Genomic DNA, 57671 nt, shown 5'->3' on the forward strand with positions numbered 1-57671 from the left:
TCGGCGCGCAGCTCGGACACACGGTCGTGGTCCGTCGCGTAGGTGAACGCCGGTGCGGTCTCCCAGTCGCAGTCGATGCCGAGTTCGTCCACCAGCTCGGCGGCGCGGCCGATCGCCTCCAGCTGGGAACGGCCGTACAGCCGCGCGCCGTCGGCGCCCCGGGTGCGGCGCAGTCGCTGGTAGACGAGGGAGTGCAGCGCGGAGAGCTTGGCAGTCGTGTACCCGGTGACGCCCTCGGCGAGGCGTCCGGCCTCCAGCACGGCGACGCTGCGGCCGCCGCGCGCCACCTCCCAGGCCGTGCTCAGGCCCGCCACCCCGCCCCCGACGACGGCCACGTCGACGGTGATGTCCTCGGTGAGGGCCGGCCGGGGAACTCCGGGTGCCGTTTCGATCCAGTACGACGTCTGCGTGCCGGTGTGGTCACTCATGGCGCACCGAGTTCCCCGGGGCGGGCCGTCGAAGCGCGGCCGGTCAGGGCAGCGGCGTGCCGCCCGTGGCGTTGACGATCTCGGCGGTGATGTAGCTCGCGTGCTGCGAGGCGAGGAAGACGTACGCGGGAGCGATCTCGGCCGGCTGGGCGGGCCTGCCCAAAGGTGCCTGCTTGCCGAAGTTGGTGGTGTCCGGGAGCGTGGCCGGGATCAGCGGGGTCCACACGGGCCCCGGGGCCACCGCGTTCACCCGGATGCCGTCGGAGGCGACCATCTGCGCCAGGCCCTGCGTGAAGGTGACGATGGCGCCCTTGGTCGTGGCGTAGTCGAGCAGGTGCGGACTGGGCTTGTACGCCTGGACGGACGTGGTGTTGATGATCGATCCGCCGGGCGGGATGTGCGGCAGCGCCTTCTTGCACAGCCAGAACATCCCGTACAGGTTGGTCCGCATCACCCGGTCGAACTGCTCGGTGGTGATGGCCTGGATGCCGTCGGACTGGGCCATCTGGTACGCGGCGTTGTTGACCAGGACGTCGATGCGCCCGAACTCGGAGAGCGCCCGTTCGATCAGCCGGTCGCACTGCTCCTCGTCACGGATGTCGCAGGACACCGGGACCGCCTTGCGGCCCGCGTCCTCGACCAGACGCGCCGTCTCACGGGCCTCGCCGCTCTCCTGCTCCAGATGAGTGAACAGGACGTCTGCGCCCTCTCGCGCGTAGGCGAGTGCGACGGCGCGTCCGATCCCGGAGTCGCCGCCGGTGATGACGGCCTTCCGGTCCGTGAGGAGCCCGCTGCCGCGGTACGACTCCTCCCCGTGGTCCGGCGGCGGGTCCATCGGGCCGGTCCAGCCCGGGTGCGGCTGGTCCTGTTGGGGGAACTCCGGCTGCGGATGCTGCTGTCCGGGGTGCTGAGGTGCGTTGTCGTTCACGCTGCGTCGAGTCCCCCACCGAACGGGATCGACACGTGCACGGACGCATCGAACCAGACCCATCGAACACATAACTCGCGGACGTCTGTTCGATTGGGAGTCGTCCCTACAGCGCCCGGTACATGACGTGCAGCCCCACACTTCCGAACCGGGGGTGGTCGTACGCGTCCGGAATGGTGCCCACGATCGCGAAACCGAGGGACGTCCACAGCGCCACCGCGGGGTTGGTCTCGACGACCGCGTTGAAGACCATGCCCCGGTAACCCTGGGCCTTGGCCGCGGCCAGGATGTACTCGGCGAGCGCGCGGCCGATGCCCTGTCCCGCGTGGTCGGGGTCCACCATGAAGCCGGCGTTGGCGATACCGGCCGCGGGGCCGCCGTAGTTGGGCGTCACGTAGGCCGAGCCGACGACTGCTCCGGTGTCGTCCTCGGCGACGTAGACGTGTTTGGCCGGCGCCATCCACAGGGCGCGGGCCGCCTCCTCGGAGGTGTCCGGGTCCCAGGTGTAGGTCTCCCCGGCGGCGACGATCCGGCGCCAGAACGGCCAGATGTGCGGCCAGTCGCCGGCCGCGGCTGCTCTGATCAGCATGGGCGTGACTCTGGCACGCCCATGCCGTCATCGATCACGACGGGTCCGACGGGTCAGTCCACACTCGGCAGGATGTGCGGCTCGGCGAGGTCGTCCTCGTAGCCGGCCAGCCGGATGGGGGCGGAACGGGCCCACACGTCCAAGCTGCCGAGCTTCTTCTCGGTACGACGGCCCCCGCGCTCCATGCGTTCCTTGGGGCGCTGTTCGTGATGCGTCTTCTCCGGTGTCACCGCGCACTCCTTATGTGTCGGGTAACCCTCAGGACGTTCCGGTCCAGTGTGCCGCTGTGCCCTCGACGTCCGGTCGGGTATGAGTCAGAAAGGTCGGACGCGGTGGCGCCGGCAACTCGTGCGAGAGCAGGCCGTGGTGACCGGCCTGTCCCGGGACGGACCGTGGGTGTGGGTAGGACCCCAATGGCTGTCCGTGCACCTCAGGTTAACCAAATGAGCGGGCTCCCGCTCGATGGGGCTGAAACAACCGTGTAACTGTCTTGAGTCGTACGGCATCCAACGGTCGCACTTTTCGCCGCTTTGACGGCGTTGAGCATGGTTCACGGCCACCCGTTCGGTCCCCTCCTCGAACTGCTCACCGGTACGGCAGGTGTACGGACCGGCGCGCACGGTGCTCAGTTCAGGTCCCGTTGGCCGGTACGCAAGCTCACCCTGATCTGCTGATGACCGGCAACGGCTTTTCTCGCGGGAGGACTGACGCATGGAGCTGCGCAGCGTCGAGGAGCTGATGGGCCTGCTGCACGCCTGCCGGGGCGCGCGGGACACCCCCGGCGGCGGCGGACGGCCGGTCGACGTACACGAACACGCCCTGCGGACCGCCGCCCTGCTGCGCCGAAGTCACCCCGCGGACAAGGAACTCCAGGTCGCCGGGCTGGTGCACGGCATCGGCCTGCTGCTGGGGCGGGGCGACGGCGCCGGGCACGCCGCCCTCGCGGCCGACGCGGTCCGGCCGCTGCTCGGCGAACGGGTCTCCCGTCTCGTACGCCTGCAGAAGCACGGCGGGCCGCTCACGCCCGCGGAGGCCGCCGCGTTCGAGAGCGACCCGCTGGCCGGCGACGCCGTCAGCCTGCGGCAGGCGGACGAGGCGGCCGAGGTGGCCGGCCTGGACGCGGGGGTCCTGGAGGACTGGCGGACCGTGCTGGAGCTCGTGGCGGCACGGCACGCCCGGCTGGAGACCGTGGACTGAACGCGACACGCTGCCGGGGGCGCGCCGCCCGTGCGCCGCCCTGACCCTTCTCGCGATCGGCTCCCGTCCGGCACGAGCGCCACGCCGTGCGCTCGTGGCGATCGCGGCCGGCCGGGCGCAGGGCGTCAAGCGGCCCGCGCACCGGGCGCGTAGAAGTGGGCGCGGACACGGCGCAGCCATGCCTCGACGGCCGTCTCTTCGGGCCGTTCCGGCAGCGCGGCGCGTGCCTCGCCGAAGGCGTTCTCGTAGAACCGCAGCAGGGGCAGCGCGGCCGTCGGGTCGGTGGCCACGCGCTCGCCGAACTCGTGGTACTCCTGCGGGTTCTCCACGCGGAGGGTCAGGCGCCCGGTGCTGTACAGCTCCAGGCCCTGGTGGCAGAGCCGCTTGAGGTGGCGGGCGTGTTTGACGGTGCGCCTGCGGGTGTCGGCGGAGAAGGAGCCGTCCCCCCGGGACTCCAGACGGCGGAACTGCTGGGTGGCGTAGCCGAGGTAGGCGTCACGGACGCGCTTGGCGCACAGGAAGGACGTCCGAAGGCCGATCAGCTCGTCGCCGAGCGCGGTGCGCACCTCGTACAACTCGTCCGGGAGCCAGGCCAGTTCCGTCGCGGTCGGATTGCCACCGAGCGCGAGCCGGCACCACTTCGCGGCCTCGTGCAGGGTGCGGTCCGGTGCGGTGGAGACGTGGGACTCCTTGGGCGGGTGCAGTCCGTGCAGCCGCTCCGTGGCCGCCGCGAACAGGCCGAGCCGGTCCACGTCGGAGCCCTCGTGGGCGAGCCCGTACGCGGTGGACCCGACGATGCCGGACAGCAGGACGTTGGGGACGGACACGGTCGCCGCCTTCCTTGGTTCTCACGCTGCACCGGGACGGCCACAGTCAGTGGGGACTTGAGGTCATGGCGGGACGTTAACCGCCGGGGCGGCGCCACGGCGAAGGGTTTTCGCACGTACGCCCCGGGGCCTCAGCCTCCGGGGCGTACGCCGTAGGGGACCGGCAGTCGCTCAGGGAAACAGCGCGATCCCGAACAGGATCAGCAGGATGATGCCGACGATCATCATGGCGGTGGCCCAGGAGCTGCGATGCTTCACCGGCTCGGTGGGGCCGCCGCCGCGCGGCCGGTCCTCCGGCAGGACGCAGTCCGCCGGACGATCGGACATGTAGAACTGTTCGTCGCTCGGGTAGACGTTGCGGGGATCTCCGGCGGCGCGGGGATCGATCTCATGTGGAGTGGACATGGGACCTCCTTGCGCGGTGCTCGTCGAGGACGAGTTCCCGGCCGGCGCCGGATGACGCGTCAAGGGCGCCGCGTCACCGCCTTCGGGCTGCTTCCGGGCTCACCACTTCCCCGGCGCGTAGTCCTTCAGGAAGACGCCGTACAGGTCCTCGCCCTGTTCGCCGCGCACAATCGGATCGTATACCCGGGCCGCGCCGTCGACGAGGTCGAGCGGCGCGTGGAAGCCCTCGTCCGCCAGGCGCACCTTGTCCGGATGCGGGCGCTCGTCGGTGATCCACCCGGTGTCGACGGCGGTCATCAGGATGCGGTCCTTCTCGAACATCTCCTGGGCGCTGGTACGGGTGAGCATGTTCAGGGCGGCCTTGGCCATGTTGGTGTGCGGGTGGCCGGCGCCCTTGTAGCCGCGGCTGAAGACGCCCTCCATGGCGGAGACGTTCACGATGTAGGTGCGGCGGGCCTGCGACGCCGCCATCGCCGGGCGCAGGCGGCTGATCAGGATGAAGGGCGCCGTCGAGTTGCACAGCTGGACCTCGAGCAACTCGATGGGCGTGACCTCCTCGACCGTCTGCACCCAGCTGTTGGTGTCGTGCAGGTCGGGGACGAGGCCGCCCGCGTCGATGGCCGTACCGGCCGCGATGCGTTCCAGGGACGCAGAGCCGGAGACCAGCGCGAGGTCGGTGACGTCCTGCGCGGTCAGCGCGCCGCCGCCGGCCACGGGCAGCGCGGCCACGGCCCCGGAGCCGAACGTGCCGATGACCTCGGCGGCCGGCAGCTCGCCCGCCGGGAGCGGGGCGGACTCGGCTGCCACCAGTTCGCTGTAGGCCTGCGGGGAGCGGCGTACGGTCTGCGCCGCGTTGTTGATCAGGACGTCCAGCGGCCCCTCGGCGGCGACCGAGTCGGCGAGCGCCACCACCTGGGCCGGGTCGCGCAGGTCGATGCCGACGATCTTCAGCCGGTGGATCCACTCGTCGCTGTCGGGCTGGGCCTTGAAGCGGCGGATCGCGTCGTTCGGGAAGCGCGTGGTGATCGTGGTGTGGGCGCCGTCACGCAGCAGGCGCAGCGCGATGTACATCCCGATCTTGGCGCGGCCACCGGTGAGCAGGGCGCGCTTGCCGGTGAGGTCGGCCCGGGCCTCGCGGCGGGCCCGGTTCTCGGCGGCGCACTTCTGGCAGAGCTGGTGGTAGAAGTAGTCGACCTCGACGTAGCGGGTCTTGCAGACGTAGCAGGAGCGGGGGCGCTGGAGTATCCCCGCGATCCGGCCGGCCTCGGTGGCCGAAGACGGCAGGATGCCCTCGGTCTCGTCGTCGATGCGCTGCGCGGAGCCGGTGGCGGTGGCCTCGGTGACCGCCTTGTCGTGGGCGGTCTTGCCGGCGCGGCGCTCCTGGCGGCGGCGCTGCTTGACCGTGCGGTAGATGTGCGAGGTGGCGCGGCGCACCTTGATCGCGTCGGGGTGGTCGACGTCGAGCTTGTCCAGCTCCTCGAGCACGCTGATGCAGACGGCGAGCCGCTCCGGGTCGATGCCGGGCCCGTACGCCACCTCGTCCATGGCCGCCGGGCCGTCCTCTGTCACCGTCATCGCGCTGCCGTTCCTCGCTCTCCCGCGCAGCGCTCCGACCGCGCTCGCTTTCGAACGGGGGATTTTACGGAGCGGCGGGGCGGGTCACCAAACCCGCGGTGATCACTTCAGCCCTTCTGGGCGTCGCCCCTGCTCGAAGAGCTTGGGGAAGTCGACGACGAGGCCGTAGCCCCGACGGCGGGGATCTGGGGGCGCGGCCCCCGGGGACGGGGCGGGGGCGGGGGCGGCGGAGCTGGGAAAACCCCGCCGAAGGACGGGCCGCTCACCACCGCGGGTGACGCGTGCCCCGGCACCACTCGGGATGCCGGGACAACACGTGCGTCCCCGTTCAGATGCGGCAGGCCGCCAGCAGTGTCTCGACCTCGTCCGGGACCGCACGGGCCAGGCGTTCCAGGTCCGGTACCGCCCGGCCGTCCGCGACGAGCCCGTAGTGGACGCGGCCGCGGTACGTGGAGATCGCCACCGCCAGGGACTGGCCGCGGGCCAGGGGGGCGAGTGGGTAGACCTCGGCGAGCGGGTTGCCGCCGAGCCTCAGGCCGAGGCTGGGCAGCGGCACGCTGGTGACCAGGATGTCGAACCAGAGCCGCGCGGCCTGGCTGACCAGCGGCCCGCCGAGTCGATGCCCCAGCGCCGGCACATGGTCGGCGAGCAGCGCTACGGCGCCCGCGCCCCGGTTGGGCCCGGCGTCCTTGTTGCGGTCCATGGCCGTGCGGACCGTCCGCAGCCGCTCCAGCGGGTCCGGATCACCGACCGGAAGCCGTATCAGGTAGCCGGAGAGCCGGTTGCCCTGTGGGTGCGCGGTGCGCGGCCGGCGCTTGGACACCGGGATGAGCGCCCGCGGCTCGACACCCGCGCTGCCGTCGCCGCGCTCGTCCAGCCAGCGTCGCAGGGCGCCCGCGACGACCGCGATCAGTACGTCGTTGACGGTGCCGCCCGCCGACTTGCGCACCCGGTGCACATCGTCGAGGTCGATGGCGACACCGGCCGTACGGCGGGTCCCGCTGGGCTCGGAGGTGAGCGCGGACGAGGAGCGCATGCCGAGGGTGGACAGGGCGACGGAGGCGCCGATGTCGAGGGCGCGCCCCACGTCGGTGAGCGTGCCGCGCAGCAGCCCCGGGAGCTTGCGCACGTCGGGCAGGAGGCCCCGGGCGGGCTCCGGCGGGCGCGGCCGGGGCTCGGGCATGTCCATCGGGTCCATGACGGCGGCCGCGAGGGTCAGCGCGCGCAGCCCGTCGGCGAGCGCGTGGTGGAACTTGAAGAGCACGGCGAAGGAGGTGCCGTCCTCCCCCGGCAGCACATGCGCCTCCCACGGCGGCCGGCCGCGTACCAGCGCGCGCTCCATGAGCCGCCCGGCCTCGGCGTGGAAGTCGGCGGTGGGCGCGTGCAGCCGCACATGGCGCAGGGGGTCGAAGTCGGGGTCGGGTTCCCGGGTGGCGCCGCCCAGGGCGAGCGGAAGGCGCGCGGCGGCGAGGTCGCGCGGCAGGCGTACGTCCGGCAGCCAGACGTCGCGGATCCGCATGCGCAGTCCCGGGACCGCGGCGGCGCGGGCCGCCAGCAGATCCGCGGCGTGGGCGCCCGCGGTCGGCGAGTGGCAGGAGAACACGCCGAGGGCACCGAGGTGCATGGGGTGCCGGGCGGACTCGATGTTCCAGAACGCCAGGTCGAGTGGTGCGAGCAGGTCAGAAGTCAATGGCTTGCCTCGCGTCGACGATGAGGGAAGCACGAGTCAACCTCCGACAGGCGATTACGGTCAAGTACGATCAGGCTACGTACAGTTAACAGCGGATTAAGTCCCGCCTCGCCGAGAGTGGCGGGACTGATGTGGCGGAAGAGGTCATTTCAGCGGGGGCGGCGCGGCCTGCGGTGCCGTGCCCCACCCGGACGGCCGCGCGCCGACCGTGAACTCCAGCGTGCCCAGACGGCGCAGCGCGTCCGTCGTGACGTACGTGCGTTCGTACGCCGTTCCGTCGATGCGCACGTTCTGGACGTACCGGTCGCTCTGTGACGTGCCGGGTGCGATGACGGTCAGCCTGCCGCGCGGGTAGTACGCCCGGTCGAGCAGCAGGTCGGCGCGGTCGAACACCGGGGTGGTCAGACCCCAGGTGGGATAGCCGGGCTGCACGGGGAAGAGGCCGATGGACGACAGCACGTTCCAGGCGGACATCGTGCCGAGGTCGTCGTTGCCGGTCATCCCGGTCGGGCCGTTGGTGAAGAGGGTCAGCGCGGCGTGCACCACGTCCGTGGTCTTCCACGGCTGACCGGTCGACAGGTACGTGTAGGGGGCGATCAGGTCCGGCTCGTTCTGCGGGTTGTACGTGGCCGCGTCGTAGTAGGCGTACGCTCCGTGCACCCACACCTCACGTGCGGTCCTCTCCGGGTCCTTGAGCAGCTCGTCGTAGGCGAAGAAGGCGTCGAGCCGGTCATTGGCCGCCTGCCGGCCGCCGATGAGGCCGACCATGCCGGGCAGGTCCTGCGGCACGAGCCACTGGTACTGCCAGGCGGTGCCCTCGTGGAAGCCCTTGCTCTTGGCCGGGTCGGCCGGTCCGGCGAAGGCCCCGGAGGCGTCCCGGGCGCGGAAGAAGCCGGTCGAGGGGTCGAAGAGGGTGCGGTAGTTCCGCGACCGGGCGGCGTAGCGGGCGGCGTCAGCGTGGTGTCCCAGGTCGCGTGCCATCTGGGCGAGCATGGCGTCGGCGAGCGCGTACTCCAGCGTCACCGACCCGCCGTGGTGGTAGTCGGAGTCGCCGGGCTTGGTGTAGGGGCGGCCCTTGATGTAGGGCGCGAAGCCGCGTGCGATGTACTCGCGGTTCGCCTCACGGCCCGTGTACATGGTGTCGGCGGACGGCAGGCCGTCGGCGTTCTTCTTCAGCGCGCGGTACGCCCGCTCCTCGTACCCCTTGAGCAGCCCCTGATGATGGGCGTGGGTCAGGTACGGGGTGACGGGGTCGCCGCTCATGGCGTTCGTCTCGACCGGGCCGTAGCCCCACTTGGGCAGCCAGCCACCCTGCTCGTCGACCTTCAGCAGGGAGACGGCCATGTCGCGCGCCTCGCGCGGCGCGAGCAGGGACAGCAACTGGGACTGGGTGCGGTAGGTGTCCCACAGCGACCAGTTCTGGAAGTACGTGAAGCCCTGCGCGCGGTGGACCTTCTGGTCCCAGCCGGTGTAGCGGCCGTCGGCGTCGCTGCCGATGTTCGGCGCGAGGAACGACCGGTACAGCGAGGAGTAGAAGGTGGTGCGCAGGGTGGCACCACCGCCCTGGACCCGGATGTCGTCGAGACGGTCCTCCCAGGCACGGCGGGCGGCCTCCCGCACGGTGTCGAACGAACGGCCGTACGTGGTAGCGAGGTTGACGTCGGCGCCGTGTGCGTCGACGTACGACAGCGCGGTGGTCGCCTCGACGGTGCGGTTCTCGGTGGTGTCGAACGTGACGTAGGCGCCGTTGCGCCCGGGCCCCGCCGACTTCGTCGCCCCCGGGGTGATCGAGTCCTGGTACCAGGTCCCGTGCGCGGTGAACGGCCGGTTGAAACGGGTGACCGTGTAGACCGTGTACGGCCGGGTGGAGCGGCAGAAGCCGCTGCCCGTGATCTCGGTGCGCACGGTGCGGTCGTCGAGGATCTCCACCTTGGAGGACACGTTCTTGTGCAGCGCCTGGCCCGCGTTGAGCAGCACGTTCGCCTTGCCGGTGGCCGGGAAGACGTAGCGCTGCACGGCGGTGCGCTGGGACGCCGTCAGTTCGGCCTCGATGCCGCTGTCGAGGCCGACCCGGTAGTAGCCGGGGCTCGCCTGCTCGTTCGCGTGGCTGAACGTGGCCGCATACTTGGCGTAGTCCGTCTCGGTCACGTCACCCGTCGTCGGCAGGACCGGCAGGTCTCCTCCGATGGCGCAGCCGACGCCGGAGAGGTGCACGAGGGAGAAGCCGCGGATCCGGTTCTGGGTGTGGTCGTAGCCGGTGTTGTGCCCGGTGTCCGGGGAGAACTGCACCATGCCGAAGGGCACGGCGGCGCCGGGGAAGGTGTTGCCCTCGTCCTGCGTGCCGATGAAGGGGTTGACCAGGCCGGTGAGCCCGCCGTCGCGCGGCTCGGCGGCATGTGCGCCGGGCGGGAGGCACAGTGTCGAGGCCACCACCGTGCTCGCGGCGGCGAGGCGCAGGCGCCGGGTGCGTCTCATCTCGGAAGACCTCCGGAGGATTGATGTCGTCGAGCACATGGTGGTGGCGGGGCGTCAGTTTCCCGGGCAAGCCGTGTGGTTGTTCCGGGACGCGTCGCGGATCAGCGAGAACCCGGCGGGAGTGGGTGAGCGGACCGCGGTCGACACCCCCGAGTCGCAGGTGAGCTGGAGCCGCCTGCCCGAGCCGATCCGCCGGCCTGCGGGCACGCTGAAGGTGCGGCGGTACCCCATACGGTCCTCGTGCCGCTCGATGCCGGAGAGCTGCGACTCCACGGGATGGGGAACGAGGATGTGCCGGCCGAGGTTCTTCCCGAACGGCGGCTGTTCACCCGCCCGTGCCGCCCGGCGGTGCTACCGGGCCGGGCCGGTGTCGTAGTCGTTCCGGGCCCGTTCGACCTCGTCCAGGTGCTCGGCGGACCATTCCGCGAGGTGCGCGAAGAGCGGGGCGAGGCTGCGGCCGAGTTCGCTGATCTCGTACTCGACCCGTGGTGGGACCTCCGGGTGGTACGTGCGCACGATCAGCCCGTCGCGCTCCAGTTGCCTCAGCCGCTGGGTCAGCACCTTGGGTGTGATCCTGTCGATGCGCCGCTGAAGTTCGACGAAGCGCTGACGGCCGTGGGTGTGGAGGGTCCACAGGATCGGGGTCGTCCAGCGGCTGAACACGATGCCGACGACCGGGGCGATGGGACAGGCGAGTTCGGGGTCGGTCGCGGCCGACGCCGCCCAGGTCCCTTCACCGGCCATGCGCACTCCTCCGGGATAGCCACTTTCCTGTAGGTACCTACTATACCGGCGGTGTTAGCGTCCCTGTGTCTCAACAACCGTCCTGAGGAAACAGGGAGTTGACCATGTTCGTAGTGACGGGGGCGACCGGCAACGTCGGGCGGGCGCTCGTGCAGATCCTGGTGACCGCCGGCGAGCGGGTGACCGCGACGTCGCGTGGGATCTCGGAGGCCGACATGCCGGAGGGCGTCCGGCGGCGGACGGCGGACCTGACCGACCCCGAGAGCCTCCGGCCCGTGTTCGACGGCGCCGATGCGCTCTTCCTGCAGAACGGCGGCCCCAGTGCGCACCTGCTGAGCCCGCGGGACATCCTGGACGTCGCCAAGGCCGGCGGTGTCGAACGAGTGGTGCTGCTCTCGTCCCAAGGGGTCGCGACCCGGCCGGAGTCGGGCTCGCACGGGGGCGTCGCGCGCGCCATCGAGGACGCCGTACGCGAGTCGGGCCTGGAGTGGACGATCCTGCGACCCGGCGGCTTCCACTCCAACGCGTATGCCTGGGCCGAGCCGGTCCGTACCCGACGGGCCGTCGCGGCACCGTTCGGAGACGTCGGACTGCCCACCGTCGACCCGGGCGACATCGCCGAGGTCGCCGCGGCGGCGCTGCGCGCGGACGGTCACCACGGCCGCGTCTACGAATTGACCGGGCCGTTGCTCACTACGCCCCGGCAACGGGCGGAGGCGATCGGCGACGCGCTCGGCGAACCCGTACGGTTCACCGAGCAGACCCGCGACGAGGCGCGCGCCGAGATGGTGCGGTTCATGCCCGAGCCGGTGGTCGAGACCACGCTGACCATCCTGGGCGAGCCGACCCCCGCGGAACAACGCGCCAGCCCCGACGTCGAACGCGTCCTCGGCCGCCCGCCCCGCGCCTTCGCCGACTGGGCCCGGGAGAATGTCGCCGCCTTCCGCTGACGTACGAGCCGGTGGCGGCCCGGCCCCACAGGGCCTATGGCACCCGCTGCCCCTTCCCCAGCGCGATCACTCCGCCCTTCGACACCGTGTACAGCTCCGCGTCCCGTTCCGGGTTGACGCCGATCGTCGCGCCCGGGGGTACCTCCACGTTCTTGTCGAGGACCGCTCCGCGGACGATCGCGCCGCGGCCGACGTGGACGTTGTCGTGCAGGACCGACCCCTGGACGACGGCGCCCGGGTCCACCAGGACGCCCGGGGACAGGACCGACCGCGTCACCTGGCCCCGGATCAGGCACCCGGCGCTGATGATCGACTCGCTGGCGATGCCGCCCGAGTTGAAGCGGGCCGGTGACAGCTGGTAGGAGTGCGTGTAGATGGGCCAGTTGCGGTTGTAGAGGTTGAAGGCCGGGCGCTCCGCGATCAGGTCCATGTGCGCCTCGTAGTACGCGTCCAGGGTGCCCACGTCCCGCCAGTAGCCCCGGTCGCGATGGGTCTCGCCGGGCACGTGGTTGGCGCTGAAGTCGTACAGCTGGGCCTCGCCGCGCTCGGTGAGCTGGGGCAGGATCGAACCGCCCATGTCGTGCACCGAGTTCTGGTCCTCGGCGTCCCGCTGCAACGCCTCGATCAGCGCCTTGGTGGTGAAGATGTAGTTGCCCATGGAGGCGAAGACGGTCTCGGGGTCGCCCGGCAGTCCGGGCGGGTCGGCGGGCTTCTCCAGGAAGCGTTCGACCGTCTGTCCGTCCGAGCCGGGCGTGATCACACCGAAGGAGGAGGACTCCGCGCGCGGCACCCGTATGCCCGCGACGGTCACGCCCGCCCCGCCCTCGATGTGCTGTGCGAGCATCTGCCGCGGATCCATGCGGTAGACGTGGTCGGCGCCGAACACCGCCACGTACTCCGGCTGTTCGTCGTGGATCAGGTTCAGCGACTGCAGAATCGCGTCCGCGCTGCCCAGATACCAGCGCGGGCCGAGCCGCTGCTGGGCCGGTACCGGGGTGACGTAGTTGCCGAGCAGGCTGGACATCCGCCAGGTGGTGGTGATGTGCCGGTCCAGCGAGTGCGACTTGTACTGCGTGAGCACGCAGATGCGCAGGATGTCACCGTTGACGAGGTTCGACAGGACGAAGTCCACGAGGCGGTAGGTCCCGCCGAAGGTCACGGCCGGTTTCGCACGGTCGGCGGTCAGCGGCATCAGCCGCTTGCCCTCCCCGCCGGCCAGTACGATTCCCAGCACCGAAGGTCCACCGCGCCGCATGCCGCCGCCCCTCTACGCCCGGTTGTGCTGCACTTCGCTGATTACTACCCCTGTTTGAGGACATCCTCGTACAGGCGGACCGTGCGCCGGGCCACCGCGTCCCAGCCGAACTCCCCCGCCGCGCGCTCCCGTCCGGCCTCGCCCATCCTCCGCGCGGCCACCGGATCGGCGAGGACGGCGTCCAGGGCACGCGCGAGGTGCTCCTCGAAGCCGTCGTCCACGTCGACCAGCAGGCCGGTACGGCCGTCGTCCACGACCTCCGGAATGCCGCCGGTGCGCGAGGCCACCACGGCGGTGCCGCACGCCATGGCCTCCAGGTTGACGATGCCGAGCGGCTCGTACACAGACGGGCAGACGAACACGGTGGCATGGGTCAGGAGCTGGATCACCTCGGGGCGCGGCAGCATGCTGGGAATCCAGTGCACGCCTTCGCGGCCCTTGCTCAGATCCTCGAAAAGGTCACGGAACTCGCGGTCGATCTCGGGGGTGTCCGGCGCGCCCGCGCACAGGACGACCTGGGCCGCCGGGTCGATGTGCCGCACCGCGCGCAGCAGATGGGGCACGCCCTTCTGGCGGGTGATCCGCCCGACGAACAGGACGTAGGGGCGGTCCGGGTCGACGCCGATGCGGGCGAGGACGTCCGTGCCGGGGTCCGGCCGGTACAGGGTGGTGTCGATGCCGTTGTGCACGACGTGGACCCGTGCCGGGTCGAGGGCCGGGTAGCAGGCGAGGATGTCGTCGCGCATCGCGCCGGAGACTGCGATCACCGCGTCCGCGGCCTCGATCGCGGTGCGCTCCGCCCAGCTGGACAGCGCGTACCCGCCGCCGAGCTGCTCGGCCTTCCAAGGGCGCAGCGGCTCCAGCGAGTGCGCGGTCATCACGTGCGGGATGCCGTACAGCAGCTTGGCGAGGTGGCCGGCGAGGTTGGCGTACCAGGTGTGGGAGTGGACCAGCTCGCGGCCCTGGAGGGCGGCGGTCATGGCCAGGTCCACGGAGAAGGTGCGCAGCGCGTCGTTGGCGGAGTCGAGGCCGGGCCACGGCCGGTGTCGTATGACGCCGCCCGCGCCGCCCTCGCCCCAGCAGTGCACGTCCAGGTCGACGAGGGAGCGCAACTCCCGGGCGAGGAACTCGACATGGACGCCCGCACCGCCGTACACGTCTGGCGGGTACTCCCGGGTCAGCAGTCCCACACGCACCCGGTACCCCCTGTCTCAGCGGCTGGTCCCCACATGGTCACCCAGATGCGGCCGTTGCGGAAGACCACCCGTGTTCACTCGCGCCCCGGCGGGCAGTCGAAGCAGCAGTCGCCGCACAGTCCGCCCGCGGGCAGCCGGTAGTAGAGGCAGCAGCTGCGGCGGCGGCCGGTGGCGGGGTCCAGGGTGCCGGACAGGTCGGGGTGCGCGAACAGTCCCGCGGCGAGGGAGCGGGCCCGCTCCCCCACGTCCGTACGACCGGTCTCCCGCGCCCATCGGTCGACCATGCGGACGGTGCCGGCGAGCGCGGAGCCCGCGTTGCCCCACAACAGCCTTGCGGAGACGCTGTGGCGCGCGCTGAGGACGGCCGTGAGGGGCGCGAGGTGCCCCTCACGTACGACCGTGTCGAGCGAGGCGACGGGCAGCGGGCGCACCTCGCTCAGCCACAGGTCGTCGGGCACGCCGCCCTCCGGGTCCCAGCGCAGCAGCCGGGGATCGAGGTCGGGCACCCGCCCGTACAGCGCGGCGCAGCCGAGCGCGACGGACCAGATCCGGGCCGCCAGGCCCTGGTGGGCGAGGGAGGCGGCGACCCGGAGTTCCGGTGCCCGGAGACTGTGCGCGACCTTGCGGATGCGCACGGCCAGCGGATCCGTGTCGCCCTCCGGCGGCCCGGACGCGTACGCCTGCGCCAGCGTGGGCAGCGCCCCACGCGGCGGTTCTCCGGAGCGCAGAACGAAGAAGCCGCCGAGGGCGCCGAGCGCCGAGAGGTCGGGGTCGAGGTCCACGAGGCAGTACTACCAAGCGCGCTACGTGCCGCGGGCAACGGGCTCTAGGCTCCGGGCTCCGGGCTACGGGCTCCGGGCTCCGGGCCAGGGGACCGGCCCATCGGCACCCCTCTCGGGGATGAGAGAAACGCTCTCGTACTCCATCGGCAGTATGACCCAATGGGTGCTCAGGTACGACGACGGGGAACAGCCTCGGGCGGCATCGTGTTGACCATGCAAGAAGACCGTTCGTCGCGCCGGGCCGCCCGCTCCGGCCTCACGCGAAGGAGTCGCTGATGAGCGCCCTCGCGTTGTCCGTGCTCCTGTCGCTCGTCTCCGCCGTCGCGTACGCGGGCGGGGCGATCGTGCAGGAGCAGGTCGCCGTGTCCGCGCTCGACCGGTCCTACGCGCCGCTGCGCAGGCCGGCCTGGTGGGCGGCGGTGGTGCTGAACGGTCTCGGCGGGCTGCTGCATGTGGCCGCGCTCGCCTACGGCCCCTTGAGCCTGGTCCAGCCGCTGGGCGCGCTGACCATCGTGTTCGCGCTGCCGATGGCGGCCCTGTGCGTGGGTCGCCGGGCGGGGACGACCGCCTGGCGCGGCGCCGTCATGGCGACCGTGGGCCTCGCGGGCCTGCTGTCCCTGGTCGGTGCCTCCGGCACGCACTCCCTCGGTGGCGCCCAGCGGATGACGCTGGCGCTGATCACCGCCGGTGGCGTGATGGCGCTGATGGCCGCGGGGCGGGCGACGAGCCGGCATCCGGCAGTGCGCAGCGTGCTGTTGGCGGTGGCGTCCGGTGTCGCGTTCGGCATGTCGTCGGTGTTCACCAAGACGGTCGCGGTGGACTGGACCGGCGGGGTCTCCCTCGCGGACCTGCCGAGCCTGGCGGCGATAGGCGTCTTCGCGACGGCCGGTCTGCTGCTGTCGCAGGCTTCCTACCGGGGCGCGGGTCTCGCGGCACCGCTCGCCACGCTGACCGTCGTCAATCCGGTGGCGGCGGCCGCGGTGGGCATCACCCTGTTCGGCGAGACCTTCCGCTACGGCACCACCGGCACCGTGCTCGCCCTGGTCTGCGGTGTTCTCGCCGCCGGCGGACTGATCCTGCTGACCACGGAGCGGATCGACGGCGAGCGGCACCCGGCGGCGGTGGACGAGGCCCTCACGGAGGCCGTGGGCGAGCCGTGGCCGAAGGCGCGGTCGGTCCCGGAGCCCGCGATGCCCGTGCGGAAGACCGTCCCGGGCGGGCAGGACATGGTCGAGAAGGCGTACGAGGACTGGGATCCCGCCGCGTACGGCGAGCCGTCGCGCCCGTACGGCCCCCTGCACACCGGGGTGTTCATTCCGGCGCCCGTCCCGGACCGGCATCGCGCTCGGGCCGGGTCCTGACCGGTCCGGTCCCGGCGGACGGTACCGGACCGACCGGTGTCAGACGGTGACGCCACCCGTACGGAGATAGGCGACCGGATCGATGTCGCTGCCGAACCCGGGCCCCGTCCGCACCTCGAAGTGCAGATGCGGGCCCGTGCTGTTGCCCGTGGAGCCGGAACGGCCGATGCGCTGGCCGGCCACCACGCTCTGCCCATCCCTGACGGAGATCGCCGACAGATGGGCGTACTGCGTGTAGCGGCCGTCGGCGTGCCGGATGACCACCTGGTAGCCGAAGGAGCCGCCCCAGCCGGCGCCGACCACCTGCCCGGCCGCGACCGCCCGCACGGAGGTGCCGGTCGGCACGGGGAAGTCGACGCCGGTGTGGTAGCCCTTCGACCATGCCGACCCCGCGGCGTGGTAGCGCGTGCCCGTAGCGGCGTTCACGGGGGCGACCATGGAGTGGGTGGGGGCGCTGTGGTGCGAAGGCGTCTTCCGGGGGGCCGACTTGTGGGTTCCCTCGGACGTCTTCCGGGGGGCCGACTTGCGGGTTCCCTCGGACGACTTGTGGGTCCGCTCGGACGTCTTGTGAGTCGTCGCCTCGGACGTCTTGCGGGTACGCTCCGGCGTCGCCTCCGGGTGCGCCGGGGCCTTGGCCGCCTTGGCCGCCTTGGCCCGCAGGTTCAGCCGCTGGCCGGGCAGGATCAGGTCCGGGTCCGCGCCGACCGTCGTCCGGTTGGCCGTGTACACCCCCTGCCAGCCGCCTTGGACGTGGTGGGAGTCGGCGATGCCGGAGAGCGTGTCGCCGTGCACCACGGTGTACATCTCGGTGGTGCCCGCCCGCGACTGGGGCGTGGTCTGCGGTTTCACGTCGCGAACGGAACGCTTGACGGTCGCCGGGGCGATCCCCGATGTGTCGGGGCCGGTTCCGCCCCGGGTCAGACCCGCGCGTACGGAGCACACCGGCCAGGCGCCGGGCCCCTGACCCTCGAGGACCTTCTCGCCCACGGCGATCTGCTGGTCCCTGGTGGCCAGATCCGCGCGCCGCGCGTACGCCGTCCCCCCGTAGGCCTCCCAGGTCGACTGCGTGAACTGCAGTCCCCCGTAATAGCCGTTGCCGGTGTTGATGCCCCAGCCGCCGCTGGACTCGCAGGCGGCGACCTTGCTCCAGGTGTCCACGTCGGACGCGTGCGCGACGCCGGTGCCGATGAGCGGGAGTGCCATGCCGGCGCCGCCCGCCGTGACGGTGAGCGAGGCGCGGTTGATCCTTGTCGGCTGATACCGGCGGTGCCGGCCGCGTACGGCCATGGAAAGCCCCCTCGACATGCGTCAGGAGGGGCAAAAGTAAACGCCGCGAACAGGCCATGACAAGACGGGGAATCGGTCGCTCCGTGGCGTCAACTGGCCGGGACTCGCGCCTGGTTGCGACTGGCGGAGGGAACTGCCGGGGCGCGCGTGGCGCCTGCTCCTCGGCGGGAGATTCCGGATGGCGGCGGGAGATTCCGGATGTGCGGCGGGTGTACCGGCGCGTCACGATGGTCACCGGGCAATACTGACCAGCACGAGCGGCACCACCCTTCGATGATGTCGTCCGGACCGAACCGGCACCGCCGATTCCAGGATCTCTAGGAGCCAACCGTTATGAGCACTTCAGCCCAGATCGGCGTCACGGGTCTCGCGGTCATGGGCCGCAACCTCGCCCGTAACTTCGCGCGCAACGGCTACGCGGTCGCCCTGCACAACCGGACCGTGTCACGGACCCATGAGCTGGTGAAGGAGTTCGGACACGAGGGCGACTTCGTGGCGACCGAGTCCGCTGAGGACTTCGTGGCGGCGCTGGAACGGCCACGGCGTCTGATGATCATGGTGAAGGCGGGCGGGCCGACGGACTCCGTGATCCAGGAGTTCGCGCCGCTGCTCGAGCCCGGCGACATGATCATCGACGGCGGCAACGCGCACTTCGCGGACACCCGGCGCCGCGAGAAGGAACTGCGGGAACGGGGCATCCACTTCGTCGGCACCGGCATCTCCGGAGGCGAGGAGGGCGCGCTGCACGGGCCCAGCATCATGCCCGGCGGCTCGGCCGAGTCGTACGAGTCGCTGGGCCCGATGCTGGAGAAGATCTCCGCGAAGGCGAAGGACGGCGCACCGTGCGTGACCCACGTCGGCCCGGACGGCGCCGGGCACTTCGTGAAGATGGTGCACAACGGCATCGAGTACGCCGACATGCAGCTGATCGGCGAGGCGTACCAGCTGCTGCGCGACGTCGCCGGCTACTCCCCCGCCGAGATCGCGGACATCTTCCGCACCTGGAACACCGGCCGTCTGGACTCGTACCTGATCGAGATCACGGCGGAGGTGCTCTCCCACGTGGACGCGGCGACGGGCAAGCCGTTCGTGGACGTGGTCCTGGACCAGGCGGAGCAGAAGGGCACCGGCCGCTGGACGGTGCAGATCGCGCTGGACCTCGGCGTGCCGGTGTCCGGCATCGCGGAGGCGGTCTTCGCCCGCTCGCTGTCCGGGCACACGGCGCTGCGCGAGGCGTCGCGGGGCCTCGCCGGGCCGAAGGCTTCGCCGCTCGGCGAGTCCGAGGCGGCGGCCTTCGCGGACCGTGTGGAGCAGGCGCTGTACGCGTCGAAGATCGTGTCGTACACGCAGGGCTTCCACGAGATCGCGTCGGGCAGCGCGGAGTACGACTGGAACATCGACCTCGGCAAGGTGGCGTCCATCTGGCGCGGCGGCTGCATCATCCGCGCGGCGTTCCTGGACCGCATCCGCGCGGCGTACGACGCCCGGGCGGACCTGCCGAGCCTGCTGTCGGACAAGACGTTCGCGCAGGAGATCGCCGCGGCGCAGGACGACTGGCGCGAGGTCCTGGTGGCCGCGACCCGCCAGGGCGTGCCGACGCCGGGCTTCTCCGCGGCCCTCGCCTACTACGACGCCCTGCGCGCCGAGCGGCTGCCGGCCGCGCTGACCCAGGGGCAGCGTGACTTCTTCGGAGCGCACACGTACCGGCGGACGGACCGTGCGGGGTCGTTCCACACCCTGTGGGGCGGGGACCGGTCCGAGGTCGAGGCGTAGGGCGCGGGGCGGCCCGAGGCCGAGGCGTAGGCGCGGGGCGGCTCAGAAGGTCGGGCAGCTCGGGGGCTTCAGGGACGGGCGGCTCTTGGGTCGCCGGTCGCCCGTGCCGGTCCGTCGCGTCCGGATACGGCAGTGGCCGGATACGGCAGTGGCCCGGTGCGCGGGGTTTCCGCCCGTGCGCCGGGCCGGCGTGCTTTCCGTGTCGGGTCGTCCTACGAAAGGGGCGGCCCCGGTTCTCCGGGTTCGGGGACGGGGTCCGGGCCCGGCGGTTTCGGGATCGGCGACGGGGGCGGCTCCGGAGTGGGCACCGGCCCCGGGCCGGGGTGCGGGCGGTCGGGGCCCGGTTCGGGGTGCGGGCGGTCGGGGCCCGGTCCCGGCGGCACCGGCCCGGGTCCCGGGGGCGTGGGACCGGGTGCCGGAGGTGTCGGCTCGGGTCCCGGTGGCGTGGGCCCCGGTTCCGGGGGCGCGGGCTCAGGTCCCGGCGCGGGACCCGGTTCGGGGGTCGGCTCCGGTCCCGGGGTCGGTCCCGGTCCGGGTGGTGGTCCCGGCTGTGCGGGATCGGGGAACGGATGCGTCATCGTGTCCTCCAGCCAGTCGTACGTCGGCCTGGACTTGTCCCCCGGGTACCCGGGCGCCGTACGGGCACTCACCCCTTCGTGGGACGGGCCGGGGGCCCGACCGGCCACCGCGGACCGCCGCGGCCGGTCGGGCGCACCGCATGGCGGCGCGGCCACCGGTCAGCCGTGTGAACCGTCGCGAGGACCGTGTGCCGCCGCGGTGGCCGCAGCGGCGAGTCCGAGCTCCGGGCTCGACAGGACCGGGACGGTGGTCCTGGTCAAGTGCCGTGCCGGGGCCATGGACGCCTGGGCGAGGACGATGGCGTCCGCGTCGGTGACCGAGTCGGCGGCGTCGGCGATCACGCGGAGGTAGCCGTCGGTGTCCCCGGCCTCGAAAAGCGCCCACGCGTCGTCGACGAGCAGGGTGCGCGGTTCGACGGGACCTCGGCCCGCCGCCTCCTCGCGCACCAGGGCGACCGTCGGCTCGAGGGTGCTCTCCAGCGCGGCGACGACGACGATCCGGGGCCCTGTGGCCACCGCGGCCGCGGCCATCGGCCGGTCCACGCGCAGCACCGGCACACCGACGTTCGCGCGCTCGGCGACCGCGCCGATGGTCGAGCAGGTGCACAGCACGGCGCGGGCGCCCGCCGCGACGGCCCCCCGCAGGACGTCCCGGACGTCGTCGGCCACGGCGCCGGGGCCGTGCGCGCGGGCGCGGTCCAGCAGCTCCGTCGCCACGTGGTGCGTCAGGCCGAGCCCCGGATGGGCCGCGTCGCGCAGGGCCTCGAAGACGGGGACGTGGACGGGGGAGGTGTGCAGCAGGGCGAGCGGGCCGGTGTGCGGGGTCACCGGGCGGCCACGGCCTGCGGGCTGCGCTCCTGGTCCGAGCCCGGTACCGGGGCGGACGGGTCGGCGCCCAGGGCCACGATCCGGTTCTCGCCGTCCACGTGCACCACCCGCGGCCGCAGGGCCCGTGCCTCGGCGTCGGAGACCTGGGCGTAGCTGATGATGATCACCAGGTCGCCGGGGTGGACGAGACGGGCCGCGGCCCCGTTGATGCCGATGACACCGGAGCCGCGCTCGCCCTCGATGACATACGTCTCCAGGCGGGCACCGTTGGTGATGTCGACGATGTGGACCAGCTCCCCGGGCAGCAGGTCGGCGGCGTCGAGGAGGTCGGCGTCGATGGTCACCGATCCCACGTAGTGCAGGTCGGCCTGGGTGACGGTGGCACGGTGGATCTTGGACTTGAACATCGTACGAAACACGAAGAAACTCCCGATTCGTCTGCTCCCTGCCTGCTTCTGCAGGTCAAGGGCCGTCTCCGGAGGCTACCTCGATTCGCATGTCCGGTCAGCCGTCGCCGGGTGTTCGAGGACTCACACTGACGCGTTGCTGACTTTTCTGACGCTGCGCCAGGCAGGGTTCGGGGGCCACGGGATCTCGGCACGCTTGAGTTGCTCAACGCGTTCGGCGCCGCGTCCGCGGATCTGCCGTCCGACGTCCGGGTGGTCCTACTCCGAGACGCGGGACGGGCGTTCTCCGCCGACCACGACCTGAACTGGTCGGCGGAGGAGCACGCCAAGGGCATGAAGACGCAGGCGGCACTGGCGGCGGCCACGGAGTGTCTGCACGCGATCACGCGGCAAATCCGGGCGTGACCGGTGCCGGTGGTGGCGAAGGTGCACGCCCACGCCATCAGCGGCGGCGCGGAGATCGCGCTCAGCGCGGATCTCGTCGTGGTCGGCAATTCGGTGACCTTCCGTTTCACCGAGACCACGGTCGGCCTGGTCGCCACCAACGGTTTCACGGCAGTGCTGACGCGCACCGCCGGGCCTGTGGTGTCCGCGGAGATCATCCTGCTGGGCGAGCCGTTCGACGCCGCCCAGGCGTGAGCCTGCGGGCCTGGTGAACCGCGCCGTGCCCGACGCGGAGGTACAGCGGGTCGGCGCGCTCCCGCGCACCAAGTCGACCAGCGCACTGCGGCCGGCCAAGGGGCTGCTCGACCAGGGCTGGGACGGCGCGCTGAAGGACGCGATGCGCCGCGAGACCGGGGCCGGTGTCGAGGCGGTGTGGAATGAGGACCCGGAAGGCCGCCGCCTTCTCCGAGGGCCGCGTCCCGCGGTTCGCCCAGTCCTGAGCGACCCCGCGAACGGTCACTCGGCGCACCGCTCACCTCGCTTACGGCCTGCATCCGGTGGAACAGCGCAGGTCCGCTCTGCGCGGGGTCGACGTAGAACTCCGCCCGCTCGCCGTGGTCGTCGTGACGACGTCGAGGATGAGTGCCGAGGACGCACGGATCCAGGCCCAGCGGGCGTCCGACGCGTCGTCCAACAGATGACGATCAAGATGGACGACTGCTCGTTCAGGCCGTTAGGCGTGCCACGCCTTACAGCCGCCACCAGCCAGGCCCCTCCGGCGAGTCCGGGGGCTGTCGTATGCGATTCGGCTTGCGTCGGAAATCGGCACGGGAACAAAAAGGCCGCCCCTTCTCTCACGTCTGTCGTGCGGGGTGCTCTGCGTGTTTCATGGAGGTGTGGTCTGCGGTGCGCCACCATACGGACGCGGCACAGCGCATCTTCCAGCCGGTGGGCGCCATGGCGCGCTGATTGTGTGGGTCGACGTGCTCGACACCAGCAAAGCCGACGACGTCAAGAGCGGCAGCCGACTGAAGGACACCGAGACAGGAAGAAGGACGGGCATGTCCGCCAGTGAAAGCGAGAATCCTGCAATCCCTTCACCGACGCCCACACCGACTCGGCGGCCCAGGACGAACCGGGACTGGTGGCCGAATCAGTTGGACCTTCAGGTTCTCCACCAGCACTCGCCCCGGTCCAACCCGATGGGCGAGGACTTCGACTACGCGGAAGAGTTCGCGACCCTCGACGTCGACGCGCTGAAGCGTGACGTCTTCGAGGTGATGACGACATCCCAGGACTGGTGGCCTGCCGACTACGGTCACTACGGGCCGCTCTTCATCCGGATGAGCTGGCATGCCGCGGGAACGTACCGCATCGAGGACGGCCGCGGCGGTGGCGGCAGCGGCGCACAGCGCTTCGCCCCCCTCAACAGCTGGCCGGACAACGCGAGCCTGGACAAGGCGCGCCGTCTGCTGTGGCCGGTCAAACAGAAGTACGGCCGGAAAATCTCCTGGGCCGATCTTCTGGTCTTCGCCGGAAACTGCGCCATGGAATCCATGGGGTTCAAGACGTTCGGATTCGGTTTCGGGCGAGAGGACATCTGGGAGCCGGAAGAGATCTTCTGGGGGCCCGAGGACACATGGCTGGGAGATGAGCGCTACAGCGGCGACAGGGAACTCACCGGTCCTTTCGCCGCCGTACAGATGGGACTGATCTACGTCAATCCGGAGGGGCCCAACGGAAACCCGGACCCGATGGCTGCCGCCCGGGACATTCGAGAGACGTTCGGGCGCATGGCGATGAATGACGAGGAGACGGTCGCACTCATCGTCGGCGGCCACACCTTCGGCAAGTGTCATGGCGCGGTCGACCCCAGTTATATCGGCCCGGAACCCGAGGCCGCCTCCATCGAGCAGCAGGGCCTCGGCTGGCGGAACACATACGGCAGCGGCACGGGCCCTCACGCGCTCACCAGCGGCCTGGAGGGCGCATGGACCACCGAGCCGACCAAGTGGGACAACGGGTACCTGGACAATCTCTACGGGTACGAGTGGGAACTGACGAGCAGCCCCGCCGGCGCCCACCAGTGGACTCCCAAGGATCCCGCGGCCAGGAATGCCGTGCCCGACGCCCATGATCCGTCGAAGCGGCACGCCCCCATGATGCTGACGACGGACCTCGCGCTGAAGGTGGACCCGGTCTACGGCCCGATCACGAAGAGGTTTCACGAGAACCGGGACGAGCTCGCGGTGGCGTTCGGCAAGGCGTGGTACAAACTGCTGCACCGCGACATGGGACCCCTCTCGCGCTACCTCGGCCCGTGGATTCCCGAGCCGCAGCTGTGGCAGGATCCCGTTCCCGACGTCGATCATGAACTGGTCGGGGACGAGGACATCGCTGCCCTCAAGGGCAGGATCCTCACCTCGGGCCTCTCCATCTCCCAGCTGGTCACCACCGCCTGGGCGTCGGCGGCAAGCTTCCGCGGCACCGACAAGCGCGGCGGGGCGAACGGAGCACGGATCCGGCTCGCACCGCAGAAGGACTGGGAGCTCAACGACCTCCCCGAGGTGACCGAGGTACTGCGCACGCTCGAGCGGATCCAGCAGGACTTCAACCTCTACCAGACCAGCGGAACGCGGGTCTCCCTCGCCGACCTGATCGTCCTCGGCGGGTGCGCGGCCGTCGAGCAGGCCGCGAGGAACGCCGGGTACGACGTCACGGTTCCGTTCGCACCGGGGCGTACGGACGCCTCGCAGGAGCAGACCGACGCGGAGTCGTTCGCCGTGCTGGAGCCCAAGGCGGATGCCTTCCGCAACTACCTTCCGGCGGGCGAGAAGCTGTCGCCGGAGACCCTCATGCTGGACCGCGCCAACCTGCTGACGCTGACCGCTCCCGAGATGACGGTGCTGATCGGCGGCATGCGGGCCCTGAACACCGGCTTCAAGGGATCCCCACACGGTGTCTTCACCCACCGGCCGGGAACCTTGACCAACGACTTCTTCGTCAACCTGCTCGACATGGGCACGGAGTGGAAGGCGTCGGCCACGGACGAGAACGTGTTCGAAGGCCGGGATCGCGCCACCGGCGAGGTCAAGTGGACCGCCACCGCCGTCGACCTGATCTTCGGTGCGCACTCCCAGCTCCGTGCCGTCGCGGAGGTCTACGCGTCCCAGGACGCGGGAGAGAAGTTCGTACGTGACTTCGTGGCAGCGTGGAACAAGGTGATGAACCTCGACCGGTTCGACCTCGCCTGAGCCCGACGTCCCGGTCGGCCCCCATCGTCCGCCCGGGACGTGGCGAAGTGTGGCACTCTGCGGTGCTGAGCCAGTTGCCTGCGTGAGCGGGCCGACAGCCGGTGATCGGCCGCTCCCACGGACAGCGCCTGTACGCGCGCGCCGACGTTGCACCGGGCCGTCAGCTACGTCCTGACCACCGCGCAACGTCGGCGGCTGGACGTCCTGGCCGGAATGCCAGTGCGGCGGCGCCACGGACCCGCGCCAACCGCAGCTGGGCCATTCCTGTGAAGCGGCCGGATCCCGGGACTGATCGACTCAGCCGCCGCTCTTGCGCCTGAACGACCGCTGGCTCGCAACCGGTCCGTGCGCCGCACGGACCTTCGACGCATCGGGGTTGGCGGCAATGTCAGCGGCGTCCGCCTGCGCGCCGCGCTTGCGGGCCAGGGCTTCGCGGAACTTGCGCTTGAGGTCGTAGTTGTCCTCGCTGTCCGGCGCCAGAGGGGACGTCTCCGGGGCAGCCGGCTCCGAACCTTCCGTGGATACGGGCTCTGCGGTCATGGGGACCTCCTGGGTTCGGGTGGGGTGGGCAAGCACAGCTTGTCATGCCGGCGCAGTGCGGGGCACCTGCAACATCATCCCTGCGGGCGAGCTGTCGAGCCACGCACCGAGCCTTCCGAGCGGGGCGCCGGGCGCAGCGGGCCCCTGCCACGGGTGCAGGTCAGCAAGCCGGGACACCGTCCGTCCTCACGCTGACCATTTGCTGACCCGGACGCGGCGATCAGGGCACTGACCTGCCGAAACAACCAAACGCTAGATCTTCGACTTGAATACGGTACGAAGCATTCAGCACCGAAGGACTCCCGGCCGCGTGGCCGGTGCGGTCACTGCCGGCCCGGCCAGACCATGGCCGCCGTCGCACCGGTCCGTCGATTCGCCTGGGGCGACAGGGACTTCGGCGGCTTCAGCATGCACGCCGGCAGTCGGCGTGGCCCCGGCCACCACTTCGTCGCCACTGATACGGAGACCGCCTGGGCGAAGGTCTTCCTCACCCCTTGCCAAGGCCCTCGGCAAGGGCGGAGCGGTAGTACTCCAGCCGGTCCTCGTCCTCGTCCACGAACTCCAGGATGCCGAACGCAGCTTCGGCGTCCCCGGACACGGCCTCGGCGCACAGCCCCAAGATGCCCTCACGCACCGCGGCGATGCACTCCTCCTCCAGATCGGGGCGACCGGCCTCGACCTCGCTTCGGTGCGACTCCCCTGTCACGAGGTACTCCAGCATCCCCACCAGGTGCCTCCTGACGGAGTGGTGCAGGTCCTCGGCCAGCGCCGTGAGCATTACCGGCACGGCGTGCGGGGCCACCTCGAAGAGCATGCTCTGCACCTCGAGGTGGTTCTCCAGTGTGTGCCCCGTCATCTCGACGACGCTTCCGGCGGAGAGGAGCCGCGTGAAGGTCTCCGGGGGGTGCGCACCCGACTGCCGGCAACCGCAGCGGAGAGCGTCCCAGTCGTGCCGTCCCAGTTCGATGCGCCACGCTGTCATCGGTGCCCTCGCATGGGTCGACATCAGGATCTCGGGCAGATCCGGAGACCGCCTCACGTTCGTCCTCGCCCAGCGAACCGCAACTCTCGCAGCGTTTCAGCAAGCTCGGGCGGCATCTCGGACATCACGTCCCCGGCTACGTCGACCAACAGGCGTACCGCACGCTCGAGTTCAGCCAGCGAGCGCCCTTCCTGCAATGCCATGTAGACCTCTGCCAGAGGCGTTCCGATCGCGCTCTCCACCACCTCGGGCAAGGCGTCCAGGTAGGCGTCGTCGTCCGTGAACACGAGGTCGACCACACGCGTCGCCGCCTCCCTGAACGCCTGCTCGTTCCTGATGCCGGGCATGCCCTTACTCCTCCTCGGCTACTTGTCGTGATCGATGCCGACCCAGTCGAGACGTGGCTGGCATGTGTGACGGCAGGGCGTCGCAGGGGTGCCGTGAGCGGTGCCCCCGGAGTTCAGTCCCCGAACCTTCACTACCTCCATCGTGCCGTTGATCAGGGCGGAGTCGCCTTCTGCCTGCTCAGCAAGAATCATGCACATGGTCTCCGCACACTGATCGTGGCCACGCTTGCCCTTCTGACGGACCATCCGGTCGAGGAGCCCTCCAGCCTTCGCCTGCAGGCCATGCCCGTTGTAGCCGAAGTAACTCCTGCCTGAAGGAGACGTGTACTTCGCCGCATAGATCACCCCGCCCTTCTTCGAATGCGGGCGCAGGAAGTCCGCGTATCCGAGGAGATCCGCGGAGGGGCCCGAGGGGCCACAGTTGTGAACCAGGGTGCTCTGTGAGCCGAGCGCCACGTAATAGGTGTGGGCGGTGTCGACGGTGAGGTTGTAGACCGCGGCCTGCTGTGTCCAAGCCCGCACCGCGTCGACCTGAACCCAGGTGCCGTTACCGGTCTGGAGCCATTGGCCTGGCTTGAGTTCGCCGGCCTTCAGCCACTTCTTCAGGTCCGGGACCCAGAAGGGGTGACCCTCGGTCGCCGTGATGGTGTCCGTCGCGTGGCCCTTGTCACCGTCTGTGTCGACCGTGAGCTCGACCAGTTTCTTGAGGCCCTTGCCCTCGATCGTGTCGGTGACCTTCTCCTTGGAGGTCTTGCCGGTCGTCGGATCGGTGGCGAGGACCTCGTCGCCCTCCTTGACCTTCTCGATCGGTTTGCGGCTGCCGTCGGCCATCACGACTTCCGTACCGGGTACGAAGCTGTTGCCGCTGGCGAGAGACGCCACGTCCCTGGCGGTCGAGACGCATTCCGCCGCCGACTCGGCCTCTTCGAGGACCTTCTTGCCCTTCTCCGCCGCCTTGGCGATCTCGTCCGCGTACTTCGCCGCCTTCGCCGCCATCCGTCCGGCCTTCGCCGCCCGGACCGCCGCCGCGCCGGCGCCGCCGAGGACGATGCCGCCCACGGTCGCCGCCGCCCAGGCGCAGGACTCCATGTCGCCCGTGGTGACGCAGTTCTTGATGTCGTTGAAGCCGGTGACGTCGCCGACGATGTTGCCGACCGTCTTGACGCCGTCCCAGACCTCACCCCAGTCGACCGCGTCCGAGACGGTCTCCACGACGCTGCCGACCTGCTTGACGACCTCGTCGCGGATGGCGTCCGCGGCCTTGGCGGCATCGGCGACCACCTGGACGGCCGCGCCGACGACGATCGCCGGAAGGTTCGGGTCGGCCGTGACGATCGCCTTGCCGACGGCGATCAGCGGCTTGGTGGCCGCGAGGATCGCCGGGATCGGGTTGTGCTGGGCCGCGAAGGAGGCCGCCTGCCTGGCCTTCTTCGTGATGTAGACCTTGGCCTGGTAGGCCGCCCTGGCGGCCTGTCTCGCCTTCTCACGGGCCCACTCGGTGATGCCTGTCTTCTGGCCGACCCACTTGACGGCGTTGACGGTGGCGTCGACGACCGTCTTCAGACCCGACTTCCGGTAGACCCAGCCGGCGGCCTTGCCGACGTAGCTCAGCGCCAGCTTGAACGCTGCCCCCGGGTTGTTCCACGCCCACTGCACGCCGTGCCAGACGGACTGGGCGGTCTTGGAGACCCAGTGCGCGCCCTGGCGGAGCTTCTTGCCCGTCCAGCTCACGGCCTTCTTGCACCAGCCACAACTCGGCCAGTGGCCGTCGGGGTCGGTGTAGTCCAGCGGGGCGCCGGCGCCGTAGGTGTAGCGGTTGGCCAGGATCGAGGCGCCGGAGCTGTAGATGTACGAGTCCTGGGAGTCGAAGGTGCCGGTCCCCGGGTCGTACCAGCGGGACTGCATGTCGACCTGGTGGGTGTCCGGGTCGGTCCAGTCGCCCTGGTAGCCCACGTTGCCGTCCACGTCGGCCGTGCCGAGCACCTGGCCGAACGGGTCGAAGGCCGTGGACTCGTCCAGGGCGGTGGCCGCGCCGTTCGCCGCGGACATGCTGCCGACGACGTCGCCGTGCTTGTCCTCCAGCGTCAGCCGGGCCGCACCGCCGTTCTCGGCGATCGACAGCAGCTCGTCCGCCGCGCCGCGGCCGTACGTGGAGCTCTGGTCCTTGACCGGGTCGGGTGCGAAGCCGGCGTAGGAGAAGTCCACGCCGTTGCGGGCCGCTATTCGGTCCAGCGAGTCGTACGTGTACTCCGTTCCGGACTCGCCCGCCTTCACCAGCCGGTCGAAGGCGTCGAAGGTGAAGTCCTCCTCCAGACCGGAACTGGTGCGCGACGCGAGCGTGCCGCGTGAGGTGTAGTCGTAGGTGTAGTCACCGTCGGACAGCAGCCGGTTGCGCTCGTCGAAGGTGGCGGTCTTGCTGCCGTTCTTCACGCGGTTGCCGCTGTCGTCCCAGCCGTACGCCGTCGTCGTGCCGTCGGCCGTCCAGGAGGTGAGCCGGCCGGCGTCGTCGTAGCCGTAGGTGCTGGTCCCGGCCTTGGCGGTGCCGACCGTGGTCTTGGACGTCAGCCGGTCGTCGGTGTCGTATCCGTAGTCGGTCGACGCCATCGTCCGGCCGGTGCTGTTCTTCAGCGTGTCGGTGTCGAGGCGGCCCAGGTCGTCGTAGGTGAAGCTGCGGGACTGGCCCGCGCCGTAGTCGACCTTCTTGACCGCGCCCGCGCCGTCGTAGGTGTAGCTCTGCCGCACACCGGTGAGCGGGTCGGTCGCCGAGGTCATCTGCTGCTTGGCGTAGCTGAAACTCGCCGTGCCGGCCGCGTCCGTGCGGCTGGTGAGCAGGCCGTCGCTGTCGTAGGTGTACGTCGCGTCGCCGGACGGGCCGGTCGCCTTCAGCAGTGCGCCCCGGTCGTTGTACTCGTAGGTGTCGTCGCCCTTCGGTGAGGAGGCCTCGACCAGCCGGCCCGCCGGGTCGTACTGGAACCGCTTCTCGGGGGTCGTCACGTCGGCGCCCGTGCCGGTCTCGCGGACCAGTTGCCCCGCCTTGTCGTACTCGCGCTCGCGGACCACGTTGCCCGGCGCGGTGAGCTTCATGGGCTCGCCGTCGGCGTCGTATGCGGTCGTCCAGGTACGGGCTGCCGGGGACGGGTCGCGGTCGGTCGCCGGCTCGATCACCGACTCGGCGAGGCCGAGCGAATTGACCGTGTAGATCGTCGAGTTGCCGCGGCCGTCCGTGTAGCGGGTGCGGTTGCCGAGCGCGTCGTAGCCGAAGGATGTGGTGATGGACTTGGTGTCCGAGACCGGCTCGGTCTGGCTGGTCATCCGGTTGAGCGCGTCGTACGTGTAGGTCGTCGTACGGTTCAGCGGGTTGGTCGACGTGACCAGGTTGCCCGCCTTGTCGTAGGTGTAACCGACCTTGCGCAGCTGGCTGTTGGCCGGGTCCAGGTCCTGGTCCTGGACGAGCTGGCCGAGCTGGTCGTAGATCTTCGCCGAGGTGCGGCCCATGCCGTCCGTGCGGCGCACCTCGCGACCCGCGGCGTCGTAGCCGAGCTGGGTGATGACGCCGCTCGGCTCCTGCAGTCTGGTCAGCTGGCTGAGGCTGTCGTACGTGAACTGGCTGACGGCGCCGCTCGGCGAGGTCTGCTTCACCACGTTGCCCGCGTCGTCGTACTCGTTGCGGGTGGTGAAGGCGCCGGGCTGCGGCTTGCGCTCGATCTGGGTGGTGGTGACCGGGCGGTCCAGGTCGTCGTAGGTCGTCTCGGCGCGGGCACCGTTCGGGTCCGTGACGGACAGCACCTCGCCGGTACGGGTGTACGTGTACTTCCACTGGCCCCGCTCGTCGCCCGTGCCGACGGGCACGTCCTTCACGGTGAGCCGGTTCTGGCGGTCGTACTGGAACCTGGTCACGCGGCCGAGCGGATCGGTGCTCGCGGTGAGGTTGCCGAGCGGGTCGTAGGTGTTGGTGACGGTCGGGGCGACGGTCCCGGTGGAGCCCGGCGCGGTGTAGGAGGGCGCCGTCTCGGTGGTCGCGCGGCCCAGCCGGTCGTAGGCGGTGCGGTTGACGTTCCCGAGCGCGTCGACCGACTCCGTGACCGCACCGAAGGTGTCGTAACCGGTGAAGGTGGTCGGCCGGGAGGTGGCGGGCGTGCTGCCCCCGGACTCGGTCCGGACGGCGGGCGCGGTGACGGAGACCGCCCGGCCCAGCTCGTCGTAGCCGTACTCGGTCTTGTTGCCCGCCGGGTCCGTCTTGGAGGTGGTGAGCCCCCGGTCGTCGTAGGTGTAGTCGGTGGTTCGCGAGTCGGTGCCGTTCTCGACCGTCTCGTGGAGGACGTTGCCCGCGTCGTCGTACTCGTAGCGGACGGAGTCGCCGCTGACGCTCACCGGCCAGGGGACGTTGGAGGGGGAACCGCCGGAGGCGGTCGTCAGCACGTTGCCGGCGAGGTCGTAGGTGTACGTCGTGCGCCGCGCGAGTCCGCCCGGGTCCACGACCTCGGACTTCACCCGGCCGACCGGGTCGTAGGTGTACTCGGTGACGAGCGTGCCGTTGGCGGTCGTCTCGGTCAGGACGTTGCCGGCACCGTCGTAGGTGTCGGACTCCACGACGATGTCGCGCTTGGTGCCGTCGGGGTTGTGGAAGTCCTTGAGCGTGATCGACTTGACCAGGTCGTCGCCGAAGTACTGGTACAACAGCGAGCGGCCCATCGAGTCCGTGTGCCGGGCCAGCCGGCCGCCCATGTCGTAGGCGTACGACTGCAGGACGGTGTAGCTGTCGTCGCCGCCGTCGTCGTCCCAGTCGCGCAGCCGGGTCTCGGCCAGCATGTTGCGCGCGGTGTAGACGTAGTCGAAGTGGTTGCCGCCTGCGTCGACCATCGACGTCTTGTTGCCGAAGACGTCGTAGGTGTACGAGGTCTCGTTGCCCTCGGCGTCGGTGACCAGCTCAGGGCGGCCGTGGTCGTCGAGACCGAAGGTCATCACCCGCGCGGCGTCGCCGCCCAGCAGGTCGCTGATCTCGGTGCGCACCACGTTGCCGTCGGCGTCGTAGTCCGTGGTGGTCCGCTGCTGGTGCTTGCCGGAGGTGACGGCGTTGGTCGCCGCCGGGTCGGTGAGGGTGTGGACCCGGGAGAGCTTGTCGTAGGTGAACGTCGACGTCGTGCCGGCCGGCTGGGCGTCGGTGACGACGGTCTCGGTGAGCTTGCGGCCCAGTGCGTCGTACGTGTACTTGGTGACGCTGCCGGACGGATCGGTCACCCAGGCCAGGTCGCCGTTCTTGTAGTACTGGTAGCGGGTGATCTTGCCGCGCGGGTCGGCTGTGGTGAGCGGCAGGCCGGTGGGCGTGTTCCCGCCGCCGATGGCCGGCTCGGCGCCGGTCGTGTACGTGTTCCTGGCTGTACCGCCGTCGGGCGCCGTCTGGGTGAGCAGCGCACCGCTGGTGTTGTACGTGTACTTGGTGAGGTAGCGGTTGTCGGCGGGGCCCGCGGAACGGCCGTCGCGGGTCTCGGACGGCTGGTCGGCACGCAGGTCGAAGTCGCCGGCGGGCGTCGGATAGGTGGTGTAGGAGGTCTGGCAGTCCCCCGGCGAACGGCAGGTCGTCCGGCTGGTCACGTTGCCGCGGTCGTCGTAGCCGAGGGTGACCTTCTCACCGTTCTCGCTGGTGATCCCCGTCTGGAAGCCGTTGTCGTCGTACTCGAAGGAGCGGATGGCGACACCGTCGACCGGGTAGCGGATGAAGTCCGGCCCGTCGCCGCCGTGACCGGGCGGATTGGTGCAGAAGGCCGGATCGCCCGGGTCGGGCTGGGTGCAGATCTGGCCGGGGTCGGTCGGCGACGGGGACGGGGCCTCGGTGACGGACTCCCGGGCGCCGAGCGCCATCGGCTCGCCGTAGCGCAGCAGCCGCGACGACAGCCCGTCGTACTCGTAGAAGTACGGGGCGTCCATCGGGTCGCGCACCTCGACGGTGCGGCGCAGGTCCTTGTCGTTGCCGAAGACCGCGGGCGTGCCGACCTTCCAGGTGCCGCCGTTGCGGTCGGTGTACTCCTGGACGCGGTCGCGGGGGGTGTCGTACTGGACCTCGGAGGCGATGCGGCCGCTGGGCAGCGTCGTCTTGGTCAGGACGTCGGCAGTGCGGCCGCCCTCGCGGTAGTGGGCGGTGACGGCCGCCGTGCCCAGCGGGTGGTGGTAGACGGCGACGTCGTCGACGGTGCCCGCGAAGGACTTGGCGGCGGTGGAGCCCCAGCCCGGCCAGGAGGCGGGGGTGGTGGCGTGGGCGGCGCCGATCTGGTTGTAGGTGAGGTTGGTCTGCAGCGGCTGCTTGCCCGTGATGGTCCCGGAGAGCTTGCCGTCCAGATAGAGGCTCTGGGTGGAGCCGGACATCGACAGCACCGCGTGGTGCCACTGGCCGTCGTTGACGTTCTTGGTGATGTCGGTGATCGGCCCGGCCGTGCCGGTCCAGAACTGGCCGCGGAGCTTTCCGTCGGTGCCGACGTACAGCATCGGGACACCGGTGCCGGGCGTGGTGCCCCAGGCCTTGTCCTGGTATCCGACGAGCGGGCCGCCGACGCCACCCGCGATCGTCTTGAACCACACCTCCACCGCTTCGTCACGGCTCTTCTTCAGCGTGCCGGCGGGCAGGTCGACGCGTGAAGTGGTGCCGTTGAAGGACGCGGCGGTGCCTGGGTCACCGGTGATCGCGCCGGCGGCCTTCAGGGTGACGTTCTGATAAGTGCCGCGGTCCTTGCCGAGGTTGGCCTCGTTGGCGCTGTCGGCCGCGGTGCCCTCCTCCTCGCCCAGGCGCCAGTAGGACTCGGGGCGGGAGTCGAGCACGGTGGTGGCGTAGTGGCTGCCGGTGCCGTAGTTGTACTGGGTGCAGCCGTTCAGCGGGTCGCAGACCTTGTCCAGCAGATCGCCGGTGTAGCTGTACGTCCAGGCCAGCGGGGCGCCGTCGACGGAGGTCGTCTGGACCCTGGTGACGTGCGCGCCGGTCCAGGTGAAGGTCAGCGAGCGGGAGGTGCGGTCGTTCGTGGCGGTCGCGAGTTTGCCGGCGCTGTAGGTGTAGGTGACCGAGTTGGAGTACGCGTCGGTGATCTTGGCGAGCAGACCGGACGTGCTGAAGTCGTACGTCGTACCGGACTTGTCCTGCAGCTTGTAGGTGTTGGCCGTGGAGTCGAAGGTCAGCTTGGCGAAGCGGCCGGGCGGCGGGGCGTACGTCCCGTCCGCGTTCCTGCCGAAGCGGACGTCCTGGCCGTCGGGGTAGCGGATGACGACGTTGCCGCTGCCGTCGTCGTCCGGCGTGAGCCGCATGTCGAAGCGGGTCGTCCAGCCGGCGCCGAAGGCCAGGTCACGCCGCGGGTCGAGGCTGTTGTACGTACGGATGAGCGTCAGGTCGGGACCGACGCCGGCGAGGGACGCGTCGGTCGCGCTGGAGGTGAAGTTGCCGACGTTGGGGTCGAACTCCTTGCCCTGTGCGCCGGAGAGCCGCGAGGTGATCTCGGGCTGCGGAACGGCGGCGACCAGCGCCACCTGCTGGGTGGGCACCTCGTTGGACGCGTCCTTGACGAAGCCGCGCCACAGATAGGTCTTGCCCCACTTCAGTCGGCCGGAGGGCACCGGGTACGCCGAGCTCGTCTGGTAGGAGGAGGTCGTGCAGGCGGTCGGCTTGCCGTCCTTGTCCGCCTCGCAGATCTCGAACTTGTACTGCAGCGAGGAGCCGGGGGGCGCGTCGATGTCGACGCCGGCCGCCCACAGCTGCGGGGTCAGCGTCTGGGCCTGGTAGCCGTTGGGCGGGAACTGCTCCTTGACCACCGGCGCGATGTCGAAGACCTGGATGGTCAAGCGGCCCGGCGGCACCTGTTCGTCCGTGAAGACCTTGCCGCCCTGGCGCACCATCGTGAAGTCGAGCATGTAGACGCCCGGCGGGAGCGCCTTGATGGTGGCGTCGACCGTCGCCCTGGCACCGTGGGCCACGTTGCCGGTGAGGCTGCCCGCACGCTGCTGCGTGACCAGCTTGCCCTTCTTGTCGTAGGCGCGGTAGGCGAGGTAGTAGGTGGACGGCGTCCAGGTCTCGGCGCCCTTGTTGGTGACGGCGACCTTGACCTGCCCGGCCTGGTTCTGCAGCACCGGCGGGTCGGGGACGGGCTTGGGGAAGCTGTAGGACGCGTTGTACGGGGAGTGCGTGACGTACAGCTTGGGCGGGTTGGCCGTGGCATGGCCGGTGAACTTCTTGAACGCGAGCGAGTCGGTCGCCGAGGCCCGCAGGGACAGGCCGTAGTTGGCCTGGGTGCCGTTGACCCAGCGCTGCACCAGGTCGCGGCCTCCCTTGCCGAGGTCGAACAGCTCACCGGCGGTGGGGCAGGCGGACTTCGACTGGCCGAAGCCTATGTAGCCGTAGGCGAAGGACTTCGACGCGAGGGCGCCGCCGACCGAGGGGCCGGGGTAGGCGGTGCCGGTGCCGGCGGTCCACGACTGGGTCACCGGGTGGACGGAGACGGAACGCGGCTTGCAGGAGGCCGAGTCGAAGTTCACGACCTGCAGCTGGACGCCGAAGATCTGGTGGTACCTGAGCTCCTCGTCGAGGCCCGGGAAGCCGAGGTAGGCGGCGGAGGCGCCGTCCGGGCCCTTGCCGACCTGCAGTTCGCTGGAGCCGACGACGGAACCGCCGCTGCGGACCGTCATGGAGGTGGAGGCGGACGTGGTGTCGACGGAGGGGTCGATGCGGACGGGGTAGTCACGGGCCGGGTCGGCGAGCCAGTCCCGGTCGAACGTCATCTTCAGCGCCTGGCCGCCGTCCCGCTCGACGAGTTCGTACGACACGGCGTGCGAGACGGCGTGGGCGGCGTCCTCCATGAAGCCGGCCGGGATGACGGCGCGGGTGCGGCCCTTGGCGTCGGTCAGCAGAATCGATCCGCCGTCAGCTTGGGCGGTGAGGCCCTTGAGGTGGAGCGGGAAGACGAAGCTGTTCGGGGCGGTGGCGGACTTCAGGACGAGGGTCTCCTTGACCCCGCCGGCCTGCGAGTCCAGCCAGAGGTCGGTCCCGGGGAGCACCTGCTCGTAGCTGACGCGGGCACCGTCCGCGCTGCCCGCCACGGAGGCGGCGCCGCTCAGCCCGTACCCGAAGGACTCGCCGGACGGCAGGGTGACGGAGGCGAGCTCGCCGGCGTCGGCCCGGTCGGCGAAGCGCAGGGCCACGGAGTCGGCGGCGTTGGCCCAGCCGCCGCCGTCCTCGACGAGCGAGGCGTTGATGGGCCGCCAGTTTCCTCGGTCGTCCTGGTAGTTGATGGGGTCGGTGGAGATCTCGCTGGTGCGGGTGCCGTCCTCGTTGGCGTACGTACGGCTGCGGGCGTCGCGCTCCGAGACGATCTCCTTGCTCGTCCTGCGGTCGAAGCCCTCGACCTTCGCCGGGGCCGGGGTGGTGACCTCGACCGCGTTCTTCCGCACCGCGGGCCGTGCGGCGGGCGGGCTCTTCAGCGGGTACTTGGCCCGCAGGGACCGCGGCGCGCCGTTGTTCCGCGTACCACCCGCGAAGTGACTCAGCCCCTCGGCACTGCCCCAGCGCTGGCCGGGGCCCTCGGCGGCCGCCGGCTTCTCGGGGAAGAGGTGGATCCCGACGCCTGCGACGGCGAGCGAGCCGACGGCGATGACCGTTGCCACGGCGAGCGCGACGGCCTTGCCCCAGCGTGAACGCAGAAGTCTCGGCATGACTAACGAGCGCGCGAGTGTCCGGTACGCCGGCACGGTCCCCCCACAGAACGAACGAACGAACAGGGGAAGCCTGTCGGATCACCATGACCATGTCGACTGGATGACAAGACCATTCACCTTGGCGTGATCATTACGTGATCATTACCTTCTGAGGCGACGCGCGATTTTCCCAGGGCTCCCACTCATGGGCGCCGGTTCAGGCACGGAGTTCCGCCGGGGAGACGACACGGGGTCCACCTGGGGTGCCATTCAGCCGGGAGATGGCCGCAGTTCACGCGACATTTACCTGACGCCTCAGGAGACGCCGAATCACCCCCAGGTCGGTCATCGAATTGATATTCCGTCAATCAGCGGCTCAAAACCGCCTGTTGAGTCCATCCGTTTACCTTCGGGATTCTTATCGAAGATCTTTATTCACCTGGCTGAAACGGCAGCGTTCACCGTCAGACGCTTAACGTCCATGTCATGAACCGGATTTCACCTCGCGCACTCATCTCCGCCACTGCCCTTGCCACGGCCCTGGCGACCGCCCTTCCGCTCACCGGCGCACTGCCCTCCGCTCCCGCAGCGGCTGCCGTATCGCTGAGCTGCGGCTCCGGCGGGGCCACATACACCCTTGACTCGGCCGGCAAGCTCAGCAGAACCGACATGCCGGACCCGGCGGTCGGCAACGCCCTGCCCGCCGGCAGCACCATCGACACCACCTGGACCGGCTACGGCCATATGCTCGCCGGCCCCGGCGCGACCTTCTACGGCATCAAGTCGGACGGGCTGTACTACAGTCACCGGATCAGCTCCAGCAGCACCTGGGACGTCCACCACCGGAAGATCAGCTCCAGCTTCGCCCAGTTCAGGGCCGCCGACCGGATCGACGACATCACCATCGACCGCGGCGGCTACATATGGACGCTCTCCGGCGCCACCAACGACCTGCGCTGGTACCGCTACGACGCGACCGCCAACGAGTTCGTCGAGGGCAGCGGCAAGATCGTCGACATGGGCTGGAACTACGACGCGATCTACGCGGGCGACCGCGGCGTCATCTACGGCCGTGACGCGACCGACGGCAAGCTCTACCGCTCGCGCTACGACTACACCAGCCAGCGCTGGATCGAACGCCATGTGCTGGAGTCCGCCGCCGACTGGAGCGACACCAAGTTCATGCCGTCGTACGGCGGTGACACGCTGTTCCGCGTCAAGGGCGGCGGCGCGGTCGCGTACTACCGCTTCGACGAGGACATCCGCGACTGGCCCGTCTACAACAAGCAGGTCGAGGCGTCCGGCTGGGCGGGCTACGTCTCGGTTTCGGCGGCGCCCGACATCTGCAAGCTCAACGTCAACCACACGCCCGCGGCGACGCCCGTGCCGCTGGAGTCGTACACCCCCAATTCCGTCATGCAGGCGTCCGACGGCAAGCTGCAGCTCGCCTACACCGACAACATCGGCCGCCTGGTCCACGGCCGCACCGACCCGGCCGACATCAACGGAGCCCAGTGGACGGTGATCTCCGGCCAGGAGGCCTTCACCGGCCGGCCCTCGCTCTCCGCGCACACCGACGGCCGGGTCGTCGTCACCGCCCACAACACCTCCGGCAGCATCTGGCAACGCAACCAGACCGCCGTGAGCAGCGCCGACTGGGGCAACTGGATCGATCTGGCCGGCGCCATGCAGCAGCACGCCGTCACCGGCAAGACCCCCACCGGTCTGATGACCCAGTTCGCCCTCGACGCGGACGGCAAGCCCTGGTACCGCATCCAGCAGCGCGCCAACGTCGACTTCATGGGCTGGATGCCGCTCTCCGGCAGCGGCTTCACCGGCCCCCTCACCGCCGTCACCGTGCGCGACGGCATCCAGCTCTTCGGCAGGAAGGCCGACGGCACCCTCTCCACCGCCCTCTTCAAGGAGGGAGGCACGCTCTCGGCGTGGACCGGCATGGGCACCCAGGCCATCGCCGGCACGCCGTCCGTCATCGTCTACCCCGGCTACCGCATGCGTGTCTTCGCCACGGACGCGAGCGGCAACGTGGTCACCACCGGCCAGTCCGCCGAGGGCGGGGCCTACGGAGCCTGGGAGACCGTCGCCGGCATCACCGCGCAGGGCTCCCCCAGCGCGGTGATCTCCCCGCTGACCGGCCTCACCGAGGTCGTCGTCCGCGGCGCCGACGGCTACGTCCACAACACCGGCGAGACCGCACAGGGCAGCGGTGCCTGGCGCGCCTGGCAGCAGGTGAGCTTCGAAGCATCGGCCACCGAGCCGACCGCCTTCACCTACACCAACCCCACTGGTCCGACCTGGGCCTACACCTTCCGTACCGCCGACAACCAGACCCGCATCTACCAGGTCCAGCAGACCTCTTCGCTCAGCGCGATGCGCGCCACGGCCGACGCGCCGGACTTCCAGGGGAGCAAGCTGCCCGCCCCGCCGACCAAGTGATCACACCCTGGAGGAGGCCGTGGCGGCCCGACGGCCGTCACGCACCGCCTCCACCGCCGCCCGCTCCGCCCCGCTTCCTTCCGTCCTGTCGGCACGGGGACGGGGCAGGCCGGGCGGCGGTCTGCCTACGGCCAGGTCCTCGCCCGCGGGGCCGCACCGCACCAGAAAGGTCTGCACCACCGTGTCCCGGCTACGCTTGCGCGCCCTCGGCGCCGCCCTCGTCACCCTGCCCCTGATCCTCCTGGGAGCCGTCGCTCCACGCGCCGCCGCCGGCGGTACCCAGCCCTCGGCCGACGGCCTCATCGGAACCGAACAGATCCTGTTCCGCTCCGGAACCGCCGGATACGGCTGTTTCCGCATCCCCACGATCGTCCGTACGAAGGCGGGCACACTGCTCGCCTTCGCGGAGGCCCGCCGCTCGCCCTCCTGCGCCGACCGGGGTGCCATCGACATCGTCGTCCGCCGCTCCACCAACGGCGGCCGCACCTGGGGCCCCGTCCGAGTGGCACTCGCCGGCAGCGACACCGACCCGGAGACGCCCTACACGCGCGGCAACCCCTCACCCGTCGCGGACCTGCGCACCGGCGACGTCCATCTGCTCTCCACGTCGGAACCGGCCGAGCCGGGCGGCAAACGGCTGCCGCGAGTCCAGCGCAGCACGGACGACGGGCTGACCTTCGGCGCACCGAAACCGCTGCCGCGGCTGGCGAACCCGCAGGACGGCTGGTTCGGCACCGGCCCCTCGCACGGCATCCAGCTCAAGCGCGGCGACAAGGCGGGCCGGCTGGTGGTGGGGGCGTACGAGTCCCCGCCACAGCCCGGTCAGGACCCTCAGCTCGTGGGTGTGCTCTACAGCGACAACGGCGACGAGTGGTTCGCGAGCGCCACGGCCGACTCCGCCGGGCCCGGGATGGCGCCGGGCGAGCCCACCGTCGCCGAACTCGACAACGGGAACGTCTACATCAGCGCCCGCAACAACAACGGCTCCTCGTCCGGACACCGTACGCACGCCGTCAGCACGGACTCCGGCGCGACCGTGCCCGCGCAGCAGGTCGTGCCCTCGCTGACCACGCCCGAGGTGCAGGCGTCGGTCCTGGCGCTGGAGCAGACGTACCGGGCCACGCCCGGCGACACGCTCGTCCTCTCGGCGCCCTCGCACCCGACGGACCGCCAGAACATGCGGATCCGCTACTCCACGGACCGCGGCACCACCTGGCACGACGCCGCGCAGATCAACGCCAAGCGGGCCGGGTACTCGGACCTGGTCGAGCTGACCGACGGTGAGATCGGCCTGGTCTACGAGGGCGGCGACGGGTTCTCCGCGGCCGCCATCTACTTCAACCGCTTCACGCCGGCGGCGGCCGGCGTGCCGGGTACCTTCACCGGCGCGGTGCACCCGCAGGCCTCCCGGGCCGCGGACCGCACCACCCCGGACAGCACGCCGGACGCCAACGACGCCTACCTCGCCGGGGGTTCGGCGCTCGGCGGCGGCCGCTGGGGCCAGGGGCTGACCCTCGACGCCACCGGTGAGTACGCCGACGTGCCGTACACGCCGGGAATCGACCCGGGCGACGGTGACTTCACCTACTCGCTGTTCTTCAAGTACACGGCGCAGTCCGGTGAGACCCAGCAACGGGTACTGCTGTGGGCCTACGGGTACGGCGCGACGAAACCGCAGGTGTGGGTGCGCGCCCAGCCCGGCCAGAACCGGCTGTACGCCTGGGTGCAGGGCACCGGCGGCACCGCCTCCGTCACACTGACCGACCCCGGCCCGTCGACCGCCTTCGGCGACGACGCCTGGCACCATCTGACGCTGGTGCGCAGTGGCGGACGGATCACGCTCTCGGTGGACGGCACGTCCTCGGCGCAGGCCACCGGGGTCGCCGGGTCGGTCAGCGCCGACCGCGTCGACGGTGTCGACGGGATCCGGCTCGGGGCCAAGCCCGACACCGCGGCCGGTGACGCCTTCAGCGGCGCCCTGGACGAGTTCCGTGTGTACCGCAGCGCGCTGACGGATGCCCAGCTCGCCGAGTTGCGTACGGCGAACGCGGCCCCTTCCGTGGACGGTTCGCTCGGTGTGCGGCTGCCGTTCCAGGTGGTCGACACGGCCGATGTGCCCGCGCTGACCTCGGTCGCGATCGAGGACGACGTCTCGGGGCACTGCGCCGACGGCACCCTTCTCGGCGGGGTGCCCGGTGAGGTGGCCGGCCGGGTCGGCAAGGGCGCGATCTCCGTCTCGGCGTCCCGGCCCGGCGTCGAGGTCCCCTATCTGCCGGCCCTCGACGTCGGCTCCGGCGACTTCACCTACACCCTGTGGTTCCGGCACAACCTGACCGAGACCGATGCGAACGCCGCGCTGCTGTGGGCCTACGGCTCGGTCTCCGGCCAGCCCTCGCTGTGGGTGCGCGCGCAGCCGTCCCAGAGGCGGCTGCTCGCGTGGGCCGAGACGCCCGCGGGTGCGATGCAGGTGGCGCTGACCGACCCCGGCCCGTCGGCCGCCTTCGGGGACGGCGCCTGGCACCTGCTCGCGGTCAGCCGGAGCGGCGGCACCCTGCGGCTGAGCGTGGACGGAACCACGGCTTCCGAGACGACCGGACTGTCCGGCGCGCTCACCTCCACGGCGACACCGGATGGGCTGCGGGTCGGCTCCAAGCCGGGCAACCTCGATGTGTTCACCGGCTCCCTGGACGAGGCCCGGCTCTACAAGCGGGCGCTCACGACGGACGAGCTGACGAGGATCGCGCAGTCCGCCGTCGGTTCCGCGGGCGGCTACCCGGCCGACAGGCCCGCTCTGTCGTGGTCCATGGAGAACGGCCACACCGAGGCCCATGCGGTGGTCAGACCGGCCGCGGGCGCGGCGACCCCGGACTCGTCGGTGCACTGCAACCACGCCTTCGTACGGGGCGGAGCCCGGCCCACGACCTCGGCGGGCGGCGGCAGGTTCGGCGCCGGGCTCGCCCTGGACGGCACGGACGACTCCGTCGAGCTGCCGTACGGCGCGGACGAGGCCCTCGGCTCCCGTGACTTCACCGTGGCGACCTGGATGCGCTACTCCGCGAGCCAGACGAGCGCCAACCAGGTCGTCTTCTGGGCGTACGGCATCGGCAGCACCGAACGGCAGCTGTGGCTGCGGGCCCAACCGGGCCAGGACCGGCTCGCCGCCATGCTGCAGACGGACACGGCCACCACCACCGTCTACACCACCGACGGCAGCGCGGCCTACGCCTTCGGCGACGGCGCCTGGCACCATGTGGTGCTCCAGCGAACGGGCGGAAAGCTGAGCCTGTCGGTGGACGGTGGAGCGCCCGGCGAGGCCACGGCTCCGGTCGGCTCGGTGACGTACGACGACGGCTTCGCCGTGCTCGGTCTCCATCTGGGGGCCAGGCCGGACGGCTACGACCGGTTCAAGGGTTCCCTGGACGAGTTCCGCCTGGTGCGGCGCGCGCTGACGGCGGATGAACTGACCGCCCTGCGCACGTCCAACGCGGACACCGGGACGGCCACCACCGTCCGGCTCCGGTTCGAGACGCTGTCGCCCCAGCCGTACGCCCGGATGTGAGCCGGATCCGCCGGACCTTCTCAGGGCATGCGCAACCGCTGCTGCCGGTCGAGCGAGCGACGCCGCTCCGCCGAGGACGTGGACAAGGGTCCGACGGCCTCACCCTGTGGTGTGTTACGGCTGGACTGCCCCCACACCGAACGGCGGGCACCTGCCAGGTGTCACAGATCTGAGGGCTGTCCGGTCTCTGTGACAGCGATTCCGTGTCATGGCCGCGAACGGGATCGCACACTCCCAAGAACCGGGCCCACAGGGCCGGCATCCACCTCGCGAGAGGAGACGAGGCGTGTCGTCGAGCGAGTCGCCCAACCGTACGAACCAGCAGCCGCGCTCTGAAGCGTGGAAGACCGCCTTCACCGTGCTGCAGACGGCGAATCCACCGAACATCCCTGAAGGTCCCGAGGTCATGACCCTTCTCGTCGCGTTCCCTCCCGGCGACCCCGGCGCCCCTCCCCACCGCCACCCCGGCCCGGCTTTCGGGTACGGGGCTCGAAGGGGAGATGCGCTTCGAGATCGAAGGCGAACCCGAACGCGTCGTTCGGGCAGGTGAAACCTTCTGGGAGCCCGGCGGCGACGTCATCCACCACCAGGACGGCAACGCCGTCGGGGGCACCGGCGAACAGTGTCGCGGTGGCGGATGCGGTGTGACAGGCCGACATCCTGTTAGACAGGACAACGGCCGGATCTGTGACACCCCCTGTCGAAGCGCGGAGGCATCGGCACCATGGACATGCGGCAGCCGCCCACCGACGGCTCGCTCGACCAGGCGGCGAACGCTTTCGAGCGGCTGCGCCCGCGTTCGTTCGGCATCGCCTATCGCATCCTGGGAAGCGTGACCGAGGCCGAGGACGTCGTCCAGGACGTCTGGGTGCGGTGGCAGGGCACCGATCGGAACGTCGTCGTGGATCCAGCGGCGTTCCTGGCGAAAGTGACGACACGTCTGGCCATCAACGTGGCTCAGTCGGCACGGATCCGCCACGAGGCTTATGTGGGGCCGTGGCTGCCCGAGCCCGTGGACACCAGCGTGGATCCACAGGTCGGTGCGGAGCGCGGTGAGGCGGTGGAGCTGGCCGTGCTGCTCGTCCTGGAGAAACTGAATCCGTGGAGCGGGCGGCCTACGTGCTGCGGGAGGCGTTCGACTATCCGTACCGGCAGATCGCGGACATGCTGCAGCTGAGCCAGGCCAATGCACGGCAGATCGTCAGCCGGGCTCGCAAGCGTCTGTCCGCCGAACGCCGTGGTTCCGTGGACACGGCAGAGCACCGGCGTCTGCTGGAGGCCTTCGTCACCGCCGCGCAGTCGGGGGACGTCTCCGCGCTCGAGAGCCTTCTGTCGGCCGACGTCGTCGCCTACGCGGACGGGAACGGCATGCGTGGAGTGGCACGGCTGGAGGTCGTGGGCGCGGAGCGCGTGGCCAGGGTCAACGCCGTTTTCAGGAAGTTGATACCCGGCGGCCGGTACCGTGTGGTCGAGGCCAACGGTCTCTCCAGCGTGCTGATCACCCAAGACGGCGTCACCGTCGCGTACTTGAGTGTGACCGTGGGGCGGGACGGGATCGACGGGGTCTACTGGGTGATGACGCCGGCGAAGCTTCGGGCGTACGCGCGGTCGACACATCGGCCCGTCCTCCAGGAGCCGTAGCGGCGGGACGGTCTCAGGTCAGGTCGTTCACTGCCGGCTGGGGTGTGGGCCCGGTGGTGGGTGGGCGGGAGCCGATCGAGTGGTAGCGGGCGGGCAGGCTCAGCAGTTGCCGGGGCGGTAGGCAGTTCTTGCCGTCCACGATCAGACGGGGTTCGGTGAGCAGGCCGCTCAGGATCCGCCAGTCCGCTTCCACGATGTCCGGCCACTCGGTCAGGATGACGGCCGCGTGGGCTCCCCGGACGGCGGTGCTCAGGCAGTCCGCGGGGCGGGTGCCGGGGAACAGCGCGGCGATGTCGTCCTTGCCGGTGGCCGGGTCCCAGACGCGGACCTCGGCCGCCTGGTCGAGCAGGGCGGGGACGATGCTGCGGCTGGGGGCCGCGCGCAGGTCGTCGCTCCAGGGCTGGTATCGGAGCCCCAGCACCGCGACGACCGCGTCGGGCAGCTGTCCGTCCAGTGCGCTCTGGAGCGTCCGGACGACGAGCTGGGGCTGGTCCCGGTTGACGGCGATGGTGGCGTCCAGCAGCGGAGTGGGCACGCCCACGGTGGCCGCCCAACGGGCCAGGGCGGCGGTGTCCTTGGGCAGGCAGTGGTCGCCGAACCCCAGGCCGGGCTGCAGCAGGGCGTGCCCGATGCGCGGGTCGGCGCCGATGCCGCGCATGACGTGGTCGACGTTGACGTCCGGCAGACAGCACAGGCGGGCGATCTCGTTCGCGAAACTGATCTTGGTGGCCAGGAAGGCGTTGGCGGCGTACTTGATGATCTCCGCGCCGGTGGGGCTGGTCACGACCCACTCGCAGGCCGGGCCCGCGTAGAGGTCGCGGAGCGCCGGAAGGAGATCGTGCGACCACAGGCCGACGACGATCCGGGCGGGGCAGGCCGAGTCCCGCAGCGCGCTGCCTTGGCTGAGGAACTCCGGATTGTGCACGTAGCGCTCCCGCAGCCCGGGGTGGGCGGCCGCGAGGCTGTTGCTGGTGCCCGGCGGGATGGTGGACCTCACCGCCACCACACTCGGGGCGGGCCGTAGCCGGAGGACGGCGTCCAGGGCGGTGCGGACCTGCGAGAGATCCACCCATCCGTGCCCGTCGGGCGGTGTCCCCACGGCGATGAGGACGACGTCGAAGGGCTGGTGTCGGTGGGGTGGCCCGACTGCGCCGGTGAACGACAGCCGCCCGGTGGCGAGGGCCGCCGACATCGCCTGCTGCAACCCCGGCTCGCTGAAGGGGACATGTCCTCCCCGCAGGTCGCAGAGCCGGGCCGGGTTCTGCTCGACGCCGGTGACATGGTGGCCCTGCAAGGTCAGCTCCACCGCACCGGTCACTCCGACATAGCCCTGCCCCATCACAGCCACGTGCATGGAATCCTCCGCTGGGTGCGTCGCACCCGCCGTTCCCGTGCAGCAGGTGCGTGACAGCGGTCTGCGTACGGCCCACACGGCCCGAACCGGTCTCCGGTCGCCTGCGTCAGCGCCCCCGCCTCGAACCGGTCGGCCGGGTCCTCAGCGGGCTATGAACCAGTGTGCGGCGTCACGGCGAGGGCGGCGAACCGCCGCATCCCCCGTCGGGAACAGGCTCGGTACGCCGTCCTTCCGTGCCCGGACGGGGCCGAGACGCCCATCCGTGGAAGGCCCTGCTGTGAGCCCGGTGGAGGTCGTGTGGCACAGCCGCCGCGGCAGCCGCGGGACGGTCCCCGTGTGCTGCCGCGGGCCATGCCCCGGACCGTTGATCAGCCGACCTCGAGCACGATCTTGCCGCGGGTCCGGCCGCTCATGCTGAGACGGAACGCCTCGGCGGCCTCGGCCAGCGGCAGGGTGTGCTCGACATGGACATCGAGCTTGCCGGCGTCGGCGAGTCGACCGAGCTTCGCGAGGTCCGCACTGTCGGGCCGGACCCACACGTGGTGTCCGCCGTGCTCGGTGACCGCCGGGTCGACGATCGACGCGAGGCGCGAGCGGTCCTTCAGCAGTTCCTCGGAGACGGCGACCGCGTCACCGCCGACGTAGTCCACTGCCGCGTCGATGCCCTCCGGCGCCAGTTGTCGTACCCGGTCGGCCAAACCGTCGCCGTAGGTGACGGGTTCCGCACCCAGGGAGCGCAGGAAGTCGTGGTTGTGTTCGCCGGCGGTGCCGATCACCCGGGCTCCCTTGGCCACCGCGATCTGCACGGCGAAGGACCCGACGCCGCCGGCCGCCGCGTGGACCAGGACCGTGTCGCCCTCGGCGACCCCCACCCGGGCCAGTGACTGCCAGGCGGTGAGCCCGGCCAGCGGGACGCCGGCTGCCTGCTGCCAGCTCAGCGACGTGGGCTTGCGGGCGAGGGTGCGGACGGGCGCGGCGACGAGCTCGGCATAGGTGCCGTGCTGCACTTCGTCCTTGCGGACGTACCCGAAGACCTCGTCGCCGACCGAGAACTCCGGGACGTCCAGGCCGACCGCCTCGACGACGCCCGCCACGTCCCATCCGGGCACGAGGGGAAAGTGGACGTACATGATCGGGTCGAGATAACCGGCGACGATCTTCCAGTCCACCGGATTGACCCCGGCGGCCTTCACTCGTACGAGCACCGAGTCGGGTCCGACCTTGGGGTCGTCGGTCTCGGCCAGTTCCAGGGTCTCCGGGCCACCGTAACGGTTGACGGTAATTGCATGCATAACGGACACAATAGGTGTCGAGGGGTACCTCATCCGCGGTTTCTGCGGCATCTCCACGAACAGGCTTCACCAGCGACACCGTTCACTCGCTTGGCCCCCACGTACTGCGCCTGGTCGCACCCCACGGGCGCTCCCTGGCGGGCCCTCGGGGCCGGCTCGGGGGAAGAGCGGGGCGGCTACGCACTCGTGGAGAAGCGGAACGCACCGGTGCCCCCGCCCATCGTGAGCCAGATGTGTTCGCCCTCTCTGACCAGGCGGAGGGCGATGTACGCGCAGCCGGGGCAGCGGACGGTCAGGCCCGGTTCGGGGCCGTAGACGTGGAGTTCGGCGAGCGGACCCGACCGCGCGCAATCCGGGCACCGCCACCAGGCCGTGGTGGGCTCCACCGAGAGGATCTCCGAGAGCGGGCCGGCGAGGCAGTTGCCGTCGAGGTGGGTGGTGGCGTCTGCCATGAGGTCCTCCCGTGCGGTCGGGGTCGGTGGGTCATCCGAAGCGCTCGGTGCGGATCGTGACGGGGTCCCGCCCCCTGTCGATCAGCAGGTCGTCGACAGCCTCCACGAAGTCGGTGGACCCGCAGACGTACACGGGACCGGCCGGCTTCAGTCTGGCCGTCGCCTCGTCCAGGTCGGCCCGCGTGATGCGGCCGGGCGGGCGCACGCTGCCGGGCGGGGTCTGCCGTGTGTACACGATGCGGACGTCGAGGAGCGGGTCGGCGTCGGCCAGGTGGTCGCGGTACCAGACGTCCTCCGGGGTGCGCACCGAGTACGGCAGGTGCAGGGGGCCGCGCGAGCGTGCCGCGCGGTGGGCATCTCGTCCCAGGTCCAGCTGTGTGTGGCGCCGAGTTCCGTGGTCACGGTGAAGGACCACGTCTCGGTGGGGACCCTCGGTGTGGGGCCCGCCGACAGCACGGGGAAGGACTCGGTCGGGTACTGACCGGGCGGCAGCCGGACCGCGAGGCGCCGTCCGCGCCCCTGGAAGCTTGCGGGGAGTGCGTCCGCGCGGCCGTCCGTGCCGGCGGTCAGCTCGCCGAGCGGCGACAGCGTCCCGGATCAGGTCGGCGACCTCCCTGGGCCGCGAGACGGCCACCGCGTGCGACGCCCCCTCCAGTTCGACGACGGTCGCGCCGGCCCTCTTCGCGCCGAAGCGCTCCACCTCCGGGTTGATCGCCTGGTCCGCGCCGGCCACCAGCGCCCAGGACGGCTTGGTCTTCCACGCGGCGGCGGAGGCCGTCTCCTCGAAGGCCGAGGCGGCCAGCGGACGCTGCGCCGCGGCGAGGACCTTCGTGACCTCCGCCGGCACGTCGGCGGCGAAGACCGACGGGAAGGCCGTCTCGGCGATGGTGACCTCGACCGCGTCCTCGCCGCCCGGGACGCAAGCCGGTACAGCCGATGCCGGCCGTGCCGGTGCAGCCGATGCCCGCCATGCGGACGACGCGGCCAGGGTACGTCCACTCCTTCAGGCTGCTCACCAGCGGTGAGAGGGGGAAGCGGCCCTGCAGCTCGCCGAGGCTCTCGCCCTCCTCGAGCACGTACGCCGCCACGTGGACCAGCCCGACGACGTTCTCGGTGGTACCGGCCACGGTGATGAGCGCACCGCCGTAGGAGTGGCCGACCAGCACGACGGGACCGTCGATCTGGGAGGCCACGGAGGCGACGTAGGCGGCGTCGGCCGCGAGGCCCCGCAGCGGGTTCGGCGGCGCCACCACGGGAATGCCGCTCTTCTGCAGTTCCTCGATGACCCCGGACCAGCTGGCCGCGTCGGCGAACGCGCCGTGGACGAGGACGACCGTGGGCGTGGAAGTGGTCATGTCTGCGTGTCTCCCCGACGTCAGGCGGTGTGCAGGGCCGCGTGCAGGGTGCGCGCCGCCAGGGTGATCGCGGCCTCGGCCGCGTGGGTCCCGCGCAGCGCGTTGAGCATCACGAAGTCGTGGATGATCCCCTGGAACGCACGGCGGTGACCGGAACCCCGGCCTGGCGCAGCTTGTTGGCGTACGCCTCGCACTCGTCCCGCAGTGGCGATCGCCGCGTAGTCGGTGTGCGGGTAGGTCGTGGCGTGCGGGGGCAGTCCGTCGACCATCATCTCCAGGTCGACCATGCCGAGGGAGGAGTTGTTGAAGACGACCACCTTCACCGGCAGCCCGTACTGGACGAGTGTGAGGAAGTCGCCCATGAGCATGGAGAACCCGCCGTCGCCGGAGAGGGAGGACCTGCCGGCCGCGGTCGAGGAACTGCGCGCCGATGGCCTGGGGCAGCGCGTTGGCCATCGAGCCGTGCACGAAGGAGCCGAGGATGCGGCGGCGGCCGTTCGGTGTGAGGTAACGCGCGGCCCACACACAGCACATCCCGGTGTCCACGGTGAACACCGCGTCGTCGGCGGCCTCGTCGTCGAGCACTGAGGCCGCGTACTCGGGGTGGATCGGGGTGTGCCTGTCGACGTTGCGGGTGTAGGCGTTCACGGCGCCTTCGAGCCCGTGGGCGTGCCGCTCCAGCATCCGGTCGAGGAACCGGCGCGAGTGCTTCTCGCGCACCGCCGGGATCAGGCACCGCAGGGTCTCGCGGACGTCTCCCCAGACGGCGAAGTCGAGTTGGGTGCGCCGCCCCAGCCGCTCGGGCTGCGTCAGCGCACGAGATCCGTTCCGGCAGCGCACCCTTCGGTGACGGACCGGTGCCGGTCCTCGTCTGCCGTCGGGTGAAGGGGGCCGTCGACCGGGAGAACGGAGGACCGCTGATGTTGCTGACCGCATTACGGCTCTCGCCCGGTCAATTCCCGCAGGCACACGAACGCGTGCAGTTCACAGGGAACGCCACGCGAGGAAATGCAACTGCTGTGAGACTGACCGCGGTGCAAACGGAAAGGCGAGCCAAGGGCTGCCATCGTGCACTGTGGGGACAGAGGCGGTGCGCTGCTCGCACACCCGGCCGCCGTGAGCGGCGGCCGGGCCGGGTGCGCGGGTCGTCAGCCCAGTTCCGTGTCCAGCCAGCGCAGGACGTCGGGCGTCACCGGGTCGGTGGTGTCGGTGAACTCCTCGTGCTTCTTCAGGAACTTGGCCACATAGGGGCAGACGGGCACGATCCGCTTCCCCGAGGCGCGCACGTCGGTGAGCGCCTGCTGGACCAGCTGCGAGGCCAGGCCCTGACCGGCGAAGGCGTCGTCGACCTCGGTGTGGTAGAAGATCCGCTGGTCACCGCGGTCGCGGTAGGCGATCAGCCCGGCGCGCGTGCCGTCGACCAGGATCTCGTAGCGGTTCTTCGCGTCTATCCGCTCGACGACGGGAGCGGCGGAGGACTGGCTCATGGGGTGCCTTTCAGGGGTGGGGTTCAGTGGCGCGACGGATTTCTGCGCGGCGTGATGACGGCGTTCGGAAGCGTGGGGGCGGGAAGGCGGTTTCCCGCATATCCTTCCACGACGCCGAAGCGGTCCGAGGAGTTCTGCCATTCCTCCCGGGCGTTCGCAATGTCCTCGTGGCTCCGCCCGATGAAATTCCACCACATGACGATCTCCTCCTCGAAGGGAGTTCCGCCGAGCAGCACCGTCCGTGCGATGTCGTCCGACTCGTTCGTCAGCGTCAACGTGTCGATGCCCGGGTGGGCATAGCCCAACTCCGCGCGGTGCAGCAGGACATCGGCGAGGCGGACATCTCCCTGGTCGACGAGGAGGCCGTGCTCGAAGCCGGGGTCCACGGCGAGCGTGACGGTCGCGTGGGGCTCGAGGACGATCTCGGCGCCGAGCAGGGGGCTGAAGGTCCGCACCGGCGAGGTGGCCCCGGTGAGGGAGCCCAGGAACACCCTGATCTCGGCCCCGGCCATTCGTACGGGCTCCGGGACGTGGTGCTGGAAGTCCCGTGCGGTGTCGCGGTGTTCGTCCGGCAGCGCCACCCAGAGCTGAACGCCGTGCAGGACCGTGGTCCGAGGGGTGGAGACCTCCGAGTGGCTGATGCCGTACCCGCCCGTCATGAGGTTCAGCTCGCCCGGCCGTACGAACGCGTGGCTGCCCAGGCTGTCCCGGTGCTCGATCTCTCCGCTGAACAGCCAGCTCACCGTCTGCAGGCCGGTGTGGGGATGCGGGGCGACGTCCATGCCGCCCGTCTCGGAGACGTCGTCGGGCCCGTAGTGGTCCGCGAAGCACCAGGCCCCGATCAGGGTCCGGGCGCGCTGCGGCAGGGTGCGCCGCACGGTCATCGCCCGCGGGCCGCCCAGGGGCACATCCCGCGGGGTCAGTACGTCGACCCGTGGCGTCGTGGCCGGACGCTCGCCGTCCACCGATGCGCCGCACCGCAGCTCCATCGGTTTCGTTTCGACATTGCTCACCGTGGACCGCCTCCAGCCCGCTAATTTGTTCTATATTCAACTACCACGCCCGATCATAGGGCGACGGCACCGCGCACACCAACAGATGAGGGCGCCCTCAGCGGCCCCCGAAGGAGTCCCAGGTTGAGCAGCCACACGACCGGGTCCGCAATCCAGCGGATCTTCATCGACAAGCAGAGCCCCGCCGCCTACCAGGCGCTGGTGCGGACCTCCGAAGCCGTGCGGGCGGTCGCCGCCGAGGCGGGGCTCGACCGGACGCTCGTGGAACTGGTCAATCTGCGTGTGTCGCAGATCAACGGCTGCGCGTACTGCCTCAACGTACACACGAACGCGGCCCTGCGCGCGGGTGAGACCCCACAACGCCTGGGCGTGCTGGCGGCCTGGCGGGACACCGAACTGTTCACGCCCGACGAACGCGCGGCGCTCGCGCTCGCCGAGGCGACCACGGACCCCGCCGACACCACCGCGCAGGAGACCGCGTACGGCACCGCCCGGGAGGTCCTCACCGACGACCAGATCTCCGCCGTGATCTGGGTGGCGGTCACCATCAACGCCTTCAACCGGGTCTCGGTCATGAGCGGGCATCCGGTACGGCACCGGTAGGGGTGGTCGGCGGTCCTCATGGGGCGGCCATCTCAGGACAAGATGACCGCGATCCGAAACCATCACGACGGATGGGGAAGCAAACGAGGCGGCCGAGCGCTGACGCCCCCGTGAGAGCTCCGAGGAAGCTGCTCGATCACCGCCAGGCGTCCTTCCGAGCCGGTCCCGTCGGCTCCCCGTCCCGAAGAAGGTCCCCGTGTCCCAGTCCTCCGGTGCCCGGACCCCGTCCAAGGTCACCAGCGCCGCACCGGCACACGGTGTGCCGGGCTGGCTGATCGCGTTGCTGGCCGTCGCCTCCGGTATGACGGTCGCCAACCTGTACTACGCGCAGCCCCTGCTGTCGTCCCTGCGGGACGTCTTCCACATCAGCACGGCCACCGCGGGCACACTGATCACGGTCACCCAGGTCGGCTATGTGATCGGCATGCTCTTCCTGGTGCCGCTCGGCGACAGACTGGAGAAGCGGGGCCTGATCACCGTCCTCCTGACGGTCACCACCCTCGCCCTGGTGGCGGCCGGCCTCGCGACCGGGTTCCCGATGCTGCTGGCCGCCTCCCTGATCAGCGGTGCCACGTCCGTGGTCGCCCAGATACTGGTCCCGTTCGCCGCGAGCCTCGCCCCGGACCACGCCCGGGGCCGGATCGTCGGCCGGGTGATGAGCGGCCTGCTCACCGGCGTCCTGCTCTCCCGCACCCTCAGCAGCCTGGTCTCCGACGTCGCCGGTTGGCGCGTCGTCTACCTCGGCTCCGCCGTCCTGACGGCCCTCCTGGCCGTGGCCCTGCGGGTCGCACTGCCCAAGCACGCCCCCACCACGAGCGTCCCGTACCACCACGTGCTGCGCTCCACCGCCACACTGGTGCGCAGGCATCCCGCGCTGCTGCGCCGCGGCCTGTACCAGGCGGCGATGTTCGGCGCCTTCAGCGCCTTCTGGACCACCGTCTCCTACGTCCTCACCGGCCCCCGCTTCCACTACTCCCCCGTCGGCGTCGGCATCTTCGCCCTCGTCGGAGCCGCCGGTGCGGCCATCGCCCCGCTGGCCGGGCACTGGGCCGACCACGGGCTGACCCGGCGCGTGAGCGGCGCCGCGTTCGCCGCCGCCGCGCTGGCCTTCGCGCTCGCCGGGTTCGGCGGGCACAGCGTCGCGCTGCTCGCCCTCGCCGCCGTCGTCCTCGACATGGCCGTCCAGACCACCCTGATCCTCGGCCAGCACACGGTCTACCAGCTCGACCCGGACGCCCGGGCGCGTCTGAACAGTGCCTTCATCGCCACCTTCTTCCTCGGCGGCGCCCTCGGCTCCCAGCTCGGCTCGATCGCCTACCGCGCCGGCGGCTGGGGCGCGGTCACCGTCCTCGGTGCGGTCCTGCCGGTCCTGGCACTCCTCTACTGGACCACCGAACACCGCCGTACCGGGCGGACCCCCGACCACGACGCCGAGTGACGGGCGCCGCACGGCCCGAACCGAAGTGCCGCACGGGGGTTCTCCTTCGGACCACACCCCGTGCGCTCCTCGGCAAGACGCTCCCCGGGCCTGCCCTACGGTGAACGGCACCATCCACCGTCAGACCCGCGCTGACGAACGCAACCGCACGCACAGTCGCAGACAGGGGGCGGCATGAGACACCCTCTCCCCGGTACCGCGGACGAGAGGTCGGTCGTCCACAAGACCGAGATCATCGTCTCCGTGGCCGACGAACCGCCGATACCGCTCCCCGCCGAGCTCCGCTACGACATGAGCGACCCGTATGCCGTGCGCCTGTCGCTGGGCGTCCCCGGCGCCCCCTCCGTCGACTGGGTGTTCGCCCGGTCACTCCTCCCGGACGGTCTTCGCCGGTCCGCGGGGATCGGGGAGGTGGTGGTGACCTCGCCGCACCGGTGCCACCCGGACACACTCCGCATCCTGCTCAGGACGCGGACCGGGGCGGCGGTCCTCGAGGTCGGGATCCGGGCGGTCACGGCCTTTCTATCGGCGCCGGCGGCGGACCGCTCTGCGGTTCGCGACCGGGGTGACGGCCTGCCAGGTCGGCTGGGTGGGGCTGCTGTCCGTTCCGGCGCCTGCGCGGCTGCCCGGCATCATCGTGATGATCGCCGCGGAGGTCTCGGTCCCGGTGAGGGCGCAGTCCGCCGGTATGACGCCCTGGCACCCGCATCACATCGCCGAGCGCTATGAACTGTTCACCCTCATCGTGCTCGGTGAGTCCGTCGCGGCCGCCACCACGGCGGTACGGGACGCGTTCGACCGGCAGCACAGCACGTGGGCGCTGTACGCCCTGGCGGCGGGCGGTCTGCTCATGGTCTTCGCCATGTGGTGGCTGTACTTCGCCCGCCCGGCGCACTATCTGCTCGCCACCACGCACCAGGACCACCGCAGGAGATTCACCTGGGCGTACGGCCACTACCTGATCTTCGCCTCGGCGACCGCCTCGGGAGCCGGGCTGGCGGCGGACGCCCAGCTGGTGACGCGGCGCACCGATGTCTCCGCCTCGGCGGCAGGCGCGGCCGTCACCGTCCCGGTGGGGATCTTCCCCCGGCCCGGACCGACCGATGTCCTGGTGAACGTCGAGGTGACCGCCGTCAACCAGGTCGACACGTTCGTCCGCTCCGGCGCCTGGCGGACCCCGGTCCCCTGGCCGTTCGTCGTCGGCCGCGATCTGGTGGGTACGGTGGCCGAAACCTCGCCGGGAGCCCTTGGGTTCGCCGTCGGCGACCGGGTGTGGTGCAACAGCATGGGGCACGCGGGACGCTCCGGCGCCGCGGCCGAACAGGTCGTGGTGCCGGCGGACCGGCTGTACCACCTGCCCGCGGGAGTGGATCCCGGCACCGCCGTCGCGGTGGCGCATCCGGCGGCCACCGCCCACCTGGCGCTGTTCACCCACGGGCGCCTGCGCGCCGGGGAGACCGTGGTCGTGCTGGGCGGAGGGGGGAACGTCGGCAGCGCCCTGACGCTGATGGCCGCCCGGGCGGGCGCCCGCGTCGTCGCCACCGCGAGCGCCCGTGACGCCGGGCGCGTGCGTTCGCTGGGCGCGGCGGAGGTCGTCGACCACCAAGAAACCGACGTGCTCCCGCGTCTGCGGCAGGCATGTCCCGGGGGCGCGGACCTGTTCCTCGACACATCGGCGGCCAACGACCTGGACACCGCCGTGGATCTGCTCGCCCGGCGCGGGCGGATCGTCCCACGGCCCCCTCCCTCCCGTGTCGCCTTCGAGGGTGTTCACCACGCGCAGGGCGTAACCGGCGTCCCTGGCGGCGCGCTCGATGCCGATGAGCAGCGAGGCGGGACCCTACACGGCCGTGCCCAGCGTGACCACGCCGATGGAGCGGGTCCGTCCGGAGGTCGGCGCCCGGGCCGCCCTGTTCATCCGGTAGCCGAGCTCCTCCGCGGCCTCGAGCACACGCCGGCGTACCTCGTCGGAAACGTACCGCTCACCGTTGAAGACCCGGGACACCGTCTTCTGCGACAGCCCGCGAGACGCGCCACGTCCACACTGCGCGGCGCTGCGGGGCCCGCACCCCGTGTTCCCCCTCGCGTCATGGTGCCTCCGATTTCTCCGGCGGCGTGAACCTACTCGGTCGACCGTATGACGGCGCCGTCATGATTGCGCAATCACCTGCACACGGCCGGATCGGACGGATCACTCGGTGCCCCTGCCACGCCCCGCCAGGGTGAACACCCATTTGGGTGACTTGTCACTCACTCCACCGGGGTACGGAGCAAGGAACACTGCCCTGTTCAGCGCCACTGTCGTTTCGTCGCGATCGGATACGAGTGGCAACTTGAGTATGTCCGACACAAACTGAAGCGCGTGGAGCCGTGATCAGATAAGAGTGCGCGACACCGTGGCTTCCGGATTGCTCGGTCCGGGAACTGCCGAGCACGGAAGACACCGGACCGGTCACCCGTGGCCGGTGGTTGTCGGATTTCCTCAAGGAGCTTGAATGGTAGACAAGTCTGCCGAGGCGCTCGTCCTCGGTCAGGACGAACCCGTGATCGCCCGGCGCGGCGGCGCCGGCCCGGCGAGGGACACCGAGAGGAAATTCGCCGAAGTTCTGGCCGAGGTCGTCGACACCGAAAGCGTATCGTCCGACAGTCATTTTTTCGAGGATCTCGGTGCCAATTCATTGGTGATGGCGCAATTCTGCGCACGGGTCAGGAAGCGCCCGGACCTTCCTTCCGTCTCGATGAAGGACATCTACCGGAACCCGACGGTCCGCTCTCTGGCGGCGGCCCTCACGGACGCCGTACCGGCTACCGCCGACTCCCTCATGCCGACGGCACCACCGGCACGGATGCCGGCCCCGGCTCCGGGGAGTACGCCGCGTTATGTCCTCTGCGGCGCACTCCAGTTGCTGTTCTTCCTGGGCTACTCCTTCGTCACCGGACTCGTCGCGGCCAAGGGCTACGACTGGGTCTCCGACGGTCCGGGCGTTGTCGACGTCTATCTCCGCTCGGTCGTCTTCGGCGGCCTCGGTTTCCTGGCCCTGTGCGCGTTCCCGGTCGTCGCCAAATGGGTTCTCATCGGTCGCTGGAAACCGCGTGAGTTCCCCGTCTGGAGCCTGACCTATGTGCGCTTCTGGGTCGTCAAGGCGCTGCTCCACGCCAATCCGATGATTCTCTTCGTCGGGAATCCGCTGTACGTCATGTACCTGCGGGCGCTCGGCGCACGGATCGGCAAGGGCGTAACGATCCTCTCCCGGTCCGTGCCGGTCTGCACCGACCTGCTCACGATCGGCGCCGGATCCGTGATCCGCAAGGACGCCTTCCTCCTCTGCTACCGCGCGCACGCCGGGCGCATCCAGACCGGCCGCATCACCCTCGGCCGGGACGTGTACATCGGCTCGAAGACCGTGCTCGACATCGACACGTCGATGGGCGACGGAGCCCAGCTCGGCCACGCGTCCGCCCTGTACCGCGGCCAGACGGTCCCGGCGGACGAGCGCCATCACGGGTCACCGGCCCAGCGCACGGACGTCGACTACATGAGGGTCGCGCCGACCCGGTGCGGCACGCCGCGCCGGGCCTGGTTCGCTCTGGTCGGCCTGCTCCAACTGTTCCTGCTGTACATTCCGCTGGCGGTCGGCGGTCTGTACATGCTCTTCACCTGGATCCCCGTGCTCGATGACCGGCTGAACCCGGACGACGTGGGCATCCTGACGACGGAGTTCGCCGTCGACACACTGCTGCTGTCACTCGGGCTGTTCTTCGGTTTCGTCGTGGTGGGCCTCGCCGTCCTGTTCTCCGTGCCGCGTCTGCTGCACCTGGCCGTCAAGCCCGACAAGGTGTATCCGCTCTACGGCTTCCACTACGCGGCGTTCCGGGCGATCTCCGGTATGACTAACATCAAGTTCTTCGCCTGGTTGTTCGGGGACAGTTCCTACATCGTCCATTACCTGCTCGGCCTCGGATACGACCTGTCCCGTGTCGAGCAGACCGGGTCGAACTTCGGCACCGAGATGCAGCACGAGACTCCGTACATGGCGACGGTCGGCAGCGGCACCATGGTGGCCGACGGGCTCTCCATCCTCAACGCGGACTTCTCCAGCACGTCCTTCCGAGTGTCCCGCGCGTCGATCGGCGCGCACAACTTCCTCGGAAACAACATCGTGTATCCGGCGGGCGCGAGAACGGGCGACAACTGTCTGCTCGCCACGAAAGTCATGGTCCCGCTCGACGGGGAGGTCCGCGAAGGCGTCGGACTGCTCGGCTCTCCCTGCTTCGAGATTCCGCGGACGGTGGAGCGCGACACCCGGTTCGACCATCTCAGAACCGGCGACGAACTGCGCCACCGGCTGGCCGCGAAGAACCGCTACAACCTCCGCTCGATGGCGCTGTTCCTGTTCCTGCGCTGGCTGCACACCTTTGTGCTCACGGCGTTCGCTCTCGCCTCCGTCGACCTGTACGGAGTGCTGGGTTATGTGGTGATCTCCGGTTATCTGGCGCTCACGCTCGCGTTCACCGCGCTCTATTGGGTTCTGGTGGAGCGCTGCTTCACGTTGTTCCGTCCGCTCAATCCCCGGTTGT

The 57671-nt window shown here is 70.6% G+C and carries 37 protein-coding genes and 11 pseudogenes (1 of these 48 running past the window's edge); 17 read left to right on the forward strand and 31 right to left on the reverse strand.

Annotated elements, in window-relative coordinates; all coding sequences use genetic code 11:
* The 4 genes from AB0N14_RS12700 to AB0N14_RS12715 all read right to left on the reverse strand — a co-directional run.
* A partial coding sequence (locus AB0N14_RS12700) for an FAD-dependent oxidoreductase (protein WP_366025664.1) occupies nt 1–428 on the reverse strand: 428 nt, incomplete at its 3' end.
* Between the two features lie 43 nt (nt 429–471).
* The gene (locus AB0N14_RS12705) at nt 472–1356 is read right to left on the reverse strand and encodes an SDR family oxidoreductase (protein WP_366025665.1); all 885 of its coding nucleotides are present in this window, start codon (nt 1354–1356) and stop codon (nt 472–474) included.
* A gap of 106 nt (nt 1357–1462) precedes the next feature.
* The gene (locus tag AB0N14_RS12710; RefSeq protein WP_366025666.1) at nt 1463–1945 is read right to left on the reverse strand and encodes a GNAT family N-acetyltransferase; all 483 of its coding nucleotides are present in this window, start codon (nt 1943–1945) and stop codon (nt 1463–1465) included.
* A 53-nt stretch (nt 1946–1998) separates the two neighbouring features.
* Nucleotides 1999–2175 carry a hypothetical protein gene (locus AB0N14_RS12715; RefSeq protein WP_366025667.1) on the reverse strand — a complete coding sequence of 59 codons (177 nt, stop codon included), beginning with the start codon at nt 2173–2175 and terminating at the stop codon, nt 1999–2001.
* A 481-nt stretch (nt 2176–2656) separates the two neighbouring features.
* On the opposite strand from AB0N14_RS12715, the gene AB0N14_RS12720 reads away from it, so the two are divergent.
* Nucleotides 2657–3142 carry a hypothetical protein gene (locus AB0N14_RS12720; protein WP_366025668.1) on the forward strand — a complete coding sequence of 162 codons (486 nt, stop codon included), beginning with the start codon at nt 2657–2659 and terminating at the stop codon, nt 3140–3142.
* Between the two features lie 125 nt (nt 3143–3267).
* On the opposite strand, the gene AB0N14_RS12725 is transcribed toward AB0N14_RS12720, so the two are convergent.
* From AB0N14_RS12725 to AB0N14_RS12755, 7 genes and pseudogenes are all read right to left on the reverse strand, one after another.
* Nucleotides 3268–3969: a nucleotidyltransferase domain-containing protein gene (locus AB0N14_RS12725; protein ID WP_366025669.1), complete on the reverse strand. Its 702-nt coding sequence runs from the start codon at nt 3967–3969 to the stop codon at nt 3268–3270.
* A 171-nt stretch (nt 3970–4140) separates the two neighbouring features.
* On the reverse strand, nt 4141–4374 hold the full coding sequence (locus AB0N14_RS12730; protein WP_366025670.1) for a hypothetical protein: 234 nt from the start codon (nt 4372–4374) through the stop codon (nt 4141–4143).
* Between the two features lie 99 nt (nt 4375–4473).
* The gene (locus tag AB0N14_RS12735; RefSeq protein ID WP_366025671.1) at nt 4474–5949 is read right to left on the reverse strand and encodes an SDR family NAD(P)-dependent oxidoreductase; all 1476 of its coding nucleotides are present in this window, start codon (nt 5947–5949) and stop codon (nt 4474–4476) included.
* Nucleotides 5950–6277: 328 nt separating this feature from the next.
* Nucleotides 6278–7639, reverse strand: a complete 1362-nt coding sequence (locus AB0N14_RS12740) for a wax ester/triacylglycerol synthase family O-acyltransferase (RefSeq protein ID WP_366025672.1) — start codon at nt 7637–7639, stop codon at nt 6278–6280.
* Nucleotides 7640–7783: 144 nt separating this feature from the next.
* A complete protein-coding gene (locus AB0N14_RS12745) occupies nt 7784–10114 on the reverse strand; it encodes a GH92 family glycosyl hydrolase (protein WP_366025673.1) in 2331 nt (776 codons plus the stop codon).
* A gap of 162 nt (nt 10115–10276) precedes the next feature.
* Nucleotides 10277–10456 (reverse strand): annotated as a pseudogene (locus tag AB0N14_RS12750) (hypothetical protein); the annotation flags it as partial.
* Nucleotides 10457–10465: 9 nt separating this feature from the next.
* Nucleotides 10466–10858, reverse strand: coding sequence for a helix-turn-helix domain-containing protein (locus AB0N14_RS12755; RefSeq protein WP_366025675.1), 393 nt, complete (start codon nt 10856–10858; stop codon nt 10466–10468).
* A 104-nt stretch (nt 10859–10962) separates the two neighbouring features.
* Between AB0N14_RS12755 and AB0N14_RS12760 the strand changes: the two genes are divergently transcribed.
* On the forward strand, nt 10963–11808 hold the full coding sequence (locus tag AB0N14_RS12760) for an NAD(P)H-binding protein (RefSeq protein WP_366025677.1): 846 nt from the start codon (nt 10963–10965) through the stop codon (nt 11806–11808).
* Between the two features lie 34 nt (nt 11809–11842).
* Here AB0N14_RS12760 and glgC read toward each other — a convergent pair whose 3' ends face one another.
* From glgC to AB0N14_RS12775, 3 genes are all read right to left on the reverse strand, one after another.
* Nucleotides 11843–13063, reverse strand: coding sequence for a glucose-1-phosphate adenylyltransferase (glgC, locus tag AB0N14_RS12765; protein WP_366025678.1), 1221 nt, complete (start codon nt 13061–13063; stop codon nt 11843–11845).
* 44 nt (nt 13064–13107) lie between these two features.
* Nucleotides 13108–14259: a glycogen synthase gene (glgA, locus tag AB0N14_RS12770; protein ID WP_366025679.1), complete on the reverse strand. Its 1152-nt coding sequence runs from the start codon at nt 14257–14259 to the stop codon at nt 13108–13110.
* Nucleotides 14260–14333: 74 nt separating this feature from the next.
* Complete coding sequence (locus AB0N14_RS12775) at nt 14334–15041, reverse strand: (2Fe-2S)-binding protein (protein WP_366025680.1); 708 nt, start codon at nt 15039–15041, stop codon at nt 14334–14336.
* A gap of 275 nt (nt 15042–15316) precedes the next feature.
* Here AB0N14_RS12775 and AB0N14_RS12780 point away from each other — a divergent pair, with 275 nt between their 5' ends.
* Complete coding sequence (locus AB0N14_RS12780) at nt 15317–16402, forward strand: DMT family transporter (RefSeq protein ID WP_366025681.1); 1086 nt, start codon at nt 15317–15319, stop codon at nt 16400–16402.
* A 39-nt stretch (nt 16403–16441) separates the two neighbouring features.
* Here AB0N14_RS12780 and AB0N14_RS12785 read toward each other — a convergent pair whose 3' ends face one another.
* Nucleotides 16442–17689 carry a peptidoglycan DD-metalloendopeptidase family protein gene (locus AB0N14_RS12785; protein WP_366025682.1) on the reverse strand — a complete coding sequence of 416 codons (1248 nt, stop codon included), beginning with the start codon at nt 17687–17689 and terminating at the stop codon, nt 16442–16444.
* A gap of 333 nt (nt 17690–18022) precedes the next feature.
* On the opposite strand from AB0N14_RS12785, the gene gndA reads away from it, so the two are divergent.
* Nucleotides 18023–19462, forward strand: a complete 1440-nt coding sequence (gene gndA, locus AB0N14_RS12790; RefSeq protein WP_366025683.1) for an NADP-dependent phosphogluconate dehydrogenase — start codon at nt 18023–18025, stop codon at nt 19460–19462.
* A 737-nt stretch (nt 19463–20199) separates the two neighbouring features.
* Here gndA and AB0N14_RS12795 read toward each other — a convergent pair.
* Together AB0N14_RS12795 and panD are read right to left on the reverse strand one after the other, a co-directional pair.
* Nucleotides 20200–20868, reverse strand: a complete 669-nt coding sequence (locus AB0N14_RS12795; RefSeq protein ID WP_366025684.1) for an aspartate/glutamate racemase family protein — start codon at nt 20866–20868, stop codon at nt 20200–20202.
* On the reverse strand, nt 20865–21287 hold the full coding sequence (panD, locus tag AB0N14_RS12800) for an aspartate 1-decarboxylase (protein ID WP_366025685.1): 423 nt from the start codon (nt 21285–21287) through the stop codon (nt 20865–20867). Before panD ends, AB0N14_RS12795 begins: the two co-directional genes overlap by 4 nt.
* A 189-nt stretch (nt 21288–21476) precedes the next feature.
* Here panD and AB0N14_RS12805 point away from each other — a divergent pair, with 189 nt between their 5' ends.
* The 3 genes from AB0N14_RS12805 to katG all read left to right on the forward strand — a co-directional run bounded on the left by AB0N14_RS12805 (nt 21477) and on the right by katG (nt 24913).
* Complete coding sequence (locus tag AB0N14_RS12805) at nt 21477–21680, forward strand: hypothetical protein (protein ID WP_366025686.1); 204 nt, start codon at nt 21477–21479, stop codon at nt 21678–21680.
* Nucleotides 21681–21692: 12 nt separating this feature from the next.
* The gene (locus AB0N14_RS12810) at nt 21693–21914 is read left to right on the forward strand and encodes an enoyl-CoA hydratase/isomerase family protein (protein ID WP_366025687.1); all 222 of its coding nucleotides are present in this window, start codon (nt 21693–21695) and stop codon (nt 21912–21914) included.
* An 806-nt stretch (nt 21915–22720) separates the two neighbouring features.
* On the forward strand, nt 22721–24913 hold the full coding sequence (katG, locus tag AB0N14_RS12815) for a catalase/peroxidase HPI (RefSeq protein WP_366025688.1): 2193 nt from the start codon (nt 22721–22723) through the stop codon (nt 24911–24913).
* A gap of 297 nt (nt 24914–25210) precedes the next feature.
* Here the strand turns inward: katG and AB0N14_RS12820 are convergent, their stop codons facing one another.
* From AB0N14_RS12820 to AB0N14_RS12835, 4 genes are all read right to left on the reverse strand, one after another.
* A complete protein-coding gene (locus AB0N14_RS12820) occupies nt 25211–25453 on the reverse strand; it encodes a DUF5302 domain-containing protein (RefSeq protein WP_366025689.1) in 243 nt (80 codons plus the stop codon).
* 487 nt (nt 25454–25940) lie between these two features.
* Nucleotides 25941–26435: a hypothetical protein gene (locus tag AB0N14_RS12825; RefSeq protein ID WP_366025690.1), complete on the reverse strand. Its 495-nt coding sequence runs from the start codon at nt 26433–26435 to the stop codon at nt 25941–25943.
* A gap of 53 nt (nt 26436–26488) precedes the next feature.
* Complete coding sequence (locus AB0N14_RS12830) at nt 26489–26782, reverse strand: hypothetical protein (protein WP_366025691.1); 294 nt, start codon at nt 26780–26782, stop codon at nt 26489–26491.
* A gap of 18 nt (nt 26783–26800) precedes the next feature.
* Complete coding sequence (locus tag AB0N14_RS12835; RefSeq protein WP_366025692.1) at nt 26801–36463, reverse strand: polymorphic toxin-type HINT domain-containing protein; 9663 nt, start codon at nt 36461–36463, stop codon at nt 26801–26803.
* Nucleotides 36464–36931: 468 nt separating this feature from the next.
* Here AB0N14_RS12835 and AB0N14_RS12840 point away from each other — a divergent pair, with 468 nt between their 5' ends.
* The 4 genes and pseudogenes from AB0N14_RS12840 to AB0N14_RS12855 all read left to right on the forward strand — a co-directional run bounded on the left by AB0N14_RS12840 (nt 36932) and on the right by AB0N14_RS12855 (nt 44099).
* Nucleotides 36932–38899: a tachylectin-related carbohydrate-binding protein gene (locus AB0N14_RS12840; protein WP_366025693.1), complete on the forward strand. Its 1968-nt coding sequence runs from the start codon at nt 36932–36934 to the stop codon at nt 38897–38899.
* Between the two features lie 181 nt (nt 38900–39080).
* Nucleotides 39081–42458: a sialidase family protein gene (locus AB0N14_RS12845; RefSeq protein WP_366025694.1), complete on the forward strand. Its 3378-nt coding sequence runs from the start codon at nt 39081–39083 to the stop codon at nt 42456–42458.
* 358 nt (nt 42459–42816) lie between these two features.
* A pseudogene (locus AB0N14_RS12850) lies at nt 42817–43063 on the forward strand (cupin domain-containing protein); the annotation flags it as partial.
* A 119-nt stretch (nt 43064–43182) separates the two neighbouring features.
* Nucleotides 43183–44099: pseudogene (locus AB0N14_RS12855) on the forward strand (sigma-70 family RNA polymerase sigma factor).
* Between the two features lie 13 nt (nt 44100–44112).
* Here AB0N14_RS12855 and AB0N14_RS12860 read toward each other — a convergent pair.
* From AB0N14_RS12860 to AB0N14_RS12900, 9 genes and pseudogenes are all read right to left on the reverse strand, one after another.
* A complete protein-coding gene (locus AB0N14_RS12860) occupies nt 44113–45453 on the reverse strand; it encodes a nucleotide sugar dehydrogenase (protein ID WP_366025695.1) in 1341 nt (446 codons plus the stop codon).
* Nucleotides 45454–45821: 368 nt separating this feature from the next.
* On the reverse strand, nt 45822–46745 hold the full coding sequence (locus AB0N14_RS12865) for an NADP-dependent oxidoreductase (protein ID WP_366025696.1): 924 nt from the start codon (nt 46743–46745) through the stop codon (nt 45822–45824).
* A gap of 176 nt (nt 46746–46921) precedes the next feature.
* Nucleotides 46922–47197, reverse strand: a complete 276-nt coding sequence (locus AB0N14_RS12870) for a DUF6510 family protein (protein WP_366025697.1) — start codon at nt 47195–47197, stop codon at nt 46922–46924.
* 357 nt (nt 47198–47554) lie between these two features.
* Nucleotides 47555–47689 (reverse strand): annotated as a pseudogene (locus tag AB0N14_RS12875) (sulfite oxidase-like oxidoreductase); the annotation flags it as partial.
* Between the two features lie 91 nt (nt 47690–47780).
* Nucleotides 47781–48552: pseudogene (locus AB0N14_RS12880) on the reverse strand (alpha/beta hydrolase); the annotation flags it as partial.
* A gap of 20 nt (nt 48553–48572) precedes the next feature.
* Nucleotides 48573–48757: pseudogene (locus tag AB0N14_RS12885) on the reverse strand (alpha/beta hydrolase fold domain-containing protein); the annotation flags it as partial.
* Nucleotides 48753–49356 (reverse strand): annotated as a pseudogene (locus AB0N14_RS12890) (thiamine pyrophosphate-dependent enzyme); the annotation flags it as partial. The pseudogenes AB0N14_RS12885 and AB0N14_RS12890, both read right to left, overlap by 5 nt.
* A gap of 344 nt (nt 49357–49700) precedes the next feature.
* The gene (locus AB0N14_RS12895; RefSeq protein ID WP_366025698.1) at nt 49701–50039 is read right to left on the reverse strand and encodes a GNAT family N-acetyltransferase; all 339 of its coding nucleotides are present in this window, start codon (nt 50037–50039) and stop codon (nt 49701–49703) included.
* Nucleotides 50040–50062: 23 nt separating this feature from the next.
* Complete coding sequence (locus tag AB0N14_RS12900) at nt 50063–51052, reverse strand: pirin family protein (RefSeq protein ID WP_366025699.1); 990 nt, start codon at nt 51050–51052, stop codon at nt 50063–50065.
* Nucleotides 51053–51175: 123 nt separating this feature from the next.
* Between AB0N14_RS12900 and AB0N14_RS12905 the strand changes: the two genes are divergently transcribed.
* From AB0N14_RS12905 to AB0N14_RS12925, 5 genes and pseudogenes are all read left to right on the forward strand, one after another.
* Nucleotides 51176–51655, forward strand: coding sequence for a carboxymuconolactone decarboxylase family protein (locus tag AB0N14_RS12905; protein WP_366025700.1), 480 nt, complete (start codon nt 51176–51178; stop codon nt 51653–51655).
* A gap of 196 nt (nt 51656–51851) precedes the next feature.
* The gene (locus tag AB0N14_RS12910; RefSeq protein ID WP_366025701.1) at nt 51852–53093 is read left to right on the forward strand and encodes an MFS transporter; all 1242 of its coding nucleotides are present in this window, start codon (nt 51852–51854) and stop codon (nt 53091–53093) included.
* Between the two features lie 174 nt (nt 53094–53267).
* Nucleotides 53268–53612 (forward strand): annotated as a pseudogene (locus AB0N14_RS12915) (SsgA family sporulation/cell division regulator); the annotation flags it as partial.
* A gap of 22 nt (nt 53613–53634) precedes the next feature.
* Nucleotides 53635–54165, forward strand: a pseudogene (locus tag AB0N14_RS12920) (low temperature requirement protein A); the annotation flags it as partial.
* A gap of 12 nt (nt 54166–54177) precedes the next feature.
* A pseudogene (locus tag AB0N14_RS12925) lies at nt 54178–54825 on the forward strand (zinc-binding dehydrogenase); the annotation flags it as partial.
* Nucleotides 54826–54846: 21 nt separating this feature from the next.
* Here the strand turns inward: AB0N14_RS12925 and AB0N14_RS12930 are convergent.
* Nucleotides 54847–55136, reverse strand: a pseudogene (locus AB0N14_RS12930) (LacI family DNA-binding transcriptional regulator); the annotation flags it as partial.
* Nucleotides 55137–55588: 452 nt separating this feature from the next.
* Here AB0N14_RS12930 and AB0N14_RS12935 point away from each other — a divergent pair.
* Nucleotides 55589–57671, forward strand: partial view of a Pls/PosA family non-ribosomal peptide synthetase gene (locus tag AB0N14_RS12935; RefSeq protein WP_366025702.1) — the 5' portion only. Its footprint extends 503 nt past the window's final position; only the first 2083 of its 2586 coding nucleotides appear in the window; it begins with the start codon at nt 55589–55591; its stop codon lies off the right edge, out of view.

The organism is Streptomyces sp. NPDC051104 (assembly GCF_040682835.1).
Lineage (GTDB): Bacteria > Actinomycetota > Actinomycetes > Streptomycetales > Streptomycetaceae > Streptomyces > Streptomyces cynarae.

Excerpts from the sequence above, each read along its gene's own strand:
- AB0N14_RS12860 (WP_366025695.1), bottom strand. The coding sequence starts at position 45,453 with ATGCACGTGGCTGTGATGGGGCAGGGCTATGTCGGAGTGACCGGTGCG.
- AB0N14_RS12825 (WP_366025690.1), bottom strand. The coding sequence starts at position 26,435 with ATGACAGCGTGGCGCATCGAACTGGGACGGCACGACTGGGACGCTCTC.
- AB0N14_RS12830 (WP_366025691.1), bottom strand. The coding sequence starts at position 26,782 with ATGCCCGGCATCAGGAACGAGCAGGCGTTCAGGGAGGCGGCGACGCGT.
- AB0N14_RS12820 (WP_366025689.1), bottom strand. The coding sequence starts at position 25,453 with ATGACCGCAGAGCCCGTATCCACGGAAGGTTCGGAGCCGGCTGCCCCG.
- AB0N14_RS12780 (WP_366025681.1), top strand. The coding sequence starts at position 15,317 with ATGAGCGCCCTCGCGTTGTCCGTGCTCCTGTCGCTCGTCTCCGCCGTC.
- AB0N14_RS12785 (WP_366025682.1), bottom strand. The coding sequence starts at position 17,689 with ATGGCCGTACGCGGCCGGCACCGCCGGTATCAGCCGACAAGGATCAAC.
- katG (WP_366025688.1), top strand. The coding sequence starts at position 22,721 with ATGTCCGCCAGTGAAAGCGAGAATCCTGCAATCCCTTCACCGACGCCC.
- AB0N14_RS12735 (WP_366025671.1), bottom strand. The coding sequence starts at position 5,949 with ATGACGGTGACAGAGGACGGCCCGGCGGCCATGGACGAGGTGGCGTAC.
- AB0N14_RS12835 (WP_366025692.1), bottom strand. The coding sequence starts at position 36,463 with ATGCCGAGACTTCTGCGTTCACGCTGGGGCAAGGCCGTCGCGCTCGCC.
- AB0N14_RS12865 (WP_366025696.1), bottom strand. The coding sequence starts at position 46,745 with ATGCATGCAATTACCGTCAACCGTTACGGTGGCCCGGAGACCCTGGAA.
- gndA (WP_366025683.1), top strand. The coding sequence starts at position 18,023 with ATGAGCACTTCAGCCCAGATCGGCGTCACGGGTCTCGCGGTCATGGGC.
- AB0N14_RS12870 (WP_366025697.1), bottom strand. The coding sequence starts at position 47,197 with ATGGCAGACGCCACCACCCACCTCGACGGCAACTGCCTCGCCGGCCCG.
- AB0N14_RS12755 (WP_366025675.1), bottom strand. The coding sequence starts at position 10,858 with ATGGCCGGTGAAGGGACCTGGGCGGCGTCGGCCGCGACCGACCCCGAA.
- AB0N14_RS12720 (WP_366025668.1), top strand. The coding sequence starts at position 2,657 with ATGGAGCTGCGCAGCGTCGAGGAGCTGATGGGCCTGCTGCACGCCTGC.
- AB0N14_RS12745 (WP_366025673.1), bottom strand. The coding sequence starts at position 10,114 with ATGAGACGCACCCGGCGCCTGCGCCTCGCCGCCGCGAGCACGGTGGTG.
- AB0N14_RS12760 (WP_366025677.1), top strand. The coding sequence starts at position 10,963 with ATGTTCGTAGTGACGGGGGCGACCGGCAACGTCGGGCGGGCGCTCGTG.
- AB0N14_RS12840 (WP_366025693.1), top strand. The coding sequence starts at position 36,932 with ATGAACCGGATTTCACCTCGCGCACTCATCTCCGCCACTGCCCTTGCC.
- AB0N14_RS12710 (WP_366025666.1), bottom strand. The coding sequence starts at position 1,945 with ATGCTGATCAGAGCAGCCGCGGCCGGCGACTGGCCGCACATCTGGCCG.
- AB0N14_RS12730 (WP_366025670.1), bottom strand. The coding sequence starts at position 4,374 with ATGTCCACTCCACATGAGATCGATCCCCGCGCCGCCGGAGATCCCCGC.
- AB0N14_RS12895 (WP_366025698.1), bottom strand. The coding sequence starts at position 50,039 with ATGAGCCAGTCCTCCGCCGCTCCCGTCGTCGAGCGGATAGACGCGAAG.
- glgC (WP_366025678.1), bottom strand. The coding sequence starts at position 13,063 with ATGCGGCGCGGTGGACCTTCGGTGCTGGGAATCGTACTGGCCGGCGGG.